Origin of the sequence: Palleronia caenipelagi (assembly GCF_007004065.1) — a bacterium.
In the GTDB taxonomy this organism is placed as follows: Bacteria; Pseudomonadota; Alphaproteobacteria; order Rhodobacterales; family Rhodobacteraceae; genus Palleronia; species Palleronia caenipelagi.
Genome location: NZ_VFSV01000028.1, coordinates 1 through 46,857, shown reverse-complemented (window position 1 = coordinate 46,857; position 46,857 = coordinate 1). Strand labels below are relative to the sequence as shown.

At 61.3% G+C, this 46,857-nt stretch carries 46 protein-coding genes, 1 tRNA gene and 3 pseudogenes; 22 read left to right on the top strand and 28 right to left on the bottom strand.

All coding sequences use genetic code 11. From position 1 onward, the window contains the following. The 3 genes and pseudogenes from FEV53_RS20915 to tnpA all read left to right on the top strand — a co-directional run. Positions 1-817, top strand: an 817-nt coding sequence (locus FEV53_RS20915) for a transposase family protein (RefSeq protein ID WP_484217476.1), incomplete at its 5' end; no start/stop codon positions are given. A gap of 48 nt (positions 818-865) precedes the next feature. Then, a pseudogene (locus FEV53_RS14185) lies at positions 866-1,450 on the top strand (IS5 family transposase); the annotation flags it as partial. Between the two features lie 204 nt (positions 1,451-1,654). Beyond that, a pseudogene (gene tnpA, locus FEV53_RS14180) lies at positions 1,655-2,073 on the top strand (IS200/IS605 family transposase). 13 nt (positions 2,074-2,086) lie between these two features. Here the strand turns inward: tnpA and FEV53_RS14175 are convergent. Next, positions 2,087-2,163 (bottom strand) — tRNA-Arg (locus FEV53_RS14175). Positions 2,164-2,217: 54 nt separating this feature from the next. Continuing rightward, positions 2,218-2,529 (bottom strand): ETC complex I subunit, encoded by a 312-nt coding sequence (locus tag FEV53_RS14170; RefSeq protein ID WP_142835474.1) that lies wholly within the window; start codon positions 2,527-2,529, stop codon positions 2,218-2,220. Between the two features lie 400 nt (positions 2,530-2,929). Between FEV53_RS14170 and uvrB the strand changes: the two genes are divergently transcribed. Then, positions 2,930-5,107: an excinuclease ABC subunit UvrB gene (gene uvrB, locus FEV53_RS14165; RefSeq protein WP_281283497.1), complete on the top strand. Its 2,178-nt coding sequence runs from the start codon at positions 2,930-2,932 to the stop codon at positions 5,105-5,107. Positions 5,108-5,226: 119 nt separating this feature from the next. Beyond that, positions 5,227-7,050: an ABC transporter ATP-binding protein gene (locus FEV53_RS14160; RefSeq protein WP_246100829.1), complete on the top strand. Its 1,824-nt coding sequence runs from the start codon at positions 5,227-5,229 to the stop codon at positions 7,048-7,050. A gap of 436 nt (positions 7,051-7,486) precedes the next feature. Here the strand turns inward: FEV53_RS14160 and FEV53_RS14155 are convergent, their stop codons facing one another. The 5 genes and pseudogenes from FEV53_RS14155 to FEV53_RS14135 form a co-directional block, all read right to left on the bottom strand. Next, positions 7,487-7,978, bottom strand: coding sequence for a helix-turn-helix transcriptional regulator (locus FEV53_RS14155; RefSeq protein ID WP_246100828.1), 492 nt, complete (start codon positions 7,976-7,978; stop codon positions 7,487-7,489). Beyond that, a complete protein-coding gene (locus tag FEV53_RS14150) occupies positions 7,975-8,616 on the bottom strand; it encodes a cytochrome b/b6 domain-containing protein (RefSeq protein ID WP_142835473.1) in 642 nt (213 codons plus the stop codon). Before FEV53_RS14150 ends, FEV53_RS14155 begins: the two co-directional genes overlap by 4 nt. Position 8,617: 1 nt before the next feature. Further along, entirely contained in the window at positions 8,618-8,878 is a 261-nt protein-coding gene (locus FEV53_RS14145) for a PepSY domain-containing protein (RefSeq protein ID WP_142835472.1), read from the bottom strand. Positions 8,879-9,014: 136 nt separating this feature from the next. Beyond that, positions 9,015-9,839: pseudogene (locus FEV53_RS14140) on the bottom strand (IS5 family transposase). A gap of 121 nt (positions 9,840-9,960) precedes the next feature. Beyond that, a complete protein-coding gene (locus FEV53_RS14135; protein ID WP_142835471.1) occupies positions 9,961-11,103 on the bottom strand; it encodes a lytic murein transglycosylase in 1,143 nt (380 codons plus the stop codon). A gap of 138 nt (positions 11,104-11,241) precedes the next feature. Here FEV53_RS14135 and parA point away from each other — a divergent pair, with 138 nt between their 5' ends. Then, the gene (gene parA, locus FEV53_RS14130) at positions 11,242-11,865 is read left to right on the top strand and encodes a ParA family partition ATPase (RefSeq protein ID WP_142835470.1); all 624 of its coding nucleotides are present in this window, start codon (positions 11,242-11,244) and stop codon (positions 11,863-11,865) included. Between the two features lie 50 nt (positions 11,866-11,915). Here parA and pth read toward each other — a convergent pair whose 3' ends face one another. The 3 genes from pth to FEV53_RS14115 form a co-directional block, all read right to left on the bottom strand. After that, on the bottom strand, positions 11,916-12,614 hold the full coding sequence (gene pth / locus FEV53_RS14125) for an aminoacyl-tRNA hydrolase (protein ID WP_142835469.1): 699 nt from the start codon (positions 12,612-12,614) through the stop codon (positions 11,916-11,918). A 115-nt stretch (positions 12,615-12,729) separates the two neighbouring features. After that, complete coding sequence (locus tag FEV53_RS14120) at positions 12,730-13,374, bottom strand: 50S ribosomal protein L25/general stress protein Ctc (protein ID WP_142835468.1); 645 nt, start codon at positions 13,372-13,374, stop codon at positions 12,730-12,732. Between the two features lie 105 nt (positions 13,375-13,479). Continuing rightward, positions 13,480-15,381, bottom strand: coding sequence for an alpha-amylase family protein (locus tag FEV53_RS14115; protein WP_142835467.1), 1,902 nt, complete (start codon positions 15,379-15,381; stop codon positions 13,480-13,482). A gap of 137 nt (positions 15,382-15,518) precedes the next feature. Between FEV53_RS14115 and FEV53_RS14110 the strand changes: the two genes are divergently transcribed. Beyond that, positions 15,519-16,883, top strand: coding sequence for a mechanosensitive ion channel domain-containing protein (locus FEV53_RS14110; protein WP_142835466.1), 1,365 nt, complete (start codon positions 15,519-15,521; stop codon positions 16,881-16,883). A gap of 56 nt (positions 16,884-16,939) precedes the next feature. Here the strand turns inward: FEV53_RS14110 and clpA are convergent, their stop codons facing one another. Both clpA and gloB read right to left on the bottom strand, forming a co-directional pair. Then, on the bottom strand, positions 16,940-19,261 hold the full coding sequence (gene clpA, locus FEV53_RS14105; RefSeq protein ID WP_142835465.1) for an ATP-dependent Clp protease ATP-binding subunit ClpA: 2,322 nt from the start codon (positions 19,259-19,261) through the stop codon (positions 16,940-16,942). A 181-nt stretch (positions 19,262-19,442) separates the two neighbouring features. Then, a complete protein-coding gene (gene gloB / locus FEV53_RS14100) occupies positions 19,443-20,216 on the bottom strand; it encodes a hydroxyacylglutathione hydrolase (RefSeq protein ID WP_142835464.1) in 774 nt (257 codons plus the stop codon). A gap of 57 nt (positions 20,217-20,273) precedes the next feature. Between gloB and FEV53_RS14095 the strand changes: the two genes are divergently transcribed. The 7 genes from FEV53_RS14095 (at position 20,274) to FEV53_RS14065 (ending at position 26,557) form a co-directional block, all read left to right on the top strand. Continuing rightward, complete coding sequence (locus tag FEV53_RS14095; RefSeq protein ID WP_142835463.1) at positions 20,274-21,023, top strand: methyltransferase domain-containing protein; 750 nt, start codon at positions 20,274-20,276, stop codon at positions 21,021-21,023. A gap of 190 nt (positions 21,024-21,213) precedes the next feature. After that, on the top strand, positions 21,214-21,774 hold the full coding sequence (locus tag FEV53_RS14090) for a F0F1 ATP synthase subunit delta (protein ID WP_185962213.1): 561 nt from the start codon (positions 21,214-21,216) through the stop codon (positions 21,772-21,774). After that, positions 21,774-23,312 carry a F0F1 ATP synthase subunit alpha gene (atpA, locus tag FEV53_RS14085; protein WP_142835461.1) on the top strand — a complete coding sequence of 513 codons (1,539 nt, stop codon included), beginning with the start codon at positions 21,774-21,776 and terminating at the stop codon, positions 23,310-23,312. The genes FEV53_RS14090 and atpA overlap by 1 nt, the downstream gene beginning before the upstream one ends. A 28-nt stretch (positions 23,313-23,340) precedes the next feature. Further along, complete coding sequence (locus FEV53_RS14080; protein ID WP_142835460.1) at positions 23,341-24,222, top strand: F0F1 ATP synthase subunit gamma; 882 nt, start codon at positions 23,341-23,343, stop codon at positions 24,220-24,222. 20 nt (positions 24,223-24,242) lie between these two features. Further along, entirely contained in the window at positions 24,243-25,664 is a 1,422-nt protein-coding gene (gene atpD, locus FEV53_RS14075) for a F0F1 ATP synthase subunit beta (protein WP_142835459.1), read from the top strand. Between the two features lie 64 nt (positions 25,665-25,728). Continuing rightward, positions 25,729-26,166, top strand: coding sequence for a F0F1 ATP synthase subunit epsilon (locus FEV53_RS14070; protein ID WP_142835458.1), 438 nt, complete (start codon positions 25,729-25,731; stop codon positions 26,164-26,166). A gap of 88 nt (positions 26,167-26,254) precedes the next feature. Further along, positions 26,255-26,557 carry an H-type lectin domain-containing protein gene (locus tag FEV53_RS14065; RefSeq protein ID WP_246100827.1) on the top strand — a complete coding sequence of 101 codons (303 nt, stop codon included), beginning with the start codon at positions 26,255-26,257 and terminating at the stop codon, positions 26,555-26,557. A gap of 39 nt (positions 26,558-26,596) precedes the next feature. Here the strand turns inward: FEV53_RS14065 and FEV53_RS14060 are convergent, their stop codons facing one another. The 4 genes from FEV53_RS14060 to trmD form a co-directional block, all read right to left on the bottom strand. Continuing rightward, positions 26,597-27,406, bottom strand: coding sequence for a division plane positioning ATPase MipZ (locus FEV53_RS14060; RefSeq protein ID WP_142835475.1), 810 nt, complete (start codon positions 27,404-27,406; stop codon positions 26,597-26,599). A gap of 260 nt (positions 27,407-27,666) precedes the next feature. After that, on the bottom strand, positions 27,667-27,888 hold the full coding sequence (gene rpmE / locus FEV53_RS14055; protein ID WP_142835456.1) for a 50S ribosomal protein L31: 222 nt from the start codon (positions 27,886-27,888) through the stop codon (positions 27,667-27,669). 11 nt (positions 27,889-27,899) lie between these two features. Continuing rightward, positions 27,900-28,289, bottom strand: a complete 390-nt coding sequence (gene rplS / locus FEV53_RS14050) for a 50S ribosomal protein L19 (protein ID WP_142835455.1) — start codon at positions 28,287-28,289, stop codon at positions 27,900-27,902. Between the two features lie 51 nt (positions 28,290-28,340). Then, positions 28,341-29,105, bottom strand: a complete 765-nt coding sequence (gene trmD, locus FEV53_RS14045; RefSeq protein WP_425465488.1) for a tRNA (guanosine(37)-N1)-methyltransferase TrmD — start codon at positions 29,103-29,105, stop codon at positions 28,341-28,343. A gap of 141 nt (positions 29,106-29,246) precedes the next feature. On the opposite strand from trmD, the gene FEV53_RS14040 reads away from it, so the two are divergent. Next, positions 29,247-29,768, top strand: a complete 522-nt coding sequence (locus FEV53_RS14040; RefSeq protein ID WP_142835453.1) for a GNAT family N-acetyltransferase — start codon at positions 29,247-29,249, stop codon at positions 29,766-29,768. Positions 29,769-29,785: 17 nt separating this feature from the next. Here the strand turns inward: FEV53_RS14040 and FEV53_RS14035 are convergent, their stop codons facing one another. The 10 genes from FEV53_RS14035 to thpR all read right to left on the bottom strand — a co-directional run bounded on the left by FEV53_RS14035 (position 29,786) and on the right by thpR (position 36,936). Then, the gene (locus tag FEV53_RS14035) at positions 29,786-29,944 is read right to left on the bottom strand and encodes a DUF1328 family protein (RefSeq protein WP_142835452.1); all 159 of its coding nucleotides are present in this window, start codon (positions 29,942-29,944) and stop codon (positions 29,786-29,788) included. A gap of 82 nt (positions 29,945-30,026) precedes the next feature. After that, on the bottom strand, positions 30,027-30,533 hold the full coding sequence (gene rimM / locus FEV53_RS14030; protein WP_142835451.1) for a ribosome maturation factor RimM: 507 nt from the start codon (positions 30,531-30,533) through the stop codon (positions 30,027-30,029). A 75-nt stretch (positions 30,534-30,608) separates the two neighbouring features. Next, positions 30,609-31,238 (bottom strand): 5,6-dimethylbenzimidazole synthase, encoded by a 630-nt coding sequence (gene bluB, locus FEV53_RS14025; RefSeq protein ID WP_142835450.1) that lies wholly within the window; start codon positions 31,236-31,238, stop codon positions 30,609-30,611. Between the two features lie 4 nt (positions 31,239-31,242). Beyond that, positions 31,243-31,605, bottom strand: coding sequence for a 30S ribosomal protein S16 (rpsP, locus tag FEV53_RS14020; protein WP_142835449.1), 363 nt, complete (start codon positions 31,603-31,605; stop codon positions 31,243-31,245). Between the two features lies 1 nt (position 31,606). Continuing rightward, the gene (locus tag FEV53_RS14015) at positions 31,607-31,897 is read right to left on the bottom strand and encodes a chorismate mutase (RefSeq protein WP_142835448.1); all 291 of its coding nucleotides are present in this window, start codon (positions 31,895-31,897) and stop codon (positions 31,607-31,609) included. A gap of 88 nt (positions 31,898-31,985) precedes the next feature. Continuing rightward, on the bottom strand, positions 31,986-32,525 hold the full coding sequence (locus tag FEV53_RS14010; protein WP_142835447.1) for a GNAT family N-acetyltransferase: 540 nt from the start codon (positions 32,523-32,525) through the stop codon (positions 31,986-31,988). Between the two features lie 2 nt (positions 32,526-32,527). Beyond that, entirely contained in the window at positions 32,528-34,021 is a 1,494-nt protein-coding gene (gene ffh, locus FEV53_RS14005) for a signal recognition particle protein (protein ID WP_142835446.1), read from the bottom strand. 166 nt (positions 34,022-34,187) lie between these two features. Beyond that, positions 34,188-34,664, bottom strand: a complete 477-nt coding sequence (locus FEV53_RS14000) for a hypothetical protein (RefSeq protein ID WP_142835445.1) — start codon at positions 34,662-34,664, stop codon at positions 34,188-34,190. A 97-nt stretch (positions 34,665-34,761) separates the two neighbouring features. Continuing rightward, positions 34,762-36,249 carry an amidophosphoribosyltransferase gene (gene purF, locus FEV53_RS13995; RefSeq protein ID WP_142835444.1) on the bottom strand — a complete coding sequence of 496 codons (1,488 nt, stop codon included), beginning with the start codon at positions 36,247-36,249 and terminating at the stop codon, positions 34,762-34,764. 144 nt (positions 36,250-36,393) lie between these two features. Continuing rightward, positions 36,394-36,936 carry an RNA 2',3'-cyclic phosphodiesterase gene (gene thpR, locus FEV53_RS13990; RefSeq protein ID WP_142835443.1) on the bottom strand — a complete coding sequence of 181 codons (543 nt, stop codon included), beginning with the start codon at positions 36,934-36,936 and terminating at the stop codon, positions 36,394-36,396. A gap of 50 nt (positions 36,937-36,986) precedes the next feature. Between thpR and FEV53_RS13985 the strand changes: the two genes are divergently transcribed. Further along, positions 36,987-37,559 carry a hemerythrin domain-containing protein gene (locus FEV53_RS13985; protein WP_142835442.1) on the top strand — a complete coding sequence of 191 codons (573 nt, stop codon included), beginning with the start codon at positions 36,987-36,989 and terminating at the stop codon, positions 37,557-37,559. Here FEV53_RS13985 and FEV53_RS13980 read toward each other — a convergent pair whose 3' ends face one another. After that, positions 37,560-38,717: a multidrug effflux MFS transporter gene (locus tag FEV53_RS13980; RefSeq protein ID WP_246100826.1), complete on the bottom strand. Its 1,158-nt coding sequence runs from the start codon at positions 38,715-38,717 to the stop codon at positions 37,560-37,562. Between the two features lie 241 nt (positions 38,718-38,958). Here FEV53_RS13980 and FEV53_RS13975 point away from each other — a divergent pair, with 241 nt between their 5' ends. From FEV53_RS13975 to FEV53_RS13950, 6 genes are all read left to right on the top strand, one after another. Further along, a complete protein-coding gene (locus FEV53_RS13975; RefSeq protein ID WP_142835440.1) occupies positions 38,959-40,008 on the top strand; it encodes an endonuclease/exonuclease/phosphatase family protein in 1,050 nt (349 codons plus the stop codon). A gap of 100 nt (positions 40,009-40,108) precedes the next feature. Next, positions 40,109-41,641 carry an acyl-CoA carboxylase subunit beta gene (locus FEV53_RS13970; protein ID WP_142835439.1) on the top strand — a complete coding sequence of 511 codons (1,533 nt, stop codon included), beginning with the start codon at positions 40,109-40,111 and terminating at the stop codon, positions 41,639-41,641. 65 nt (positions 41,642-41,706) lie between these two features. After that, positions 41,707-42,051, top strand: coding sequence for a hypothetical protein (locus FEV53_RS13965; protein ID WP_142835438.1), 345 nt, complete (start codon positions 41,707-41,709; stop codon positions 42,049-42,051). A gap of 265 nt (positions 42,052-42,316) precedes the next feature. Then, positions 42,317-42,514 (top strand): hypothetical protein, encoded by a 198-nt coding sequence (locus tag FEV53_RS13960; RefSeq protein WP_142835437.1) that lies wholly within the window; start codon positions 42,317-42,319, stop codon positions 42,512-42,514. A 167-nt stretch (positions 42,515-42,681) separates the two neighbouring features. Beyond that, the gene (locus FEV53_RS13955) at positions 42,682-42,867 is read left to right on the top strand and encodes a hypothetical protein (protein WP_142835436.1); all 186 of its coding nucleotides are present in this window, start codon (positions 42,682-42,684) and stop codon (positions 42,865-42,867) included. Next, a complete protein-coding gene (locus tag FEV53_RS13950) occupies positions 42,857-44,917 on the top strand; it encodes an acetyl-CoA carboxylase biotin carboxylase subunit (protein ID WP_142835435.1) in 2,061 nt (686 codons plus the stop codon). The genes FEV53_RS13955 and FEV53_RS13950 overlap by 11 nt, the downstream gene beginning before the upstream one ends. 65 nt (positions 44,918-44,982) lie before the next feature. Here FEV53_RS13950 and xylA read toward each other — a convergent pair whose 3' ends face one another. Next, positions 44,983-46,284 (bottom strand): xylose isomerase, encoded by a 1,302-nt coding sequence (gene xylA / locus FEV53_RS13945; RefSeq protein ID WP_142835434.1) that lies wholly within the window; start codon positions 46,282-46,284, stop codon positions 44,983-44,985. Positions 46,285-46,857 lie beyond the last annotated feature (573 nt).

Below are 46,857 nucleotides of genomic sequence, written 5' to 3'. Positions count from 1 at the left end.
GAACGACAATCGCCTCGGCCCCCGGCTTTGCGGGCAGGTCGGGCGCGATGCCCACGCCCGCCAGTTCAGGAGGATGCGCAAGGCCCTGCGTCGGCTCAAGGGCYATACCGGCCGCGTGCTGCGCGACATCGAACGGCAGACAGACAAGGGGACTGAGGGACCGCTGAAAGCGCGGATCGCGGAGATGACGGCGCTGGTAAACCGGTTGCTGGCGCAGAAGCCACAGGACCGAAAGACGCTTTACAGCCTGCACGAACCGGCGGTGGCTTGTATCTCGAAAGGCAAGGCGCACAAGCGCTGTGAGTTCGGCACGAAGGTCAGCGTCGCGACCATCACGGAAGGTGGCTTCGTCGCCGGCATGCGATCACTGCCGGGCAATCCTTTCGACCCTTTCGACGGGCACACTCTGCACGCGGCACTGGAACAGGTGGACATCCTGACCGACCGGCGCCCGGACATGGCCTTCGTCGACCGTGGCTGCCGTGGCCACAGCGTTGAAACAGTGAAGGTCTTCATCAGCGGTGCAAGGCGCGGCGTCACCAGGACCATCGCGAAACTGCTGCGACGACGAAGCGCCATCGAACCAATGACGGGCCATATGAAAGCCGACGGACGTCTGACCCGATGCCCACTCAAAGGAACCGAAGGTGATGCCCTTTTCGCGGGCCTCTGCGGCTGCGGTCACAACATCCGCATGATCCTGCGAAACCTGAGGGTCTGTCTGTGCCATTTCATCTGGCTGATCACACTGCTCCGAGGGCTCACCCCCGGCGCCGACCGCCATCGGAGGCCGCAAATCGCCGCCGGAGCCTGTTGATCAGCATGGACTATGTAGCGGCATGATCCACGGTTCGAAAACTGAGCAGTGTCCCGGTCTGATCTTTTCTGGCTGACGGATGCGCAGATTTCGCGTCTGGAGCCTTTCTTCCTGAGGTCGCACGGCACGCCGCGCGTCGATGACCGGCACGTCCTGAGTGGAATTATCTTTATCAACCGCAATGGCTTACGGTGGCGCGACGCGCCCAAAGAGTATGGGCCCCACAAAACACTCTACAATCGCTGGAAGCGGTGGAGCGATAAGAGCATCTTCGCGCAGATGCTGGTCGGTCTGGCTGGGGATCATGGCGAAGAAAAAACGGTTATGATCGATGATGAGGCCGTTGGCGCCATCGGTTGAACGAAAGGCGGGATGAACACCAAACTGCACGCGGTCGGCGACAGCCGAGGCCGTCCTCTGAACCAGTTCATCACGGCCGGTCAGGTCAGCGACTACGTCGGCGCGCGGGTGCTGTGCAGCAGTCTTCCAGATGTCGAATGGCTGCTAGGCGACCGGGGCTTTGACGCCGACTGGTTCAGAGAATCGTTGGAAGACAAGGGTATAAAGGCCTGCATCCCAGGTCGTAAGCAGCGCAAGAGACCCATCAAATACGACAAGCGGCGCAACCGGATCTAGATCATGTTCATCAGATTGAAGGAGTAGCCAAAGAAGCGCTGGTTGGATTGAAAATCCTAGAAACCAGTGATTTTCCACGCAATGGACCCACACTACCGGCTTCCAGCCGGTTCGCTTCGGCCGCTTTTGCTGATTATCCTGTCTCCCGGATTTTGAAGCCCCCTGGAGGGGCATGGTCTTCAAGATCCGGAAGAGAAGATCATGCGCTACTCGTCTTTCGCGCACACCCGATTTTACCACAGGTTCCACGTCGTGCGGTTCACGAATAATCGTCACAAGGTCTTACAAGGTCCGATGCGCGAGCGCGTGCGGGACATCATCCGTCAGAGCTGCGATGAGATGGGGGTCGATATCGGCCGGGGCGCCCTGGCGCGCGAGCAATTCCACATGATCTTGTCGATCCGGCCGAAGCTGTCGCTGTCGCAGGTCATGCAGCGGATCAAGGGACGCTTGTCGCGCCGCGACCAAATAGAGTTTCCGGAGGTGCAAAAACGGTACTGGGGCAGGAGATTTTGGGCCAGGGATATTTCTCGACCACGTCCGGAAACGTGACCGCCGGTATCATACTTCAGTATCGGGAGTTGCAGTCAAAACGCGATGCTACCGGCGCCAGCCGGTAGTGGTTCACATCTATGGCGATCCCTCGAGGACTCGAACCCCGAACCTGCTGATTAGAAGTCAGCTGCTCTATCCAGTTGAGCTAAGGGACCGCTTGGTTCCGGTTCTGCGCAGAACCGGGAGGGGGATCAAGTCCGAAAACCGGTTCAGTGTGTCCAGGCACCGCGACGACGGGTGGCGAAGTTTTCGCCATAGCCGCCGGGACGGATGTTGGCCCGTCGCGCCTTGGGCTCGGTGACAATGGCGTCGATGCCGTTTTCCTCGGCATATTCCAGAGCCTCAGCCTTCGAGGAAAAACGCAGGCGGACCTGGCTCTGGGTGTCACTCGAGCTGGTCCAGCCCATGAGCGGGTCGATCCGGCGTGGTGCGTCAGCGGCAAATTCCAGCACCCAGTCGCGGCTCTTGGCGGTGCCGGAGGACATGGCGGTCTTCGCGGGCTGGTAAATCCGTGCGGTCATCGCGGTCTCCATTGGCTGTTCAGGATGCGTTATGGAAAGAAGCCGGACACCGCGCAAGCGGTTCCGGCTTCTTTGAGAAACATTATCACGCATCCGGCCGACTCCGGGGATGGTGGGTTCGGGGTATGCGTAGCCAAACCAGAGCGGATCATCTCTCCCACCCCGAGAAAACTCTATTCTGAGAGGATTCACAATAAAATTTTCACCCTGAAGTAGTAAATTTCAATAACCCATTTGTGCCAGACGAGTTTTCCCCGAAATGCGTTGAACAGATGTTTCGCTTCACCCGGACTCCGGGACGAAATCCGAATCGGCCCGTTGAGACAAGAGCCTCATGACCACCCGCTCTTGTCCTTTCCGCGCCAAGACCCCACATTCTGCCGGCATCCGGAGGGTCTTCATGCACAATAATCGTCCCGATCACATGCCTGACCTTGCTCCCCCCCGGGAGAAGCTCGAAGGGGGCATCGCGTTTCGGATGCAGACCGAGTTTAAGCCTGCCGGTGATCAGCCCATGGCGATTGCGGAGCTGTCCGAAGCGATTCGCAATGGTGAACGGGATCAGGTTCTGCTTGGCGCCACGGGCACGGGTAAGACCTACACCATGGCCAAGGTTATCGAAGAGACCCAGCGTCCGGCAATCATTCTGGCCCCAAACAAGACTCTGGCCGCGCAACTTTACGGGGAGTTCAAAGGCTTTTTCCCCGATAATGCGGTCGAGTATTTCGTCAGCTACTACGATTATTATCAGCCCGAGGCCTACGTCCCCCGCTCCGATACGTTCATCGAGAAAGAGAGCCAGATCAACGAGCAGATCGACCGGATGCGCCACTCGGCCACCCGCGCCCTGCTGGAACGCGATGACGTGATCATCATTGCGTCTGTCTCCTGCATCTATGGTATCGGCTCGGTCGAGACCTACAGCGCGATGACCGTCGATCTCCATGTGGGGCGGGAGTACGACCAGCGCAAAGTGATGGCCGATCTGGTGGCGCAGCAATACCGCCGCAACGATCAGGCGTTCCAGCGCGGGTCTTTTCGCGTGCGGGGCGACGTGCTGGAGATCTGGCCCGCTCACCTTGAGGACCGGGCGTGGCGGCTGTCCTTTTTTGGCGAAGAGCTGGAGGCGATTACCGAGTTTGATCCCTTGACGGGTGAGAAGGTGGACACGTTCGACCGGGTGCGGGTCTATGCGAACTCCCACTACGTGACCCCGCGTCCGACGATCAAACAAGCAATAAATGGCATCAAGAAAGAGCTGCGGCAGCGGCTGGATCAGCTTGTGGCCGAGGGCAAACTGCTGGAGGCGCAACGGCTGGAGCAGCGGACGAATTTCGATGTTGAGATGCTGGAGGCCACGGGCGTCTGCAACGGGATCGAGAACTACTCCCGCTACCTGACGGGTCGAGCGCCGGGCGAGCCGCCGCCGACCCTGTTCGAGTTTATTCCCGACAATGCCATTGTTTTCGCGGATGAGAGCCACGTCTCGGTGCCCCAGATCGGCGGCATGTACCGGGGTGACTACCGGCGCAAGTTCACGCTGGCCGAACATGGTTTCCGTCTTCCGTCCTGCATGGATAACCGCCCGTTGAAATTCGAAGAATGGGACGCGATGCGGCCTCAGTCGGTCTTTGTCTCCGCCACGCCCTCGAACTGGGAACTGGAGCAATCGGGCGGCGTGTTCACCGAACAGGTGATCCGTCCCACGGGTCTCCTGGATCCGCAGGTGGAGATCCGGCCCGTGGAGATGCAGGTGGACGATCTGCTCGACGAGATCCGCAAGGTCTCCGCCGACGGCTACCGGACGCTCTGTACCGTTCTGACAAAACGCATGGCCGAGGACCTGACCGAGTATCTGCACGAACAGGGCATTCGGGTGCGCTATATGCATTCCGACATCGACACGATTGAACGGATCGAGATTCTGCGCGACCTGCGGCTTGGGGCCTTCGACGTTTTGGTGGGGATCAACCTCCTGCGGGAGGGGCTAGACATCCCCGAATGCGGGCTGGTGGCGATACTCGATGCGGATAAGGAAGGGTTCCTGCGTTCGGAAACCTCGCTGATCCAGACCATCGGCCGCGCGGCGCGAAATGCCGAGGGGCGGGTGATCATGTATGCCGACCGTATCACCGGCTCCATGGAGCGCGCGCTTCGGGAAACTGACCGGCGCCGGGAAAAGCAGATCGCCTATAACGAGAAACACGGCATCACCCCCGAGACGGTCAAGAAGAACGTCGAGGATGTGCTGGCGGGCCTCTATCAGGGCGATGTGGACATGAACCGCGTCACCGCCAAGATAGACGACAAGCACAGCGGGTCGAATCTTCAGGCGGTTCTGGAGGGCCTCAGGACAGACATGCGCAAGGCCGCCGAGAACCTCGAATTCGAGGAGGCCGCGCGGCTCCGAGATGAGCTGAAGCGGCTTGAGGCGGTGGATCTGGCGGTGGCTGACGATCCGCTGGCCCGTCAGCAAGCGGTTGAAAGGGCGTCTGCGGAAGCGGTCAAGGCGTCGGGCCGGTCGACCGCCGGACGTCCGGGCCAGCGCGGGGGCAACGTGAAGCGCCGTCGGAAATAAAACACTGACGCCACAGGCTTTGGGCCGCTACTGGACATTCGTCCCCTGCCCCACGACATACTCAGAGTAGGCACGGGCGCCTTTCCGCGCCCGCCCGCGTCGTGTTAAGCAGAGAGCTGATGACCGAAATATCTCCCCCACCGCCTCGCTGGCTTATGAAGCTGACCCGGGACGAGGATCGCGCCCGGATGCTGCAGCGGCTTTTCGTCGATCACGCTGCCGGACAGCGGAAATATTACGCCATCGCCGTGGTGGCGATGGTTGTCGTCGCCGCGACCACGGCGCTGACGGCGTTCCTCATGGAATATATCGTCGATGCGATGACCCAGTATGAGGATAAGCGGCTGGTCATGGCGGTGGCCATCGCGGTGGCCGCAACGTTCTCACTGAAAGGCTTTGCAAATTACGTGCAGTCCGTCGCTATGTCGCGTGCAGGTAACCGCATCATCGCGGCCCAGCAGGAGCAGCTTTACGGCAAGCTGTTGCGCCACGGAGTGTCGTTCTTCACTGCGCAGGAGAGCTCGCATATCCTGACCCGGATCACCTCCGGTGCGGCCGCTGCCAACAAAGTCATCGAGATGCTCGTCACCTCGGTTTCGCGCGATCTGCTGATGCTGATCGGACTTGTGGGCGTGATGATCTATCAGGAGCCGGTGCTCTCCATGTTCGCGCTTCTTGTGGGGCCTGCGGCAATTTTCGGGGTGCGCAAGCTGTTGAAGCAGGTTCGCGAGATTATGCAGGGCGAGATGGTTTCGACCGCCGAGATCACCCGTGTGATTCAGGAGACGTCGAAGGGCATTCAGGTGGTCAAGGTCTTTGCTCTTGAAGACCGGATGCAGGAGCGCATGGACCGCGCGGTGCGCAGCGTTGAGGGCCGTCGCAACGCCATGGCCCGTCTAAACGCGGTGACCAGCCCGCTGATGGAGACGCTCTCGGGCTTTGCCATCGCAGGGATCATCGCGGTGAGTGCGTTTAATCTGTCCGGGTCCGAAGATACGACGCCAGGGCAGCTGATGTCCTTTATCACCGCCTTCATGATGGCTTATGAGCCCGCCAAGCGCCTGTCAAAGATCCGCGTCCGCCTCGAAGGGGCCATGGTCCGCGTGCGGCTCATGTTCGAATTGCTCGATTATGACGAGCAGTTGGTTGAGGCGCCGGACGCTGAGCCGCTGACCAAGGGGCCGGGCGAGGTGCGTCTGGATCATGTGAGCTTCGCCTATCGCGAGGGCAAGCAGGTGATCACCGATCTCAACGTGACGATGCCCGCCGGCAAGATGACCGCGCTGGTCGGACCGTCCGGCGGCGGGAAATCCACGATCTTCAATCTGATCCTGCGGCTCTATGATCCCACAGAGGGCCGTGTCCTGATCGACGGTCAGGACATTCGCGGAGCCACCTTTGCGTCGCTCCGGGACAAAGTCTCTTATGTCGGGCAGGACACGTTCCTGTTCTCAACCACGGTTCGCGAAAACATCCGCTTCAGCCGACCCGATGCTACTGATGAGGAAGTGGAGCAAGCCGCCCGCGACGCTAATGCCCATGACTTCATCGTGGAACTTGATCAGGGCTATGAGACGCCGGTTGGCGAAAACGGGATTTTTCTGTCCGGCGGCCAGCGCCAGCGTCTGTCCATTGCCCGGGCGATCCTGCGGCGCAGTGAGCTGCTGTTGCTGGATGAGGCGACCAGTGCGCTGGACTCGTCTTCTGAATTGCTTGTCAAGGAAGCGCTGGCCCGGTTGACCAAAGACGTGACTACCATCGTCATTGCGCACCGGCTCTCGACTGTGCTTGAGGCTGAGCAGATCCTTGTGCTGGCGGAGGGGCAGGTCATCGAAAAAGGCACCGCGCCTGAGTTGCTGCGGAATGAGGACGGGATGTTCCGGCTCCTCTACGACCAGCAGATGGATGGCGGTTCGGACTATACGCCGGAGGAAGGGTCCTGATCGTCGTCAAACGCAACTCTGCGGTGATGATCAGACAACATGCGCTAGTCTGCTAGCCATGTTGGTACAGCAAGTCCTCCGCAGCACCGGTTTGTTTTGCGCGATTTTGGTCGTGCTGACCGGGTGCCGGACCAGTCCGTCGGTAGAACCGAGGAGAATTGACCCCTGGGGATCGACCCGCGCCTATTATGAGAAACCGGAGAAATCTGGCCTCCGGCCCGTGCGGCCTTATCCGGGACCGCAGGATGTTTGCGTCGAAGTCGCTCGAACGTCTGTCACCGAGCCGTTCATGGAACCCGACCGCTTGCTGATCGCGTGCCCGTATTACGAGACCGGAGCCATCGAGACCCGCGAGCGGAACGATGGGCACGAGGTTGGGCGTGTTGGTGACTGGACCCTGGTTTCGATGCCGGCGCGTGCAAGATAGGTGATGCGGTCAGTCCAGCAGATCTTCGACGAACCACGCGGCAAACTGGGCACGCCCTGAGACGCCTGCTTTGGCATAGATCCGCGTCAATTGCGCACGAACAGTGCCCTGCGCCGCGCCGCGGGCTTCGGCGATCTCGGCCACATCTGCACCCTTCAGCGCCATGAGCCCCACATCTTTTTCTGCGGGTGTCAGATCCCATGTGGTGAACTGTTCCTCGACGACGCGCAGAAAGTCGCCCCGTGCGGTATCGAGCGCCTGTTCCTGACGGCGCATCTCTTCGAGCGTCAGGCGCAGCTGCCAGCCAACGACGCCAATCCCGACGACGAGCACGGCGGCAACGAGAGCTTCGGCGAGGACGTGGAGGCCCGGAGGCGCCGCCATCAGATCGTCAACCGCGTCTGCGATAAAGAAGATCGCTGCCACGCCCTGCGCCAGCATAAATCCCGCCAGCAGCGCGGGCTGGTGTCGGGATCTTGCGGTCGGGCGGGGCGTGGTCACGTGTTGCGTCTCCAGAGCATGGGTCGGATGAGATTGCGCCGGAGGAGTTTGCTCTCGATCAGTACGCCCCCCAGATGGAGCAGGGCCAGAAACAGGATCAGGTTGCTGGCCGCCTCGTGGATCTCTTCGGCGATCTCGTCGTCATCGTCATGCTCACCATCATGCCCATCGCTCTCTTTGACAAGGACCGACCAGTCCCCGGCGGCCACGGCGGCTTTTTCGCTGGCAATGGTCATTGGGCCTTTGGCACCGGTCATCACCAGCCCCGTGGCCAGCGTGACAGCCATCAGCCCCCACAGCGCGTACACCATCAGGGCACCGGCAGGATTGTGGGAGGGGTATTCCTGCGCCCGCCCCCAAAAGAGTGCACCCACATGGCGGCGCGCGGCGCGCAGAGAGGGTGGAAAGGCTGAGAACCGAGCTTCGTAAGGCCCGACGACGCCCCAGATGATCCGGATCGCCAGAACTGCGATGGCGGCCCAGCCGATCCAGATGTGCCAGGTGCCGCCCTCTTTGTTCAGGAGCGCGTTGGCGACGATGGCGGCGGCGAGAAACCAGTGGCTAAAGCGGACCAGCGGGTCCCAGGGATTGGGCGGAGACACCTCTCCGCCCGCCCGGCCCCTGTTCAGGGCAGCCATGTCAATCGTCCTCTTCGATCTTCACCACCTTGCCGGAGGCGGGGTCGATATAGACTTCCCACTCTTTGCCATCGGCGTCCTTGCATTTGGCTTCGATCTTGCCGTCTTCGGCTTCGAATTCGTCCACCATGCAGCCGGCTTCGGCGAGGGCGGCGGTGGCGTCAGTGGGATTTGTGCCAACCGTATCGCCAACGGTGGGCATGGCAAAGGCGGCGAGCGGCAGGGCAGTGAGTGTCGCTGCCAGGGTCAGGGATTTCAGCATCTGTTCGCCCTTTCGGGGTATCGTGACGGGGATGTCCCGTGGACGACACAAGCCTATGATGTGAGGCACAATCCATTGCAGCGGCGCTTAATCCGGGCCGCGTAAGCGCGTGCTTACGCTGGTTTGTGTCACTAGGTCATGTTGACAAATGGCGCATCCACAGGCGGATGGACATGTTGTCGATGAAGGCGAGGAAGCTCTCCGCAGTCTTGTCTTAACGGGTGGCGACACGGCGGGCATTTTTGAGCTTGTTGAAACACTGTTTGATCAGGTTGCGCAGACGATACAAGGGCCGGTCGACGCCAGCGCTCTTCTTTCGTGATTTGCGCATAGAAATGACCGGCAAGACATCGCGTTTGTCCATGGAATTGCGAATGCTGTCAGAGTCATAACCGCGGTCTGCCAACAGGACGCTCGAGGTTGGCAAGGTTGTCGGCCATGACCAGATCGAAGCCAAGATAGTCAGAACATTACCCCGCGGTGATCCCGGTTCTCATGGGTAACCCGCTCGCAATTGTCCTCAGACCAATGGCGGATCAATGCCTCGCCGTTGACGAGGAGATGGATCTTGGTCGTGGAACCACCCGTTGAGCGGCCGAAACCCTGTCGCGGAGTCCCCCCTTTTGGGCCCGCTGCCTGATGATGGGCGCGAACCACAGTGCTGTCGGTCATTTGCAGAGCGTGCGGCACCGCCCCGCTTTCGTTCAGCGCATCCTTGATCTGCTCCCAGAGCCCCGCCAGTGTCCAGCGCCGGAACTGGGGGCAGACGCTTGACCACTTACCAAACTCTTCCGGCAGATCGCGCCCAGGGGCGCCCGTGCGCGCGATCCAGGGAATCCCATCAAGACCAGGGGGTGATGGGTCGGTTTGCGCCGTTCGGCGCGCGGACGACCAGAATGAACCGCTCAAAGAAGGCCCATTCCTCGTCTGACAACCGGTCTCGTGCCACGCCGGTCTCCATCGTAGGTGCCAGCCTGAATGATGGTCGATGCCCGGCGTGAATCCTTTTTGTCAACACGTCCAGGGCATGAAAAAGCGCCCGGCCTGTGCGGGACCGGGCGCTCTGACGGTTGGGCTGTCGATCAGCCGCCGAGCTGGGCCAGCAACGCACGTGAGGGCTGGCCGGTGACGGGCAGGCTACGGGCGCTCTGGTAACCGCGAATGGCGGCTTCGGTCCCGGAGCCAATCACCCCGTCCGGCGTTCCGGCGTCGAAACCAGCGGCGTTCAGGCGGCGTTGCAGCGCGATCCGATCATCGAGGGTCAGCCCAAACCGATCCGGGGGGAAGCGTCCTTGAATCGGACCGGCGCCGCCGAGGCGATCTGACAGATGGCCGACACCCAGCGCATAATTCGTCGAATTATTGTAGCGCTTGATGACGTTGAAGTTATGGAAGACGCGGAAGCGCGGTCCGCCAGACTGCGGTTGGATCACCGTGCCGCCCGACCCCTGCCGGGAGGCGGTGATCTCATAACCCCACGGCTCACCACGTCGCCAGCCGTTCCGAGCGAGGTAATTCGCCGTCGAGGCCAGTGCATCCGTCGGATCATCCGACCAAATGTCGCGCCGCCCGTCGCCGGTGAAATCCACGGCGAGGCTCTGGTACGACGTCGGAATGAACTGGGTGTGGCCCATGGCCCCTGCCCAGCTGCCCACCATCCGCTCGGGCGTGGTGTCGCCGTTTTGCAGGATCTTCAAGGCGGCCACGAGCTGTTGCTCGAAAAATGCGCCCCGGCGTCCGTTATACGCCAGCGTCGAGGTCGAGGAGACCACGGGGATCGTGCCGCGCCGCGTGCCATAGCGGCTCTCCAGCCCCCAGACAGCCGCGACCACCTCGGCTTCGACGCCGTAACGGGCCTCGATGGCCTGAAGGGTGCCGCGCTGGCGGCCAAAGGCGGCGCGACCCTGCTCGACCTTATGATCCGCAGCGGCAATCTGAAGGTAATCCTCCAGCGTGCGGGTGAACTCCGTCTGGTTGCGGTCGCGCTCGATCACGCCGGGCAGAAAGCCTGCATTGGCAAAGGCCCGGTCAAAGGTTGCGCCCGAGACACCCGCATTCAGGGCACGGGGCCGGAAATTGGCCACCCAGGCATCCCAGCCCGGGTTGGGGACGCTGGGCATCGACTCCTGCGCGACGGCGCGGGTGACACCGCCTCCGCCGCCGCCACAAGCGGTCAGCCCAACCGCGCCAAGGCCCAGAATTGCGGCACGTCTGCTCAGTTTCATTGCTCGGCTCCTCAAATTTCTGCTGTTATTTTGTCCAGACGATGATCTGCTGCGATGTATTCGGCAAGTGCAAAGACAGGGCGATTGCGGGCCTTTGCCGACCGGTCTAGGGTTGCGCCACAGGCACAAGGGGCATCCATGGGACAGATCATCACCGTCGCGCAGCAAAAGGGCGGGTCCGGCAAGACCACCCTCGCCGTTAACCTTGCCGTGGCCCTGTCGCGCGCAGGCCATTCCGTGGCGGTGGTGGACACCGATCCGCAGGGTTCTCTGGGTCGTTGGTTCATGACCCGCGACGAGGCGGGGGATCCCGGCATGGAATTCAGCACCGCCAGCGCCTGGGGTGCCGGATATGAGTGCAAGAAGATGGCCAAGACCCATGATTTCGTCATCGTGGACACGCCCCCCAAGGTGGACAGCGACCTGCGCCCGGCCCTCCGCGAATCATCCTTGGTGCTCGTGCCGGTGGCGACCAGTCAGGTAGACCTGTGGGCGCTCGATTCGATCCTTGAGCTGGCCGAGCGGGTCGGGGTGCCGACGATGGTGGTGCTGAACCGGTTCAAGGCAGGGACGCGGATCTCTGATGAGATCACCGAGGCTCTGGCCGAGCGCGAGGTGGTGCGGGCTGAAACGGTGTTGGGCAACCGGGTCGCCTATGCCGAGAGCCTCGGCCATGGGCGCGGGGTACAGGAGCAGGGCAGGGGCGCATGGAGCGACGAAATTTCCGCGCTCTCCGAAGAGATCCTTCGCGCACTCAGCTGAGCAGAGAGCGATTTTTCTGCGAAAAATCGGCCCCCTTGCGATGGTGTGTTTCAGCGGAAGCGGTCGACCAGCTTTTGCAGCGCGGACCGGGTGTCGTCCTCTGCGGCGGGCTCCGGCTTTACCGGTGCCGGGTCGGGCGTCTTGCGGGGCTGGGGGGCTTTCTGTCCGGTGCCCGAGCGCGGTGGGTTCAGGCGCAGGGCCACGGCATTAGAGAACTTCGCCTGATCGCCCGCGGCCAGCGCCACGGCTCCGTCCGAAATCCCGCGCAGCATGTCGTCGAGCCAGTCCTGATCGGCGCGGGCAAAATCATGGAGCACGTAGCCCGGCACCTTGTCTTTGTGCCCCGGATGGCCAACCCCCATGCGCACGCGCTGATAGTCGGGGCCGATATGCTGGTGCAGCGACCGAAGACCGTTATGGCCCGCATGGCCGCCGCCGGTCTTGGCCTTCAGCTTTCCGGGGGCGAGGTCGATTTCGTCGTGGAACACCACCACGTCGCTTGCGTCGATCTTGTAGAACCGCGCCGCCTCGCCCACGGACTGGCCGGACTTGTTCATGTAGGTTTGCGGCATCAAGAGCGCGACCCGTTCCGAGCCCAGCCGACCCTCGGAGACCAATCCCTGAAATTTCGACCGGAAGGCCGGAAACCCGTGATCCGAGGCGATCTGGTCGAGGGCCATGAAGCCGATATTGTGCCGGTTTTTCGCGTATTTTGCGCCGGGATTGCCGAGCCCCACAAAGAGTTTCATACCGCGTCCGCTCCGTCATGCCGCCTGCGGCGAGTTATCGGGGAGGCAAAGAAAAAGGGCAAGCGGTGGGTGCCGCCTGCCCTCATCTCTCCGAACCGCGTGAAGCGGTCCCGGATCAATCTTCGACTTCGATCGCGGGCACTTCGTCGGCTGCCACTTCGTCTTCGTCATCATCGGACTGGCTGGCCAGACCGGACGGAGCCTGAATGTTGCCGATCACGAAGTCACGGTCGATAGTGAAGCGGGTGCCCTCGGGCAGGTCCACCTCGGAGGCGTGCAGCGTGTCGCCGATCTCTTTGCCTTCGACGGAGATCACCACCTTTTCGGGGATGTCACCGGCGGTGCAGCGCAGCTCGACTTCGGTCCGAACCATGGTCAGCACGCCGCCCTTGCGCAGGCCGGGGCAGTTGTCCTCGCCCACCACCTCAACGGGGATGTAGAGCGACACGCGGCTGGTGCGGCGCAGACGCATGAAATCCACGTGGGTCGGCAGGTCCTTCACCACGTCGCGCTGAACGCCGCGGCAGATGACGCGCACGTCCTCATGGCCTTCGACCTTCAGGTTGAAGAGCGTCGCCAGAAAGCGGCCAGCCTTCAGCTTCTTCAGCAGAACGTTGAAGGGGATGTTGATCGGAAGGGGATCAGCGTCGCCCCCATACACGATTCCGGGGACAAGGTTATCACGACGAGCTTGACGGGCGGCCCCCTTGCCGGTTCCCGTACGTTCGGTCGCGACGATGTCTGGGATTTCTCCAGCCATATCGAATTCTCCTAAAGTTTGACTGCCCCGCCGCCTCCAAGGGTGGGCCCACGGGGATGGGGGCTCATAGGCCATCGGGGCGGGGTTGAAAACCCCTGCTCTGTGTCAATGCGCCAGATGCAGCCAGAGCGCGCCATAGGGCGGCAGGACGATGCGGTCCTCGGCCCGTGTCGGCGGCTCATCGGTCAGCAGATCGCGGGGGAGGTCTGCCGCATTCAGGCCCAGTGCAGAGGCTGCGATCTCCTGTCTGTGGGCGGTGACGTTGAAGATCCCGATCACCTCGTCCGTGTAGCCGTTGCGCCGGATGCAGAACAGCCGGTCATGGCCGGCGTCGAGGATATCCGTCGGCACATCGCCCCGCAGGGCGGGGACACGGGCGCGGGTGGCGAGGATGTGCTGCACCCCGCGCCAGATCTCGCCGTGATGGGTCTGGGCCAGCGGGGCGCATCCAGCGATCTCCCAATCCATGGGCGGGCGATGCATCCAGCGGCCGTCCCCGGCCAGATCCGGGTCCTCTGCATAACTGTGATCGTTCAGCAGGCCGATCTCGTCGCCCATGTAGATCAGGGGGATGCCGCCGAAGCCTGCGATCAGTGCGTGGCCCATAAGGATCCGGCGCTGGGCCACGCTGATCGCCTCGGGATCGCCGCTTTCCAACGCCAGTTCCAGACCGGTCAGGGAGGCAAGGCTGCCATTGGTGCGGGCGTCGCCGGTCGCCTCATTCACCTGAAAATCCGCACCACGGGCAAAGCTGCCGGGGAACCGTCCAGCGTAGAACTCCGCCAGGAAGCGGCGGTGCCCGTCCCCTGTCACCCCGACCGCACGGGCATCGTCATCGGTGATCGCCCAGCCGATATCGTCGTGACAGCGCAGATAGGTGCCCCACTCTGCGCCGAGGAAACTCTGTGGAAAATGCGTCTTGAGCGTGTGTGTCATCAGGTCGCTGCGGCCCGTGGCCAGCGCCGACCAATACTGCACCATCAGCGAGTTGTGGTAGGCGAGGTTAGAGACCTTACCCGCGTGCCGGCCCTCGCCCAGATAGGGGACGAGCTGGTGCGGTCCGACAATCGCTTCGGCTTTGAAGATTGTGGCCGGCGCGGCGATCGAGGCCGCCTGATTGATCGCCTGAAGGATGTCATGCACCTCGGGCTCATTCTGGCAAACCGTGCCCATGCGTTTCCACATAAAGGCCACGGCATCGAGCCGCAGCACCTCGGCACCCGCATTGGCGAGATCGAGGATGATGCCCATAACGGCGAGAAAGACCTCCGGATTGGCCCAGTTCAGATCCCACTGAAAGGTGTTGAATGTGGTCCAGACCCATTTGCCCATTTCCGGGTCAAAGGTGAAATTCCCCGGCGCCTGATTGGGGAAGACCTCCAGCAAAGTGCGCTCATATTGCAGCGGCACCATCTCGTCGTCGAAGAGGTGGTAGAACCCCTGATAAAACGCATCGCCCGCGCGGGCCGCTTCGGCCCATTCGTGCTCTCGGGCGGTGTGGTTAAGCACCATGTCGATGCAGGGGCTGATCTCGGTGGCGCGCATCTGGCGCGCGGTTTCGCTGAACTCTGCCATGGTGCCCAGACGCGGGTCGATCTGCCCGTAATCCATCACCGCGTAGCCGCCATCCGAATCGCCGGGGCGGGGCATCAGGCAGGGCATGAAATGCGCGTAGGTGATGCCCAACGATTGCAGATAGGGGATTCGTTCGGCCACGCCCTTCATGCTGCCCGCGAACTTGTCCACGTAGAACACATAACCCGCCATCTCCTGCGCCAGAAACCAGTCGGGGATCAGGTCACGTTTCATGTCGAGCGTCTTCAGATCCGCAGGGCGCTCCGCCCATTTCTGTGTCAGGAGCTCGCGGATCCGTGCTTCGAGTTCCTCCGGCGCCATCGCGTCGCCATAAAGCCGGTAAAGCGGTGTCAGAAGATCCCGCGCCGCCCGCGTCCAGCGCAGCTCAAAGAGGTCGTCGTCGGACAAGTGCGAAGCGGGAGTTTGCGTCATCTGGATCTCCACCGGGTCGGCTGACCGCAGCTACATCCTTTCCGTCGGGGGGAGCAAGCGCTCCTGACTTCGTGGGGCGGGGAACAATCCGGCTGCCCACGCGTTGCGTGCGGAAGTCGTAAGGGGGGTGCGCGGCGATGATTTTCCTAAGAACCTGTCTCTTGATCCTGTCTCTCGCTCTATTTCTGCCGGGCGGGCAGGTCTCTGCCCAGACAGCGGGTGCCGAGAGCAGCAGCGATGTGGTCAGCACCGATCAGGCGGTGTCTGTCACCGGGCAGGCCAGTGACGCCGACATCGCCGCGCGGATCACCGGCATCCTCGATGCCACTGGCTGGTATGAGGATATCTCAGTCAAGGTGGAGGATGGGATCGTCTTTATCGATGGCACCGCCGAAGCGACCAAGGACGTGGACTGGGCGCGCAATCTCGCGGCTAAGACCGATGGTGTTGTCGCTGTTGTGAACCGGCTGGAGATTACGGCGCTTGAGGGACTTACACTGCAACCTGCGGTGCGGGAACTGCGTAAGGTGATCAAGAAAACCGTGCAGGTCCTGCCGCTGCTCGTGATAGGTATAGTGATCATCACGCTGGCCTACTACGTCTCACGCGGAATTGCGGCAGGCATGCGACGGCTGTTTCGCACCCGGATCGAGTCGCCCTTCCTGCGCGACATCGCTGCGCGCGCCGTCGCCTTCCCCGTGTTTCTTACCGGTGTCTATGTGGTGCTGCAGATTTGCGGATTGACCCAGCTCGCCCTGTCGCTGCTGGGCGGTGCGGGAGTGGTCGGGATCGTGGTTGGCTTTGCCTTCCGCGACATCGCCGAGAACTTCCTCGCCAGCTTGCTCCTAAGCCTGCGCCGTCCGTTTAGTCGCGGACATTTTATCAGCGTGGCCGGGCATCAAGGGGTGGTGCATAGCATGAACACCCGGAGTACGATCCTCGTCTCCTCCGAGGGCAACCACATCCAGATCCCCAACGCCACGATCTACAAATCGGATATCGAGAACTTTTCTGCCAGCCCGCAGAGGCAAGGAACGGTCGATGTGGGCATCGGTTACGACGCCTCGATCAGCGAGGTGCAGGATGTGGTGCTCTCGGAGCTTGGCCAGATCGACGCGGTCCTGAGCGACCCCGAACCCACGGTGTTGGCCGACGCACTGGGCTCCTCCACGGTGAACATGAAGATCCGCTATTGGTTCGACGGGCACCAGATTTCAGCGGTCAAGCTTCAATCCGTGGTCATCCGCCGGGTCAAGCGGGCGCTGATGGAGGCCGGGATCAGCATGCCCGACGATGCGCGCGAGATTATCTTTCCCGAGGGGGTGCCGATTGCGGGAGCGTCGGAGGGCAGCGTGTCCGAGCCTGCGCCATCCCGTCCCCCGTCTGAGGAACCTCGCAATACCGCATCGGATACAGATCTCGCAAATGAGGTCGGGGATCTGCAAGAACAGTTGGATACAGCTGTTGAAGGCGGCAAGGCCGACGATCTGCTGGACAAGTAATCATCAGAGCAAAGAAAACCCCCCGCATTTCTATCATGCGGGGGGCTTTTGTTGACTTAGTCGGCCGTCAGGAGCGGAGGTTTTTTCTTCGACGACAGCTGCCGCGTTTCGGGCGGATCGATCTGGAGATCGATCTTGTCATCTTTCACACCGACGCGCACAAACCCACCCTTGGCGAGCTTGCCAAACAGGAGTTCCTCGGCCAGCGGCTTCTTGATGCTCTCCTGAATGACGCGGCCCAACGGACGGGCCCCCATCTTGTCGTCGTAGCCTTTGTCCGCGAGCCATTCGGCGGCGGGATGGGTCAGCTCAATCGAGACATTGCGATCCATGAGTTGCGCCTCAAGCTGAAGGACGAACTTTTCCACGACCTTTAGGATCACCTCTTTCGGCAGCGCGCCGAAGGAGATCACCGCATCCAGACGATTGCGGAATTCGGGCGTGAAGGTCCGCTCAATGGCCGCAGTGTCCTCGCCCTCGCGCCGGTCGCGCCCAAAGCCGATGGCTTCCTTCGCCTGCTCGGCAGCGCCCGCATTCGAGGTCATGATCAGGATAACATTGCGGAAATCGACGGACCGGCCGTTGTGGTCGGTGAGCGTCCCGTGATCCATCACCTGCAACAGGATGTTGAACACGTCGGGGTGCGCTTTCTCGATCTCGTCGAGGAGCAGCACGCAGTGAGGATGCTGGTCGACCCCATCGGTCAACAGTCCGCCCTGATCGAAGCCCACATAGCCCGGCGGCGCGCCGATGAGCCGGCTGACCGCGTGTTTCTCCATGTATTCCGACATGTCGAAGCGTAGCAGTTCCACCCCCAGCGTGCTGGCAAGCTGTTTGGCGACCTCGGTCTTGCCGACGCCGGTTGGGCCGGCAAAGAGATAGTTGCCAATGGGCTTTTCCGGCTCGCGCAGACCTGCACGGGCAAGTTTGATCGACGACGACAGCGCTTCGATGGCGGCATCCTGACCAAACACGACGCGTTTCAGCGAGATTTCCAGGTCTTTCAGCAGCGTGGCGTCGTCTTTGGTGACGTTCTTCGGTGGGATGCGTGCGATCTTCGCCACGACAGCCTCAATCTCTTTCGTCCCGATGGTCTTGCGCCGCTTCGACTCGACGACCAGATGCTGCGCCGCACCAGCCTCGTCGATCACGTCGATGGCCTTGTCGGGCAGCTTGCGGTCATTAATGTAACGGGCCGAGAGCTCCACCGCCGTTTTGATCGCATCATGCGTGTAGCGGATGTCGTGGTGGTCCTCAAAGTACGGCTTCAGTCCCATGAGAATCTTGATGCTGTCTTCGACAGAAGGCTCATTCACATCAATCTTCTGGAACCGGCGGCTCAGCGCGCGGTCTTTCTCAAAGTGCTGACGAAACTCTTTGTAGGTGGTCGAACCCATGCAACGCAGCTTGCCGCCCTGCAGTGCTGGTTTCAGCAGGTTCGACGCGTCCATAGCGCCGCCGGAGGTCGCCCCGGCGCCGATCACCGTGTGGATCTCGTCGATGAAAAGCACTGCGTCGTCGTGCTCTTCCATCTCCTGCATCACAGCCTTCAGCCGCTCCTCGAAATCGCCGCGATAGCGGGTGCCGGCGAGGAGCGCGCCCATGTCGAGTGAATAGATGGTCGTCTCGGACAGAACCTCGGGGGTCTCACCCTCGACAATCTTTTTTGCCAGACCCTCAGCGATGGCAGTCTTGCCCACGCCGGGATCCCCCACGAGGAGGGGGTTGTTTTTGCGGCGGCGGCACAGCACCTGGATGCAGCGTTCGACCTCGTGCTCACGCCCGATCAGGGGGTCCACGTCGCCCTTTTTGCTCTTGGCATTCAGGTCCACGCAGTATTTTGCGAGCGCGCTGTCGGATTTGCCCTCGTCCACCTCGGCGGACGCCTCTTCTTCATCGTTCGACCCGGTGATCGGCCGCGTTTCAGAATGGGACGGATCCTTGGCCACGCCATGAGCGATGAAATTCACCGCATCGTAACGGGTCATGTCCTGTTCCTGCAGGAAATAGGCGGCATTCGACTCTCGCTCTGCGAAGATCGCGACCAGCACGTTGGCGCCGCTGACCTCGCTGCGGCCCGAGGATTGCACATGGATTGCGGCGCGCTGGATCACGCGCTGGAAAGCGGCGGTCGGGACGGCCTCATTGCCTTCCACATCGGTGACTAGCGTCGACAGGTCGTCGTCGATGAAATCGGTGACGGTCTGACGCAGTTCGTCCAGATCCACCGAACAGGCTTTCATCACGCGGGCGGCGTCGGGCTCGTCGGTCAGCGCGAGGAGCAGATGCTCCAGCGTTGCCAGCTCATGCCGACGGGAGTTGGCCAGCGCAAGTGCCTGGTGAATCGCTTGCTCAAGTGTCGTTGAAAATGACGGCACGGCTGCGCTCCTTTGTTGTTCTTTTGATCGCGCGGGGACATGCGCAATCAACTCTGGCCTCGTTATGCTTAATAATTGGTTGCCCGTGGGCATCCTTCAAGCATTTGGTGGTGCGTGGTGAAATTCACGCGTCTTCACTCAACCTTGGCGCACCTCTCTCATAATGCAATCATCCTCATGGCTAGAATTGGTCCTTTCGAGACCGGATTTCGGCGAAGACGCTCGAATCCTCACTATTAACCATGCCCAGCTGCACTTTGACCTCGGGAAGCGCGGCGCGCAGAAACGGATTGGTCGCCCTTTCCTCGGCCAGCGTGGAGGGAACGGTTGGCTGACCTGCGGCAACATAGCGCTGCACCTTCTCCGCCCGAGCGATCAAAGCTTCGTTATCGGGCTCGATGGTGAGCGCGAACCGGGCGTTCGTCGCGGTGTATTCGTGGCCGGAATAGATCACGGTATCGTCCGGAAGGGCGGCCAGTTTTGACAGGCTGGTCCACATCATCTCCGGTGTGCCCTCGAACACCCGACCGCAACCGAGCGCCATGAGACTGTCGGCTGTGAAGACCGCTTCTGCGGAGGGAATATGAAAGGCAATGTGGCCAACCGTGTGACCTGAAACGTCCAGCACCTCCACGTCGTGCCCCGCAAAGGCAAAGCTGTCGGCGTCGCCAACCTGCTGGTCGAGATCTGGCAGCCGCTTTGCGTCGGCAGCCGCACCAGTGACCGTGAGCCCGGGATGGGCGGCCCTCAATCCCGGCAGCCCGTCCACATGATCCAGATGGTGGTGGGTGAGCCAAACCTCGTCGAGGCGCCAGCCACGCTTCGTCAAGACCTCAAGGATGGGCCGGGCTTCGGGCGCATCCACCAAAGCAGTACGCCCTCCGGCATGGAGCAAGAAGGCATAGTTGTCTTCGCGGCAGGGGATGGTCAAAATCTCGATTTGGTCCATTGGCATGGCTCCATGATCCGCTAAGGTCCTGAGACCAGCGTACAGTGCACAGAGCGGGACGCAATGCACCTTGATGTGACGGATCTGCGGCAGTTTTACTATCGGACCCGGCTGGGGCGCAGTGCCCAGCGTGCGATCCGGGATGAGGTGGTGCGGTACTGGCCGGACGTGACCGGTCAATTCGTCGCGGGCATGGGGTTCGCCGTGCCTCTTCTCCGACCTCTCCGGGCGCAGGCGCGGCATTGCATCGCGCTGATGCCCGGGGCGCAGGGGGTGATGCCATGGCCCGCCGGCGAGCCGAACCATTCGGTGCTGTGCGAAGAAACCCTTTGGCCGTTACAGAACGGTGCTGTGGACCGGTTAATCATGCTCCATGCCCTTGAGACGTCGATTATCCCGGGTCGGCTTTTGCAGGAGGCCTATCGGGTGCTGGGCCCGGGGGGGCGGGCGATGTTCATCGTGCCGAATCGGGCCGGGATCTGGGCGCGGAGCGATCGCACGCCGTTTGGGTTTGGTCGACCCTATTCTCTCAGCCAGCTCGAACAGCAGTTGCGGGACTATGACTTTAAACCACAGCGCCACTCAGCGACGCTGTTCCAGCCCGTTTCGGATAAACCGTTCTGGTTGCGTGCTGCGCCGATGTTGGAGCGCGTGGGTAGAAAGGTGACCGGGCGTTTCGCGGGCGGAGTGTTAATCGTTGAGGCCTGCAAGCAAATTCCGGCGCGTGCTGGCGGGCAGGGGGCTATGGTGCGCAAGCCGAAGCTGGTGCTCGATGCGCCGGGTCAGCCGGTTCCCAGTCGCGTAACCCCGTGACAACTGATGTGCGGTGCGGAGGTGTGTCCTATTCGCTGTTGGCGCAATCTCTTAGTTGCGGCGCCGGAAACCCTCTGCTAGACGGGCCGGGATTTCGAGCAGAGACCGCACGGTCTTGTGAACCTGTGCATCGTTTGGGGGCGCCTTCGGCGGCTCCTCGCGGTGGACGCCGAATATCGAAAGGGTGGATGTGTCCGACACGGCTTCGATTTCTTCCGGCATCGCCAAGCGCTATGCCACCGCTATTTTCGACCTGGCGAAAGAGCAGAATGCGCTCGACGCTATTGCTTCTGACGCTGACACTCTGATCGCAGCCTATGGCGAGAGTGCGGATCTGCGCGATCTGCTGCACTCGCCGGTCTACAGCCGCGACAGCCAGCAGGCCGCCATTGGTGCGCTTGCCGAGCGCATGGGCCTGAACAAGATCACCGGCAATGCGCTGCGCCTGATGGCCGGTAAGCGTCGCCTGTTTATCACCCGCGATCTGGCCATTACACTGCGCGAAATGGTTGCCCGCGAGCGCGGCGAAGTGACTGCCGAGGTGACCGCCGCCGCGGAGCTGAGCGACGAACAGCGCGGACGTCTCGCCGAGACGCTCAAAAATGTCGTGGGTCGCGACGTGAACATCAATCTTTCCGTCGATGAGAGCCTGATCGGCGGTCTCATCGTTAAGGTGGGTTCGAAAATGATCGACACGTCGATCCGCTCGAAGCTCGCCTCCCTCCAGAACACCATGAAAGAGGTCGGATAATGGGTATCCAAGCTTCCGAGATTTCTGCGATCCTGAAGGAGCAGATTCAAAACTTCGGACAAGAAGCAGAGGTCGCTGAAGTCGGCCGCGTTCTCTCGGTCGGCGACGGTATTGCCCGTGTGCACGGCCTCGACAATGTGCAGGCCGGCGAGATGGTCGAGTTCCCGGGCGGCATTCAGGGCATGGCCCTGAACCTCGAGACCGACAACGTTGGTGTCGTTATCTTCGGCACCGACCGCGACATCAAGGAAGGCGACACCGTCAAGCGCACCAACTCCATCGTGGACGTGGGTGTCGGTGACGCGATGCTGGGCCGCGTTGTGGACGGTCTGGGTAACCCGATCGATGGCAAGGGCGACATCGCTTATGCCGAGCGCCGCGTTGCCGACGTGAAAGCCCCCGGCATCATGCCGCGGAAATCCGTGCACGAGCCCATGGCTACCGGTCTGAAGGCCATCGACGCCATGATCCCGATCGGCCGGGGCCAGCGCGAGCTGATCATTGGTGATCGTCAGACGGGTAAAACCGCCGTCGCCCTCGACACCATCCTGAACCAGAAGGCGTATAACGACGCTGCTGGCGACGACGAGTCGAAGAAGCTTTACTGCATCTACGTCGCCATCGGTCAGAAGCGTTCGACCGTTGCGCAGCTGGTGAAGAAGCTCGAAGAGACCGGCGCCATTGAGTATACGACCATCGTGTCCGCCACCGCTTCCGAGCCGGCGCCGATGCAGTACCTGGCCCCCTACACCGCGACCTCGATGGCCGAGTACTTCCGCGACAATGGCCGTCACGCGCTGATCATCTACGATGACCTTTCCAAGCAGGCCGTGGCTTATCGCCAGATGTCCCTGCTGCTGCGTCGTCCGCCGGGGCGTGAAGCCTATCCGGGTGACGTGTTCTACCTCCACTCGCGTCTGCTCGAGCGTTCGGCCAAGCTGAACGAAGAGTATGGCTCCGGCTCCCTGACCGCTCTGCCGGTCATCGAGACCCAGGGTGGCGACGTTTCGGCCTTTATTCCGACCAACGTGATTTCGATCACCGACGGTCAGATCTTCCTCGAGACCGACCTGTTCTATCAGGGCATCCGTCCCGCCGTGAACACCGGTCTGTCGGTGTCCCGCGTCGGCTCGTCGGCCCAGACCAACGCAATGAAGTCGGTCGCCGGTCCGGTGAAGCTGGAACTGGCCCAGTACCGCGAAATGGCCGCGTTTGCGCAGTTCGGTTCGGATCTCGACGCCGCGACGCAAAAGCAGCTGAATCGTGGTAAGCGACTGACGGAGCTGATGAAGCAGCCCCAGTATTCGCCGCTGACCAATGCCGAGATCGTGTGCATCATCTTTGCCGGGACCGAGGGCTACCTCGACGGCGTGGCGGTCGAAGACATCCGCCGTTACGAGGATGGTCTGCTCTCGACTCTGCGCAATCAGCACCGCGACGTGCTCGACTGGATCACCAACGAAGATCCGAAGATCAAGGGCGACGCCGCAGACCGGCTGAAGAAGGTCCTCGAAGAGTACACCGCGGACTTTTCGTAAACGGGTGACGGCGAAGGAGGACGGCTGAATGGCCAACCTGAAGGACCTCAAGAACCGGATCTCGTCGGTCAAGTCGACCCGGAAGATCACCAAGGCCATGCAGATGGTTGCCGCGGCGAAGCTTCGCCGCGCGCAAGAAGCTGCAGAGAGCGCGCGTCCCTATGCGGAGCAGTTCGGTCAGGTGATGGGTGGGCTGGCCAAGGCGGTCGGTAACAGCGAGACGGCGCCCCTGCTTCTGCGGGGCACCGGCAGCGACCAGACTCATCTGCTCGTCGTGATGACTGCGGAAAAGGGCCTTTGCGGCGGCTTCAACACGAATATCGTGAAGAAGGCGCAGGCCCGGATCCGTGAGCTCGAAAGCGAGGGCAAGACGATCAAGATCCTCACCGTCGGCAAGAAAGGCCGGGCCGTGCTCAAGCGTGCCTACAGCCACTATCTGCTCGACGATCACATCGACCTGTCCGAGGTGAAATCGGTCGGCTACGGCAATGCGCAGGAGATTGCGCAGGATGTGCTGAACCGCTTTGATGGCGGCGAGTTCGACGTGGCGACGATCTTCTACGGCGCTTTCGAGAACACCATGACTCAGACGCCTACGGCGCAGCAGATCATTCCGGCGAAATTCGACGTGGAAGAAGAGGCCGATGGCGCTTCGACCAACTACGAATACGAACCGTCGGAAGAAGCCATTCTGGCTGATCTTCTTCCCCGGGGCGTTGCGACGCAGATCTTTGCCGCTCTTCTGGAGAACGCTGCTTCCGAGCAGGGGGCCCGGATGACGGCCATGGACAACGCGACGCGCAACGCGGGTGACATGATCGACAACCTGACGATCGAGTTCAACCGTACCCGTCAGGCCGTGATCACCAACGAGCTGATCGAGATTATTTCGGGCGCCGAAGCCCTCTAAGACGAACCGGAGATACTAGAATGGCTGAATTGAAAGGCAGAGTGACCCAGGTCATCGGCGCCGTGGTCGACGTGCAGTTCGACGACAAGCTGCCCGAGATCCTGAACGCGCTCGAAACCGACAACAACGGCAAGCGTCTGGTGCTCGAAGTGGCCCAGCACCTGGGTGAAAGCACTGTGCGCGCCATCGCCATGGACGGGACCGAAGGCCTCGTGCGCGGTCAGGAAGTCCGGGATACCGGCGGCCCGATCATGATGCCCGTGGGTGACGCCACCCTCGGCCGCATCCTGAACGTGGTTGGCGAGCCCGTGGACGAAGGTGCCGCTCTGGACACCGATGAATCCCGTGCGATCCACCAGCCCGCCCCGGAATTTGCCCAGCAGTCCACCTCGTCCGAGATCCTCGTGACCGGCATCAAGGTGATCGACCTGCTCGCCCCCTACTCGAAGGGTGGTAAGATCGGCCTGTTCGGCGGTGCCGGCGTGGGCAAGACCGTTCTCATCATGGAACTCATCAACAACATCGCCAAGGTGCACTCGGGTTACTCCGTGTTCGCCGGTGTGGGTGAGCGGACCCGTGAGGGCAATGACCTCTATCACGAGATGGTCGAATCCAACGTTATCAAGCCCGACAACCTGACCGAATCTCAGGTGGCTCTGGTCTACGGTCAGATGAACGAGCCCCCGGGAGCCCGTATGCGCGTCGCCTTGTCCGGTCTGACCCTTGCGGAATACTTCCGTGACAAGTCCGGTACCGACGTGCTGTTCTTCGTAGACAACATCTTCCGCTTTACGCAGGCGGGTTCCGAGGTGTCGGCGCTTCTGGGCCGTATTCCTTCCGCCGTGGGCTACCAGCCGACGCTGGCTACCGACATGGGTGCCATGCAGGAGCGGATCACCTCGACCAAAGCCGGGTCGATCACCTCGATCCAGGCCGTCTACGTTCCTGCGGACGACCTTACCGACCCGGCCCCGGCCACGACCTTTGCCCACCTCGACGCTACGACCGTTCTGTCGCGTGCGATCTCCGAAAAGGGCATCTACCCGGCCGTGGACCCGCTCGACTCGTCGAGCCGGATCCTCGATCCGCAGATCGTGGGTGAAGAGCACTACCAGGTGGCGCGTGACGTGCAGGGGATCCTGCAGCGCTACAAAGAACTGCAGGACATCATCGCCATTCTCGGCATGGACGAACTGAGCGAAGACGACAAAGCGGCCGTGTCCCGGGCGCGTAAAATCGAGCGCTTCCTGTCCCAGCCGTTCGACGTTGCGAAAGTGTTCACCGGCTCCGACGGTGTGCAGGTTCCGCTCGAAGACACGATTTCGTCCTTCAAGGCCGTTGTGGCCGGCGAGTACGATCACCTGCCCGAGGGCGCCTTCTACATGGTCGGCGGCATCGATGAGGTGAAGGCGAAGGCCGAAAAGATGAGCGCCAACGCCTGATTGGCTCCCGGACCGCCCGCCAGCGTGCAGGCGGTCCATCACTCACCGAGACGGGAGAACTTCCATGGCCGAGATGATGACTTTTGATCTGGTCAGCCCGGAGCGTCGCGTTGCGTCGCACAAGGCCACCTCCGTGCGCCTGCCCGGGACCGACGGCGATCTGACCGCCATGCCCAATCACGTGCCGATGATCCTAACCCTCCGCCCCGGCGTTCTGCACGTCGAAGGCGATACAGGGACCGAGGAATATGTAGTAACCGGCGGCTTCGCCCAGATCAGCCCTGAGGGTGTGTCGATCCTGGCCGAGCGCAGCTACCACCGCAATGACATGAGCCAGCACATTCTGGATGACATGCTCGCCGAAGCCGCTGAAAAGCAGCGTCGTGCAGTCGAGGCGTCCCATAATGAGCCTGGTCCCGTAGATGACGCAGCCAAACTGCTCTCCGATATGGTTGCCATGGGTGATCACATCGGCCTTGACTGCAAGCAGCCGTCTCTTTGACGGCTGACCGACTTTCTGGCGGGGCGAAGCAGGTCTGATACAGATGTCTGACGGGTATTCATTTACCGCAGTGCGACAAGGTAGTGCGATGCTGTTCAACCATCACGAGAGTGGTGGTGAGATGTGGACTGGCGAAGGCCCTCGGGAGATTCGTCGTTACGTTGAATTCGGGCATACCTTTATTGGCAACCCTGCGGTGCATGTAAGCTTGGGATTAATCGACTCGATCGCGTCCAGCAATTTGCGGACAGATATCAGCGCAGCAGACGTGACGAAGGATGGTTTTACCATCCTTTTCCGCACGTGGGGCGACAGCCGTCTGGCCCGCATCCGTGCGGATTGGTTGGCGATCGGTCCGGGCTACGATCCCGCAATCTGGGCGCTTGACTGAGCACAGAACCGGGGCACGGCGTTGGCCGCACTCATGCCCTCAAAAATTTATCTCAACGCCCGGTAGGGCGATCTCGCGCATCAGGTCGCGGACCTCTTGACGAGCCGCGATGTTTGACAGGCTGAGATTCCCCACACCGGCATCTTTCAGATCAAGCAGCGTCAGCCCCTGTGGGAACAATTCGCGGAACACGACCCGCTCCGAAAAGCCATTCGTGACCCGGAAACCGATGCGTTTTGACAAATCGCTCAGCGCTTTGCCAACCTTTTTCTTGTTATGCATTTGCTGGGTGCCGAGCCGGTTGCGGACGACAATCCATTCCATCGGCTTCAAGCCCGACGCTGCGCGGAGCTGACGGGCGCTCCAGACCATCTCCGAATAGATCGAGGGGCCAAGAATCTTACCTGAATGGCCGTCCATCCTCGCCAGTAGGTCGAAATCAACGAAGCTGTCATTCAGCGGTGTGATCAACGTGTCAGCCATAGCATGAGCCATCTGGCTGAGGCGGGTGTGCGAGCCGGGGCAGTCGATCAGAACGAAATCGGAGATCTGGTGTAATTCCTCGACGACCTTCTCCAGCTTATGTGCCTGCGGGTGCTGACCTTCTGCGAGAATGCCGGGATCGATGTTAGGCAGTTCCCGGTAGTCGGGACACGCAAGCTCAATCCCGCTTTCGCGGATGAAGGCTTTGCGGTTTTCCACATATCGCCCGAGGCTCTGCTGGCGCAGATCGAGATCAACGGCGCCGACTTTATGGCCCATCCGGACAAGTGCGGTCGCGATATGCATGGAGGTGGTCGATTTTCCCGACCCACCCTTCTCGTTTCCAACAACGATGATATGCGCCAAACCCTGCCCCATGTCTTATTTTCGCCCCATATACGGCTGAATTGGGGCGGGGGGAAGTGCATTGCCTGCCACAAGTATCAGTGACTGCCCATCATTTCATCCGAGCTGCGGTAGAGCATATGCACGGCGACGAACGCATGATGCTCGGGCGGTGTTGGCCTGTGCGGGGATCGATTCCGCTTTTCGGGAATATGACAGCTGCACCAAAGAAAAAGCCCCGCCATTCAGGCGGGGCCAATATCACGCACATAGGGAAAGGCTCAGAAGCCGAGACCCTTGTACTTGTTCTTGAACTTCGACACGCGACCGCCGGTATCCATCAGGCGGGTCGAGCCGCCGGTCCAGGCGGGGTGTACGGACGGGTCGATGTCCAGCGAGATCTGGTCGCCTTCGTTGCCATAGGTCGAGCGCATCTGAACGATGTCGCCGCTGACCAGCTTGACGTTGACCACGTGATAGTCGGGATGAAGGTCCTTTTTCATCGGGTCTCTCCTCAAGCTTTGGCATCGGCGCCCTTGGGCGCACGGTAGTTGGTCTTTTCAGCGATACGGGCGGATTTGCCGCGACGCGCACGCAGATAGTACAGCTTCGAGCGACGCACCTTGCCGCGACGGACAACGGTGATCGAGTCGATGTTGGTGGAGTAGAGGGGGAAGACCCGCTCAACGCCTTCGCCAAAGCTGATCTTGCGAACGGTGAACGAGCCGGCGATGCCGTGGCCGTTTTTGCGCGCGATGCAGACGCCTTCGTAGTTCTGCACCCGGCTGCGGGTGCCTTCGGTCACTTTGTAACCGACGCGGATGGTGTCACCGGCTTTGAAGTCCGGGATTTCTTTCCCGAGCTCTTTGATTTGCTCGGCTTCGAGCTGTGCGATCAGGTCCATCTGATACGCTCCTTTATCTGCCCACGGTTGGCCCGCGGAGTGTCTCGCGCCTCAGAGCTCTTGGTCTTCATCCGGGTTCACGTTGCGCGCCGCACAATATGCCCGCCAGAGATCAGGTCGCCGTTCCTTGGTCAGCCTTTCGGCCTGTTCCCGCCGCCACTCCGCAATCTTGCCGTGATGCCCGGAGAGAAGAACCTCAGGGATATCGCGACCGGACCATTGGCTGGGTCTGGTATACTGGGGATGCTCAAGCAGGTGACCGGAGAAAGATTCCTCCTCCACGCTTGCATGATTCCCAAGCACGCGCGGTATAAGGCGGACTGTCGCGTCTATCAAGGCCTGAGCCGCGATCTCGCCCCCTGTCAGAACGAAGTCGCCTAGGCTGACCTCTTCGATCTGATGCTCCTCCAGAACCCGCTCGTCTACCCCTTCGAACCGCCCGCACAAGAGCGTCATCCCCTGCGCTGCGCTCCAGCGCTGCGCCATCGCCTGATCGAAGGGCTTGCCCCGAGGCGAGAGGTAGATCACCGGCCATTGGCGGCGATCGACCGGGGTTCCGCCACGGGCCGTGCGGATGGCTTTGTCCACTACATCAGCGCGCAGCACCATCCCGGCACCGCCCCCGGCCGGGGTGTCATCCACGTTGCGATGCCGTCCCTCGCCAAACTGGCGCAGGTCGATGGTGTTCAGTTGCCAGAGACCCTCCTGGAGCGCCTTGCCCGTCAGGCTGAGGCCCAGCGTGCCGGGGAAGGCCTCGGGGAAGAGGGTGATGATCCGCGCTTCCCAAGCACCTGCGATCTGAGGGGTTTCCGCCATCAGGTCACGGGGTTGCAAAGAAGGCGCAATTTTCAGGCGCCCGTGCGAGCGTGAAGGTGGAGTCTTTTCAGCCATGGGAGATCGGTTACTCTCCTCCGCAGCCCTGTCAAGCAGGTGTCTGTGAGGCAGAGGAGCTCTCCGATGATCAAGTCCTTCGAAACGCGGCGGTTGCGTGTTGTCGATTGGTCCGACGACCTCAGTGATCCGCGACGGCGGGCCACATTACTGGAGGGTATGGAGGCGGTCCTTCAGCCGTCCGTTCTCCTCCACCTGCCCCCTCACCTCCAGCGTCCTGACGGAGAAAACGCCGTCGCACGGTGGGTTGAGATGGTGCGGGCCGAGAGCACCAGCCTGACAATCCGGGCTCGGGGAACTGAGGACCTGATCGGGCTGTTGCTTCTGGCCGAGGTTCCGGACCAGCGGAGCCACAGGCCGATCTGGCACATGGGCTACCTGTTCGCGGAGCGCTTCTGGGGACAAGGATATTGCACCGAACTCGTCAGGGGCCTCGTCGCGGAAACCAGATCCTTGGGCAGCCTCACGCTCATCGGTGGAGTGCCGCGCGACAACCCGGCCTCAGCTCATGTGGTGCAAAAGGCGGGGTTCCGTGTCGACCCGAGGCTGTCCTCTCACGACACGGAAATCTGGCGGCTAGATTTCTGACGAAGCCTGAGGCGCGGTTACAGGACTACGACCCCCAGGAGCGACAGGAGGAAAAGGATCAGCGCGATAAAGATGATCAGGCGGGCAGCCGAAAGGGCCACGCCAGATACACGGCCGAGTCCCAGAAGCGCGGCAATGGCGGCGACGACGAGAAGGGTGATAAACAGGCTCAGCATTGGGGTTCTCCAAAATGGCACACTGCATCTGCAGTTTGGCTATGCAACAATGCTGAGGTGATCTGGTTCCCGTGACGAAGTGTTATTCTGGTAGTAGCCCTTCGGGCGGGTCCAGAACAATGCGCCGGGCGTCCATATCTACGGTCGGAATCACGGCGCGGGTGAAGGGCGCGAGTATTGTGTCTGCAACGCCGGTGATCTTCAGCTCCAGAAGATCGCCGCCTCCTGTTTCAACTACATTGGCGACCCGTCCGATTGCCGTTCCGCCCGTGTCCACAACCTCAAGCCCGATCAGATCCACATGGTAAAACTCGTCCTCCTCGGCCTCAGGCAGACGGTCGCGCGGCACGTAGAGACGCAGACCCCTGAGTGCGTCAGCCTCTTCCTTGGTGCGCAGCCCCGAGAGCCGGGCAGCAAATCCGTTTTTTATCGGGTTGCCCAGAGCCAGGTCGAACTCTCGGCCGTCTTCGGCGGCCAGGGGGCTGTAGCGGGCAATGTCGGCAGGATTGGCGCAAAAGCTCTTGAGCCTCACCTCGCCGTTCACGCCATATGCACCTGCAATCTGCCCGACACAGACATGATCTTTCATCGCTGTCGCCTCATCCTCTGAAAGAAGTCGCTGACCCATAGCGCGAAGCGACGCCACAGGACAGACCCTGGCCTCTCATCGGCTAAGCATATGCAGACGCTCGCGGCGGGCTTCCCATCCGAGGCGCTGAAGCTCGGGCGTCTGGTGATCTTCTTCGGGCCAGCCGAGGCAAAGATACCCCACCAGCTTCCATCCCTCGGGCACGTCGAGGTCACGGCAGAGCTGGTCGGGATCAAGCACCGACACCCAGCCAAGCCCCAACCCCTGTGCGCGCGCGCTGAGCCACAGGAGCGTGATCGCCGACACCACGGAATAGCGTCGCATCTCGGGCATTGTCCGCGCGCCGAGCCCGGACCCCTGCGGGGTTTCCTCGTCGCAGAAGACGGCGAGTTGTACTGGCGCGCGGTCGATCCCCGCGAGCTTCAGCCCGGCATAGAGCCGCGCCCGGTCGCCTTCATAGCTGGACAAGGCCTCGGCATTGGCGGCTTCGAAATTTGTGCGCACCGCTTGCCGGGCCGCGGGGCTGTCCACCCGGATGATCCGCCAGGGTTCCGACAGCCCGACCGATGGGGCTGTCAGGAACGAATCGAGGCACGCCGTCAGGCATGCCTCGTCCACCGGATCGGTGCGGAAGTGGCGGACATCGCGCCGCCACTCCATCAGCTCGGTCAGCTCACGTCGAAAGCTTTCGGAGAAAGCCCGCACGGGCTTACTCTTCGGCCGGAGCTTCGGCGGCGGCGGCTTTCTCGGCCTTCTCGGCGGCACGCTCCTGGGCCTTCTTACCCGGCTCGGCCTTCTTCATGTTGGCGCGCTCTTTTTTGGGCAGCACACCGGCGGCCTCAAGGAAGCGGGAGATCCGGTCGGTGGGCTGGGCGCCCTCACCCAGCCAGTACTGCACGCGCTCCATGTCCATCTTCACGCGATCTTCGCTATCCTTGGGCAGGAGCGGGTTGTAGGTGCCAAGCTTTTCCACAAAGCGGCCGTCACGCGCGTAGCGGCTGTCGGCGGCGACGATGGAATAGTGGGGGCGCTTCTTGGAGCCGCCACGGGCAAGCCGGATTTTCATTGCCATTTCAGAGTTCTCCTCGGATTTTCTCGTGGTTCAGTTTGACCTGATCAATGATCATGGCCATCAGTTGCTCGACCAGTTCGGAGGGCAGGCCCACCTCTCTGGCGATTTCGTGGAAGCGCGCGCGCTGCGCGGCTTCGCGGTCGGGATCAAAGGCGGGCAGGCCAGCCTCGGCCTTGAGGTGCCCGACCTGATTGGTGATGCGGAACCGTTCGCCCAGCGTGTGCAGCAGGATGCCGTCGAGGCTGTCGATGCGGTCGCGGAATTCCGCGAGGCGGGCCGTGTGATCGGTCATGCGCGATGCCCTCCGTCGATGCGCCATTGCCACCATCGATGCGTCTGGCTGGCGGCCGAATTTGGGTATTTTTGGAAAGGTGAAGCCATCAGTTTGTCCCTCCAATGTGCCGGAATACCAGATCACAGCCCGCGGGAGAGGGTGCATCGGAGTCGGATGTACCGCCGATTTTGCGGGCAATGGCGCTGGAGGCCGGGTTGTCGGGGCTCACATAGGAGACGAGAGACGCGGGCGCGATCTCGGTGCGGACCCAATGGAGGACGGTGGCGGCAGCCTCGGCGGCGTACCCTTTGCCTTCATGTCCCTGATATGTGAGCCAGCCCAGCTCCAGCTCGGGGAAGGCAGGGATGTCGTTTAGGGTAATCTGGCCCACGAGGGTGCCGTCCTGTGTTTCAACACTGAGGGCGCCGGCGCCGGTGATCTCCCAGCCTTTCATGTCCGCGCAGAACATCCCCCATGCCGCGTTCAGCCCGAACGGTCCGCCAATATAGTGTGCGTGGTCGCTGGTCAGCGCGTCGCGATAGGTGGGCCAGTCCCCGAGCTCCATGGCGCGCAGACGCAGGCGGCCGGTCGTCAGCACAGGGGCCGGGCGCGGTGCACCAAGGCGGGGAAAGGGCGTGGCGACCATGATTACTTCTTCTTGCCGAAGCCGGAGAGACCCGGAGGCAGGGCCGCGCCGCCGCCCAGACCCGGAAGGCCGCCGGGCATGCCAGCTGGCATCTTGCCGAGTTTGCCCATCTGGGCCTGCGCGGCTGCGATTTCGGCCTCGGAAGGGCCACCTTTGCCGAACATGGAGGCCATGGCTTTTTTCAGCATGCCGCCCTTGCCCATCTTCTTCATCATATCCGCCATCTGGCGGTGCATTTTCAGAAGCTTATTCAGTTCGGAGACCTCAAGACCCGCACCGGCAGCGATCCGCTTTTTGCGGCTGGCCTGAAGCAGTTGCGGGTTGGCGCGTTCTTTCTTTGTCATCGACTGGATCAGCGCGATCTGGCGTTTCAGGATACTGTCGTCAAAGCCCGCGTCCTGCGCCTGTTTGGCCATTTTGCCCATGCCGGGCATCATGCCCATCACGCCTTCCATGCCGCCCATCTTGAGCATCTGCTCGAGCTGGGTCCGCAGGTCGTTCATGTTGAACTGGCCTTTCTGGAAGCGCTTCATCATGCGCTCGGCCTGTTCCTGCTCGATGGTGGCCTGAGCCTTTTCCACAAGCGCGACGATGTCGCCCATCCCGAGGATCCGGCCCGCGATCCGCTCGGGCTCGAAGGTCTCCAGCGCTTCCATCTTTTCGCCGAGGCCGACGAACTTGATGGGCTTACCGGTGACGGCGCGCATGGACAGGGCCGCACCACCGCGACCGTCGCCGTCCATCCGGGTGAGCACCACGCCGGTGACGCCGATTTTATCGTCAAATTCGGTGGCGACGTTCACTGCGTCCTGACCCGTCAGACCGTCCACCACCAGCAGCGTTTCGCGCGGGTTGGCAACGTCGCGTACTTCGGCGGCCTGCTGGATCAGCTCTTCGTCGATATGCAGACGGCCCGCGGTATCGAGCATGTAGACGTCGTAACCGCCGAGGCTGGCCTGAGTCTTCGCGCGTTTGGCAATCTGGACCGGGGTCTCGCCCTTGACGATGGGCAGGGTATCCACGCCGATCTGCGCGCCGAGGATCTGCAACTGCTCCATGGCGGCGGGGCGGTTGGTGTCGAGCGAGGCCATCAGAACCCGCTTGTTATCGCGTTCTTTCAGGCGCTTGGCGAGTTTGGCGGTCGTCGTTGTCTTACCAGAGCCCTGCAGACCGACCATCAGGATCGGAGCGGGGATCTGGTCGATCTTCAGCTGACCGGCTTCGCCAGCGTCGCCCGCCAACACATGCACCAGCTCGTCATGAACGATTTTGACGACCTGTTGTCCCGGGGTGATGGATTTGGTGACGGCCTGACCGGTCGCCTTTTCCTGCACCGCTTTGACGAAATCACGGGCCACGGGAAGCGAGACGTCGGCCTCCAGCAGCGCCACGCGGACTTCGCGCAGGGCGGTCTTGACGTCCTCGTCACTCAGCGCGCCTTGCTTCGTCAGGCGGTCGAAGACGCCGGAGAGGCGCTCTGACAGGTTCTCGAACATCCCGGGCTCCCCCGTTTCGTATACGACAAACGCCCCCGTGGGCGAATCCTCGCTGACGGGGGGCGATCCCGACCACATGTCGGGACCGGGAACACATTAGTCCCGGAGTTGGGGCGAGATTAGGACAGAGGCGACGGTGAGTCAAGCCGCCCCTGCCTGTCGCGGTTCAGGTGCGGGCCGCGTCCCGAACCATTTCAAACGCGTTTTCGCGCTGTTGCTCCAGATGAGCGCTCAGGGATTGGAGCCGCTCGGAAATGTCGGAGACAGCGCTGCGGATCCGCTCTTCGTCGGGCAGAGACTCGGTTACCTCTTCGACGACGGTATTGCGCCGCTTGGCTCCGATCAGCGCGGCGATTGCGGCGGGGACAAGCAGTGCGGTGGCTCCGGCGGCCAGGAGCATCCGAAGCCGGTCGCTGTCATCATCGCGCCGGGGGTCGAGGCGGTGGCCTAGGGCGTTGGCCCGATCGCGGAGGTCGCTTAGATGCGACTCGAGATCGGGGCGGTTCTCCCAAGCGTCTGAGACGCGGGAAGAAAGGCGGTCTACCGCACTGCGGTCCGATCGAGCGGCAACAATGGCTCCGGCGACGAGCGGGATGAGAGTGGACGCGGCGGCGATGGCGGCGTTGCGGGACGATGGGGTCATGGCGGGCTCCGTTCAACAGGCTCGGTGTTACCCGGGCAATGACCAGAGCCCCAAGTTGGTTCCGTGCGCCGCGCGAAATACCGCGACGGCTGCTCCGTTACTCCGCGGCTGCCTTGGTGCGGAAACCCTTTTCGATCCGGTCCGACGGGGCGACCGGATAGTCACCGGAGAAGCAGGCATCGCAATACTGCGGCTGCTCCGGGTTGCGCCCGTTGGCTTCGCCGACCGCGCGGTATAGCCCATCCAGAGTGATGAATTGCAGCGAATCGACCTTGAGATAGCCTGCCATTTCGTCAGGGCTCATCTGAGCCGCGAGGAGCTTTTCCCGGTCCGGCGTGTCCACGCCATAGAAACAGGGCCACGCAGTTGGCGGACTGGCGATCCGGAAATGCACTTCAGCCGCGCCTGCATCCATCAGCATCTCGCGGATCTTCACAGTGGTGGTGCCGCGAACGACCGAATCGTCCACCAAAATCACCCGCTTGCCGCGAATGAGCGCGCGGTTCACGTTCAGTTTCAGCCGCACCCCCATGTTGCGGATCTGCTCCGTGGGCTCGATGAAGGTCCGACCCATATACTGGTTGCGGATAATTCCCATCGCGTAGGGAATGCCCGATTCCTGACTATAGCCGATGGCCGCAGGGGTGCCGCTGTCGGGTACGGGACAGACCAGATCGGCCTCGACGGGCGCCTCGCGGGCCAGCTCTACACCGATCTGTCGCCTGGTTTCATAGACTGACCGCCCGCCCAAAATGCTGTCGGGTCGTGAGAAATAGACGTGCTCGAAGATGCAAAACCGCGGCTTTTGCGGCGCGAACGGACGGTGCGAGGTTACCTCACCATTTTCAATCACAACCATCTCGCCGGGTTCAACCTCGCGCACCACTTCGGCTCCGATGATGTCGAGCGCGCAGGTCTCGGAGGACAGAACCCAGCCTTCGTCACCGATCTTGCCCAATACCAGCGGACGAACACCCAGCGGGTCGCGCACGCCGATCAGCTTGGTCCGGGTCATGGCGACAACCGAAAACGCGCCTTCGACCCGGCGCAGGGCGTCCTGCATCCGTTCGGGGATCTTACGCTGGAGCGAGCGGGCCATCAGGTGAATGATGCATTCCGAATCGCTCGACGACTGGAAAATCGACCCCGCCCCGATCAGCTCACGCCGCAGCGCGTCGGCATTGACGATGTTGCCGTTATGGGCGATCGCCGCGCCGCCCATGGAGAACTCGCCGAAAAACGGCTGCACGTCGCGGATCTGGGTGTTGCCTTTGGATCCCGCGGTGGAATAGCGCACATGTCCGATGGCCAGCGGACCGGGCAGCGTGTCCATGAGTGACTGTTTCGTAAAGTTGTCGCGCACATAGCCAAAACGCCGGGCGGAGTTGAAACCCTGCTCCGGGTCGTGGCTGACGATGCCGCCAGCTTCCTGGCCGCGGTGTTGCAGCGCATGCAGGCCGAGGGCGACAAAGTTCGCGGCGTCGGTGACGCCGGTTACGCCAAAGACGCCGCATTCCTCGTGGAGCTTGTCATCGTGTGATGTGAAGGGATGGTCAGGCAGGGTTTTCGAGGCGGGCACGGCCATGGGGGGGCTCCGGCTGGGACTCGGGATGCCTTCGTTTAGGGTTTTGAGGGGCGCTTGTCACCCTCTTGTCATACAACGTGCGGAAAAGACACGGTTGGGGCGCAAGCCTCTGCCAACGTTTGTCTTTGTGGCATAGTGGCCCGGTCAACGGAGATCATAGCTGGCCAGCGTGTCGTATTGCGCGCCAGCGGGGGTCAGGGTCGAGCGGATCAGCTCGACCTCATGAATCGGTTCGGGATCGAGGCGGAACGTGCCGTTTGCCTCCAGAAACATGCCTGTCCGCTCGATCTCGGCGGGCGTTATCTGGTTGCGGAACCGTGCCAGCGTCACATGGGGGACAAAGCGGCGTTTCGGCACGGACAGGTCCGCACGGCGGCACAGTCCTGCGATCCGGTCATGCAAGGCGATCAGCCCGGGCTCGTGCAATGCGAGGGCGTGGACCGACTTGGGCTTGTCCCTTCCGAACTGGTCCACGCCATGAAATCCCAGCATGACCGGCCCGGGCTTCAGGAGATCCAGGAGGGCGTTGAGATCTTCGAGCGCATCTTGGGAGGCCTTTTCCATAAAAGCCAGCGTGAGGTGAAGGTCATCCTCTGCGACTTGTCGGCCACAGCGCAGCCGGTCTCCCAGCGCGGTCAGAGCGCGGGTTTGAAAAAAACTTGGTCTGAGGGCGATAAAGCAGCGCATGATCCGAGCGCTATATTTGTTTCTGGAATGAGGAAAGGATAACCGGGTGTATGAGTGACAACCCTGAAATCTCCCTGACCCATCGCGCGGGCCTTCCCGATGCCCTGCGTGTGCTCGTGGATGAGCTGCCGCGCGGTACGTGGGAGGCGCACCCGAACTTCTCACCCCTGACCCGATTCTGGCTCGACCGGCATCTGATGTTCCGCGAAGTGCTGGGGCGTTTGCGGCAGGGGGCGGAGGCTTTGTTGCAGGGGGACCTGGACCCTCAGCGCTTCGGTCGTGAGACGAGCAGGTATGGCGGGTTTCTGTTGCAGGAACTCCATGGCCATCATGGGATCGAAGATCACCATTATTTCCCGGTTCTCCAAGCGCTTGATGGGCGGTTGGAGCGGGGTTTTGATCTGCTGGATGCCGATCATCACGCACTGGACGCGCAGATGGCTGCTCTGGCGGAGGCGGCAAATGGCGCGCTGACCGGGCTGGCCGGTGCCGATCCGCGAACGGCTGTAGGACAGCATCTGGAGGTTTTGGGCGGCTTTCACCGGTTCCTCGACCGACATCTGGAAGACGAAGAAGACCTCGTTGTACCGCTGATCCTCCGGTATGCGCCCGAAATCGGTTGATTAGCCCCTGCTCAGGCGGGCTTCGCGCAGCAGTACGACGACAATGCCCAGAGCAGACAGAACGGCCGAGGCGAGCATCAGGCTGACCAGTGGCAGGGCGGTTTCTGCCTCCATGAGCAGTACGCCGGCGAGAGCTGACAGCGTCGCTCCACCGCCGATATTCACGGCCCCTCCTAGGCCACTGGCTGTGCCGGCCAGCTCAGGTCGGACGGACATCATGCCCGCAGTGGCGCTTGGCAGCACCAGTCCGTTGCCAATACCCGTCAGGATCATTGGCCCAAAGAAGGTCAACGGATTTGTGGGCATCACGAAAGTCAGAACCAGCGAGAGCGCGGGGCCGATAGCTGTGACGATCACGCCTGCAATGATCATCCGATTCGGTCCTTTGAGTGCGGCAAACCTGCCCGTGAGGCCATTGCCGATGAAATAGCCGATGGACGGAGCACCGAAGAGCAGGCCGAGATGGGTTGGTGTCAGGCCAAAGATCTCGCTGCCGACGTAAGGTGCTCCGCCAAGGTAGGCGAAAAACGTTCCCGAGCAAAACGCCGCCGTTCCAGCGTAGCCCCAGAAGCGGGGCGATCTGAACAGGACGGGGTACTGGCGGAATTGCTGGGTCAGGGTCGCGTGCGAGCGCGCGGCTGTCTCACCCATGTCGCGCCAGGCGACCCAGGTGAGCAGAACGCCGAGGATCGCCAGAAGGCCAAAGCTCGCTTGCCACCCGAACAGGCCCTGCAGGGCGCCTCCCACAGCCGGAGCCACCATGGGGGCGACGGACATGCCCATGGTCACATAGCCGATCATGGCGGCGGCTTCGTTCGTGGGGTAAAGGTCCCGGATCGCTGCGCGGGGCAGGATCAGCGCGGCGACGATCACGGCCTGAAATCCACGAAAGATCAGGAATGCAGCGATATGGGTGGAGAGCAGGCAACCCACCGTTGCGAACACAAAAATTACTATGGCCCAGAGAAGCACCCGCCGGCGGCCAAGATTATCCGAGAGCGGCCCGATGACCAGTTGCATCACGCCATTGACGCCGAGATATCCAGCCACCGTGATTTGCATCACGGCGTAGCTTGTGCCGAAATAGGCGGTCATCTTGGGCAGCGAAGGCAGAAACAGATTCATCGACATGGCCGCCAGCGATGCAAGTGCGACCATCGTGACCACGTGAGGTGGTGTGCTGCGATCGAGGAATTTCGCTGTGCGGGGCGGTGACATGAGCGGGCCGGGAAAAACAGATACGACGCCCTGAAAACAGGCTGTCTGGGAGAGCAGATAGACTGAGCCAGTGATCCGTCCAAGGCCATCGGTTGGCCAGCGGTCGGGTTTGGCGGGTGACTTTTCTGCAAGAATATGATAATTATAAGAAATATGTTTATCTTTGATTTTGGGGGCGCTGATGCCCGAATACTTTGTTGCATTTTGGAACGTTGAAAACCTGTTTGCGCCCGAGACCTATCCGGACCGCCCGGATTGGTTGCAAAGGCGGATCGGGCGAGAGTTGAAGGGGTGGGACGAGGCGCTGTTTCAGCGCAAGCTTGATCAGCTGGCCGTGGTTATCTCTGCCATGAATGACGGGCGGGGTCCTGACATTCTCGGGGTTTGCGAGGTCGAGAACCGTTTTGTGTTGGATCGACTGGTGGACACCATTTCACAGGCATTGCCTCACCGTAACTACGGCGTACAGCACGCGGAATCTGAACTGGATAAGAGGGGGATCGACACAGCATTCATCTTCGATGACACGCAGTTTTCCGTGCCTGACGGGCTGGTCTTTTCTCACTTTGTGCTGCGGCGGACCGGAACACGGGATATCGTGCAGGTGACGTTCCGCAGTCAGGCGGGCAATGATCTCATCATCATGTGTAATCATTGGCCATCGCGGTCCGGCGGCGCCGAGAAGTCGGCGGGGTTTCGCGCTACGGCTGGGGAAACGGTGGGCTATTGGCACGAAAGGATTCGGGATGCGGTGGGCCCGCGTCCTGCATTGTTGGTCATGGGGGACCTGAACGACAATCCTTGGGATGGCTCGGTGACGTTTAACGCCAACGCGACCCGCGAGCGTGGCGATGTGGAACGCAGCGAGTCGGCTAAGCTCTGGAATCTGAGCTGGTCCTACCTGCGCAGCGCAGCCATCGATCATCAGGGAAACAAGCGCGGGCTCGATGGATCGCTCTACCATGGGGGAGACGGGGATCTCTTTGACCAGATCCTTGCGGCCAGAGCCTTGATTGATGGCAAAGGTCCGTTTCATCTCTGCGACGACACGGCGGGTTTGGTACTCTTGCCGCAGATGGTCAGCCATCGGGTCTCCGAAGGACCCCTGCGCTTTGGTTTGCCCAAAGGCGACCCTGCCCGTCATGTGAACCGCAACGGGTTCAGCGACCATTTTCCCGTCAGCGTTATCATCCGCGAAGACGCCTCTGATGGCGCTGCCGTCCGTCGCTAACTCCGGGATTCAACGGGATTACCGCTTCCCCGCAAGCTGAGTGCCGCCTATGCTGCCCGAAATGCGCTCGGCGCGCGTCCCAACGGCAGGAGAGAAACGTATGAAGGATATCCTTGAAGAGCTCGAAAACCGGCGCAACGTTGCGCGGAACGGCGGCGGGGACAAGCGGATCGAGGCTCAGCACGCCAAGGGCAAGCTGACCGCGCGTGAGCGGATCGAATTGTTGCTGGACGAGGGCTCTTTCGAGGAGTTCGACATGTTCGTGACCCACCGGGCCACGGATTTCGGCATGGCGGAGAATAAAGTCCCCGGTGATGGCGTGGTCACTGGCTGGGGTACGATCAATGGCCGTCAGGTCTATGTCTATAGTCAGGACTTCACCGTTCTGGGCGGTTCACTCTCCGAGACCCATGCCCAGAAGATCTGCAAGATCATGGATATGGCGATGCAAAACGGTGCGCCCGTGATCGGCCTGAATGATTCAGGCGGAGCGCGGATTCAAGAGGGTGTCGCCAGCCTCGCGGGCTATGCCGAGGTGTTCCAGCGTAACGTTCTGGCCTCTGGTGTGATCCCCCAGATCAGCGTCATCATGGGGCCCTGCGCCGGTGGTGCGGTCTATTCGCCTGCGATGACGGACTTCATCTTCATGGTGAAGGACACCTCCTACATGTTCGTCACCGGCCCCGATGTGGTGAAGACCGTGACCAATGAGGTCGTGACCGCCGAGGAACTGGGCGGCGCGACCACCCATACCCGCAAATCCTCCGTGGCTGATGGGGCGTTCGAGAACGACGTCGAAGCGCTGATCGAAGTAAGGCGGTTGGTGGACTTCCTGCCCGCCTCGAACCGGTCGCCTGTCCCGGTGCGCCCGTTCTTCGACGATGTGGCTCGCGTAGAGGAGAGCCTTGATACGCTGATACCTGACAATCCCAACTCACCCTACGATATGAAGGAGCTGATCACGAAGATCGCCGATGAGGGTGATTTCTTCGAGATCCAGGAAGACTTTGCCAAGAACATCATCACCGGCTTCATCCGTCTCGAAGGACGTCCGGTGGGTGTGGTGGCGAACCAGCCCATGGTGCTGGCTGGGGTGCTCGATATCGACAGCTCGCGTAAGGCCGCGCGGTTCGTGCGCTTCTGCGACGCGTTCGAAATCCCGATCCTGACGCTGGTGGACGTGCCCGGCTTCCTGCCCGGCACGAGTCAGGAATATAACGGCGTCATCAAGCATGGCGCAAAGCTGCTCTTTGCCTATGGCGAAGCGACGGTGCCGAAGGTGACTGTGATCACCCGCAAGGCTTATGGTGGTGCCTACGACGTGATGTCGTCCAAGCACCTCCGGGGCGATCTGAACTACGCCTGGCCCACCGCTCAGATCGCTGTGATGGGCGCAAAAGGGGCGACCGAGATCCTTTATCGCGCGGATCTGGGCGATCCGGAGAAGATTGCGGCGCGGACGGCAGAATATGAGAAGAACTTTGCCAACCCGTTCAAAGCTGCCGAGCGAGGCTTTATCGACGAGGTCATTCAGCCCCATTCGACCCGGCGCCGGGTGAGCCGGGCCTTTGCGTCGCTGCGGAACAAAAAGCTACAGAATCCTTGGAAAAAGCACGATAACATCCCACTCTGACCTGCTGGGGGCAGAGCTAAGATCATGATCCGACCGGCTCGTTCCGGTCGGGTTCGGAGAGAGACATGCAAAAGCACAAGGGCTTTCCCAGCCGTCTGCCGGGAAGCGATTTTCAGTTCACGATTCGGCGGGCCAACCCCCGCGGGGTCACACCGCTGGTGGCGCGCGAGCGATATCGTGATCGCAAGCCGATGGACCGGCAGGCCGACGAAGCCTTTCTCGCAGCACTTTGGGAGCATTTCGGAGATGCGCCCTTCGAGCGTGGAAATCTTGATGCAGGGCGTCTGAATTGGCTCTTTGGGCGCGAAGTCGTCCCAGCCGAAGAACCATTCGACCCGGAGAGCTATGATTCGCTCCTGCGGATCGATGTAGATGTAGCAAAGCTGAGTTTTCCTGGCGCAATAATCTGACTTTGTATGAACCTCAAAATAGAGATTTTTACAGAATTTCCCTCATAGGTTGTTAGTTTTCTCTTGCGCCTTCCTTTGCGTCAGCGGTAACCTCAGGTTGTCGAGCGGTCCTATCGTTCGGCACGTTGCGTTACCCATTTCACCTTTTGGCCCGGTCTTTTTGAGATCGGGCCATTTTTTTTGGAACTCAATGTCGCTTTCGTCATTAAACCCTTGAAACACGCGCTGATCGCCCTCGCGACAGCCACTTCTCAGGAGAACAATAATGCCGAAGTTTTTCGTTCTGGTTACCGCCGCTGCCCTGACCCTGTCGGCCTGCGGCAATACCGACCTCGAGCGCGCGGGTACCGGTGCACTTGGCGGTGCTGCTATTGGTGAGGTCGCTTTCGACGAGCCTGTCGCAGGTGCCGCTGTCGGCGCGATCGGTGGTGCGCTGGCCGACGATGTCGGGCTTGCCAACTAAGCGAACGCAGACCTGCGAAAACTCGGAACGCGGTCCCATGGGGGCCGCGTTTTCTTGTTTGCGAAAACAACCCCTGTCGTTTGCGAAAACAGAATGCGCTTTGGTCGAAGGCGGGTGACACCCTTTGATATTGGTGGCATCACCGATGCAAAGAGAAGGAGAGCTTTATGAAATCCAGCGCGCTTGGCCTGTCGGCCGTTCTTCTGACCGCAACGCTTCTGGCCGGGTGTGCCACGACGCCAGAGGATACGAACACCGTCTATGCCGCCGAACCCGGCTATGCGCCTGATGATCCCTGCAAGGGCGTCGTCCCCGAGATGTGTCCGCGTCCGGGGATTGACTATGTTCAGTAAGATCCTGATCGCCAACAGGGGCGAAATTGCCTGTCGGGTAATTAAGACCGCGCGCAAGATGGGTATCTCCACCGTCGCGCTTTACTCTGACGCTGACAAAAACGCGCTGCATGTGGAGATGGCCGATGAGGCGGTGCATATCGGCCCGCCTCCTGCCAACCAGTCCTACATCGTCATCGACAAGGTGATGCAGGCGATCCGGGACACGGGCGCCGAAGCTGTGCATCCCGGGTACGGCTTTCTGTCCGAGAACCCCAAATTTGCCGAAGCTCTGAAGGCCGAGGGTGTCGCGTTCATTGGCCCGCCCGTCGGCGCCATCGAAGCGATGGGGGACAAGATCACCTCGAAGAAGATCGCTGACGAGGCCGGTGTGTCGACCGTTCCCGGCCATATGGGCTTGATTGAGGATGCTGAAGAAGCGGTGGAGATCGCCACGCAGATCGGCTATCCGGTGATGATTAAGGCCAGCGCTGGTGGCGGCGGCAAGGGCATGCGCATTGCCTGGAACGATGAGGAGGCCCGCGAAGGCTTCCAGTCCTCCAAGAACGAAGCGGCGAATAGCTTTGGCGATGACCGAATTTTCATCGAAAAATTCGTCACCCAGCCCCGTCACATCGAGATTCAGGTTCTGGCCGATGGTCACGGTAACGCCGTGTATCTGGGGGAGCGGGAATGCTCGATTCAGCGACGGAACCAGAAGGTCATCGAAGAGGCGCCCTCGCCCTTCCTTGATGAGGCCACCCGTAAAGCGATGGGTGAACAGGCCGTCGCTCTGGCGAAGGCCGTGGGTTACGCCAGTGCCGGGACGGTGGAATTCATCGTCGATGGCGAGCGGAACTTCTATTTCCTTGAGATGAACACCCGTCTGCAGGTGGAACACCCGGTGTCCGAACTGATCACCGGTGTCGATCTGGTGGAGCAGATGATCCGCGTGGCGGCTGGTGAAAAGCTGTCGATCACGCAGGATGACGTCACGCTCACCGGCTGGGCCATCGAGAGCCGGCTCTATGCGGAGGACCCGTATCGGGGGTTCCTGCCATCCATCGGTCGCCTGACCCGTTACCGTCCTCCGATGGAGGTCGCCGCCGGTCCGATGCAGGACAATGGCAAGTGGCTGCCCCAACCTGGCGGCGTCGAGGCCCCCGAGGGCAAGACTGCGGTGCGTAATGATACCGGCGTCTATGAGGGCGGCGAGATCTCCATGTATTACGACCCGATGATCGCCAAGCTCTGCACCTGGGGTCCGGACCGCGCGACGGCGATCGAGGCGATGCGCGTGGCGCTCGACCGGTTCGAACTGGAGGGGATTGGCCATAACTTGCCCTTCCTGTCGGCTGTGATGGATCACCCGCGCTTTGTCTCCGGCGACATCACCACGGCGTTTATCGAAGAGGAATATCCAGACGGGTTCGAGGGCGTCGGACTGCCTGACGCGGCACTCGACCGGGTTGCTGCCGCCGCCGCTGCGATGAATCGGGTTGCCGAGATTCGCCGGACCCGGATTTCGGGTCGGATGGACAATCACGAACGCCGGGTCGGTACCGATTGGATCGTCATGATCGGTGATTATGAGGCCGCGGTGGTGATCGCCGCCGATCATGAGGGCTCGACAGTTTCCTTTGATGACGGACGCCAGATGCGGGTCACGTCGGACTGGCAACCGGGGCAGAGCCTCGCGCGCCTGATGGTCGATGGCGAAGAGCTGGTGTTGAAGGTTGGCCGCTCGCCCGGTGGTTTCCGCTTCCGGACGCGTGGCGCCAATCTTGTGGCCAAGGTCTGGACCCCGCGTCAGGCCGATCTGGTTCGCCATATGCCTGAAAAGGTCGCGGCGGACACGAGCAAACTGCTCCTTTGCCCGATGCCGGGTCTCATCGTCAGCCTCAGCGTGGCTGAGGGCGACGAGGTTGAAGAGGGGCAGGCCCTTTGCGTCGTTGAGGCGATGAAGATGGAGAACATCCTTCGTGCCGAGCGGAAGGGGAAGGTTTCGAAGATCAACGCCAGCGCGGGCGACAGCCTTGCTGTGGATGATGTGATCCTCGAATTCGAATGATCCACATAACTCGCTGACACTTACCGGGGGCCAATCGGCCCCCGGTTTTCGTTTTGGCAATCGCGTCAGATGAAGCGATTGACGTAATTCTCCAGCCGCTCCTGTCGGCCCGACCGGGGATCGGGATTGAGACCTTCAGCCTCGACCCGGTTGGCGATACTGGCGAGGTCGCTTTGCAGCATGGCCTGTGCTTCGGGCGTGTCCCAGCCCGCATAGCGTTCGGCCCGCGCTGCCTCCAGCCCGCCGTCTTCCAGCATCTCTTCCGCCGCGATCAGCCCGCGCGCGCAGACATCCATGGCACCGGAATGGGCCAGCACCAGATCCTCGGGGTCGAGGGACTGGCGCCGCAGTTTAGCATCGAAATTCGTACCCCCGGTCGTAAAACCGCCGGCTCTCAGGATTTCGTAATAGGCCAGCGCCACTTCGGGGACGCTGTTGGGGAACTGGTCGGTGTCCCAACCGGATTGGTAATCGTTGCGGTTCATGTCGATGGATCCGAGCAGTCCCAGCGAGGCCGCCAGTGCCAGCTCGTGCTCAAAGCTGTGTCCGGCGAGAATCGCGTGGCCTTGCTCGATGTTCAGCTTCACCTCGTTTTCGAGCCCGAACCGTTTGAGGAAGCCGTAGACCGTCGCGACATCGTAATCGTACTGATGCTTGGTGGGCTCCTGTGGCTTCGGCTCAATGAGCAAAGCCCCCTCGAATCCGATCTGGTGTTTGTACTCGACCACCATGGAGAGGAACCGTCCGGCTTGTTCGGCTTCGCGGCCGAGGTCAGTGTTCAGAAGCGTCTCATACCCTTCGCGCCCCCCCCAGAGCACGTAGTTCTGTCCGCTCAACCGGTGAGTCGCATCTATACAACTTTTCACTGTTGCCGCAGACCACGCAAAGACATCGGGGTCTGGGTTTGTTGCCGCTCCCGCCATGAAGCGGCGGTGGCTGAACAGATTCGCGGTCCCCCACAAGAGGCCGATGCCCGTCCTCTCCATCTTCTGTCCGAGATAATCGACGATCTCTTCGAGGTTCCGTCGTGTTTCCGCAAAGCTGTCCCCCTCCGGGCGGACATCTGCATCGTGAAAACAGAAGAACGGCACGTCCAAACGGGTAAAGAGATCAAACGCCGCATCCGCTTTAGCCTTCGCGTGGGCCATGCTGTCGCCGAACCAAGGCCGCTCAAATGTCTGCCCGCCAAACGGGTCTCCGCCGGGCCAGGCAAGACTGTGCCAATAGGCGACGGCGAATCTCAGATGCTCCCGCAGCGTTTTGCCGTGAACCACCCGATCAGGGTCGTAGTGGCGAAACGCAAATGGGTTTTCACTGTCAGGTCCCTCATATGTAATATGCGGGACGCCATCAAAATAGCCGGACATGCAGGCTTCTCCCAGTTGATGATCAGAAGGACCGTAGCGGCTCTGGTGTTCAATACCAGCAGAGAGGGCCAAAGGTGCGAAAAATGACATTCGATTCCCTGCTCAGATGCCGCTCCTCGTCTGACTTTGGTAGCCGGTATCGTGATTTCCTGGGTCTCAAGAGAGAATGGCGACAGGATTTTCTCCAAATCTTAGGCAATCCTTTCGGCGAATTACTCAAAACCCTGATTTTCCGCAGCAAATGGTCAAGTTGCATGAAATTGGTGGTTCCGCCAAAAAACTGCTTGCGGCGTCTTCATGGTACACTTAGAAGCCCTTTCACCGGCGGCGCTGAGGCGCGGTTGGGGGGGTCGCTGAGGCGACGCTGACACGGGGCGGTTAACTTTCGGGTTGACGATGGTCTTGAGTTGGTGTTTATGAGGCGGTCTGACATCGGGACATTATGAGGCGGGCGCGCCGTTAGTTTAGGGCGCATCTGTTGAGTTTTGTGTCGGTAGCTCTTTGAAATTGCGAGTATCTGAAGAGATATGCGGGCGGTTCTGGTCATTCGACTGACGGACGTTTGCATATCGG

Excerpts from the sequence above, each read along its gene's own strand:
- atpD (WP_142835459.1), top strand. The coding sequence starts at position 24,243 with ATGGCTGAATTGAAAGGCAGAGTGACCCAGGTCATCGGCGCCGTGGTC.
- uvrB (WP_281283497.1), top strand. The coding sequence starts at position 2,930 with ATGCACAATAATCGTCCCGATCACATGCCTGACCTTGCTCCCCCCCGG.
- ffh (WP_142835446.1), bottom strand. The coding sequence starts at position 34,021 with ATGTTCGAGAACCTGTCAGAGCGCCTCTCCGGCGTCTTCGACCGCCTG.
- FEV53_RS14040 (WP_142835453.1), top strand. The coding sequence starts at position 29,247 with ATGATCAAGTCCTTCGAAACGCGGCGGTTGCGTGTTGTCGATTGGTCC.
- purF (WP_142835444.1), bottom strand. The coding sequence starts at position 36,249 with ATGGCCGTGCCCGCCTCGAAAACCCTGCCTGACCATCCCTTCACATCA.
- parA (WP_142835470.1), top strand. The coding sequence starts at position 11,242 with ATGGGACAGATCATCACCGTCGCGCAGCAAAAGGGCGGGTCCGGCAAG.
- thpR (WP_142835443.1), bottom strand. The coding sequence starts at position 36,936 with ATGCGCTGCTTTATCGCCCTCAGACCAAGTTTTTTTCAAACCCGCGCT.
- trmD (WP_425465488.1), bottom strand. The coding sequence starts at position 29,105 with ATGGCGGAAACCCCTCAGATCGCAGGTGCTTGGGAAGCGCGGATCATC.
- rimM (WP_142835451.1), bottom strand. The coding sequence starts at position 30,533 with ATGAAAGATCATGTCTGTGTCGGGCAGATTGCAGGTGCATATGGCGTG.
- pth (WP_142835469.1), bottom strand. The coding sequence starts at position 12,614 with ATGAAACTCTTTGTGGGGCTCGGCAATCCCGGCGCAAAATACGCGAAA.
- FEV53_RS13960 (WP_142835437.1), top strand. The coding sequence starts at position 42,317 with ATGCCGAAGTTTTTCGTTCTGGTTACCGCCGCTGCCCTGACCCTGTCG.
- FEV53_RS14150 (WP_142835473.1), bottom strand. The coding sequence starts at position 8,616 with ATGGCTGCCCTGAACAGGGGCCGGGCGGGCGGAGAGGTGTCTCCGCCC.
- FEV53_RS14010 (WP_142835447.1), bottom strand. The coding sequence starts at position 32,525 with ATGGTCGCCACGCCCTTTCCCCGCCTTGGTGCACCGCGCCCGGCCCCT.
- FEV53_RS14065 (WP_246100827.1), top strand. The coding sequence starts at position 26,255 with ATGCTGTTCAACCATCACGAGAGTGGTGGTGAGATGTGGACTGGCGAA.
- FEV53_RS14015 (WP_142835448.1), bottom strand. The coding sequence starts at position 31,897 with ATGACCGATCACACGGCCCGCCTCGCGGAATTCCGCGACCGCATCGAC.
- gloB (WP_142835464.1), bottom strand. The coding sequence starts at position 20,216 with ATGCCAATGGACCAAATCGAGATTTTGACCATCCCCTGCCGCGAAGAC.
- FEV53_RS14000 (WP_142835445.1), bottom strand. The coding sequence starts at position 34,664 with ATGACCCCATCGTCCCGCAACGCCGCCATCGCCGCCGCGTCCACTCTC.
- rpmE (WP_142835456.1), bottom strand. The coding sequence starts at position 27,888 with ATGAAAAAGGACCTTCATCCCGACTATCACGTGGTCAACGTCAAGCTG.
- FEV53_RS14080 (WP_142835460.1), top strand. The coding sequence starts at position 23,341 with ATGGCCAACCTGAAGGACCTCAAGAACCGGATCTCGTCGGTCAAGTCG.
- atpA (WP_142835461.1), top strand. The coding sequence starts at position 21,774 with ATGGGTATCCAAGCTTCCGAGATTTCTGCGATCCTGAAGGAGCAGATT.
- FEV53_RS14170 (WP_142835474.1), bottom strand. The coding sequence starts at position 2,529 with ATGACCGCACGGATTTACCAGCCCGCGAAGACCGCCATGTCCTCCGGC.
- FEV53_RS13985 (WP_142835442.1), top strand. The coding sequence starts at position 36,987 with ATGAGTGACAACCCTGAAATCTCCCTGACCCATCGCGCGGGCCTTCCC.
- FEV53_RS13965 (WP_142835438.1), top strand. The coding sequence starts at position 41,707 with ATGCAAAAGCACAAGGGCTTTCCCAGCCGTCTGCCGGGAAGCGATTTT.
- FEV53_RS13950 (WP_142835435.1), top strand. The coding sequence starts at position 42,857 with ATGTTCAGTAAGATCCTGATCGCCAACAGGGGCGAAATTGCCTGTCGG.
- xylA (WP_142835434.1), bottom strand. The coding sequence starts at position 46,284 with ATGTCCGGCTATTTTGATGGCGTCCCGCATATTACATATGAGGGACCT.
- FEV53_RS14135 (WP_142835471.1), bottom strand. The coding sequence starts at position 11,103 with ATGAAACTGAGCAGACGTGCCGCAATTCTGGGCCTTGGCGCGGTTGGG.
- FEV53_RS14145 (WP_142835472.1), bottom strand. The coding sequence starts at position 8,878 with ATGCTGAAATCCCTGACCCTGGCAGCGACACTCACTGCCCTGCCGCTC.
- FEV53_RS14070 (WP_142835458.1), top strand. The coding sequence starts at position 25,729 with ATGGCCGAGATGATGACTTTTGATCTGGTCAGCCCGGAGCGTCGCGTT.
- FEV53_RS14110 (WP_142835466.1), top strand. The coding sequence starts at position 15,519 with ATGATTTTCCTAAGAACCTGTCTCTTGATCCTGTCTCTCGCTCTATTT.
- rpsP (WP_142835449.1), bottom strand. The coding sequence starts at position 31,605 with ATGGCAATGAAAATCCGGCTTGCCCGTGGCGGCTCCAAGAAGCGCCCC.
- FEV53_RS14120 (WP_142835468.1), bottom strand. The coding sequence starts at position 13,374 with ATGGCTGGAGAAATCCCAGACATCGTCGCGACCGAACGTACGGGAACC.
- FEV53_RS13975 (WP_142835440.1), top strand. The coding sequence starts at position 38,959 with ATGCCCGAATACTTTGTTGCATTTTGGAACGTTGAAAACCTGTTTGCG.
- FEV53_RS13955 (WP_142835436.1), top strand. The coding sequence starts at position 42,682 with ATGAAATCCAGCGCGCTTGGCCTGTCGGCCGTTCTTCTGACCGCAACG.
- rplS (WP_142835455.1), bottom strand. The coding sequence starts at position 28,289 with ATGGACCTGATCGCACAGCTCGAAGCCGAGCAAATCAAAGAGCTCGGG.
- FEV53_RS14035 (WP_142835452.1), bottom strand. The coding sequence starts at position 29,944 with ATGCTGAGCCTGTTTATCACCCTTCTCGTCGTCGCCGCCATTGCCGCG.
- FEV53_RS13970 (WP_142835439.1), top strand. The coding sequence starts at position 40,109 with ATGAAGGATATCCTTGAAGAGCTCGAAAACCGGCGCAACGTTGCGCGG.
- FEV53_RS14160 (WP_246100829.1), top strand. The coding sequence starts at position 5,227 with ATGACCGAAATATCTCCCCCACCGCCTCGCTGGCTTATGAAGCTGACC.
- FEV53_RS14115 (WP_142835467.1), bottom strand. The coding sequence starts at position 15,381 with ATGACGCAAACTCCCGCTTCGCACTTGTCCGACGACGACCTCTTTGAG.
- FEV53_RS13980 (WP_246100826.1), bottom strand. The coding sequence starts at position 38,717 with ATGGTCGCACTTGCATCGCTGGCGGCCATGTCGATGAATCTGTTTCTG.
- FEV53_RS14095 (WP_142835463.1), top strand. The coding sequence starts at position 20,274 with ATGCACCTTGATGTGACGGATCTGCGGCAGTTTTACTATCGGACCCGG.